This is a genomic window from Yinghuangia soli (assembly GCF_021502675.1).
Taxonomy (GTDB): Bacteria; Actinomycetota; Actinomycetes; order Streptomycetales; family Streptomycetaceae; genus Yinghuangia; species Yinghuangia soli.
Genome location: NZ_JAKFHA010000018.1, coordinates 112196 through 167584, shown reverse-complemented (window position 1 = coordinate 167584; position 55389 = coordinate 112196). Strand labels below are relative to the sequence as shown.

Here is a 55389-nt window from a genome sequence, read left to right as displayed (position 1 = left end):
AGGTGTACCTGATCGTGTACCTGCTGATGTTCGTCGCGGCCATGCGGCTCCGCCGCACCAAGCCCGACCACCCCCGCGGCTTCCGCGTCCCCGCGCTGAACGTGGTCTGCATCGTCGGCCTGCTGGCCTCCGCCGCCGCCCTGGTCATCGGCTTCGTGCCGCCGTCCCAGTTCGGCTCCGGCAGCCTCTGGTCGTACCTGGTCATCGTGGGCGGCGGCCTGTTCATCGTCGGCCTGCTGGTGCCCTACCTGTTCTACAAGTTCCGCAAGCCCCACTGGAAGCAGCCGGACACCGAATGGAAGGCCGGCGTGGGCACGTCGACCGAGGGCGAGGCCCAGGCATGAACACCAAAGCTCCGCACCCCAAGGCGCACCACGCGCAAGGCGAGGACATCGACCACGCCGAGCACGTCGACACCGGCATCATGAGCCGCCGGTGGATCTACATCGGCTCGGCCGTCCTGCTGGTCGCCATCCTGGTCACCGGCATCATCGCCTACAGCGGCGTGCACAAGACCAACGAGGCCAACAACAAGGCGAACGAGCTGCGTTCGGCCCTGGCCGCGGCCGGCCTGCCGCAGCCCGACAAGGACCTCATCGTCCGCACCCTGGGCACCGACGGCGGCGCGGTCTGCGAGGACCCCGGCCAGGCCCTGCGCAACGGCGCCGACCGGGTCGGACTCGCCAACGGCGCGGCCGGCCCCGGGCAGCGGCCCATCATCGGCTCCGCGCGCATCGTGGAGGCCGAGCGGATCGTGCTCCAGACGTACTGCCCGGACAAGGTCGACGACTTCGACGACGAGATCAGCGACCTCAAGTTCGACGACGTCGTGAAGCAGTGACCGCGGCCTGACCCGCCCCGGCGGCCGCACGAGAACCGGTACGGGCGCCTGCCCCCCCGCAGGCGCCCGTACCGCACCCTCCGCACCTCGGAAGGACCCAGGAATGACCACGCAGGCCCGCAAGCCGTCCCCGGCCGACCTGGCGAGCAAAGCCCCCAAGGGCGCCGCCCCGAGCACCGGCAAAGCCTCGCCCGCGTCGTCGTCGAACGGCGGCACGTCCAAGGGCGGCACGACGAAGGGCGCCACCGCGAAGGGCGGCTCGGACCAGGCCCTCGCCGGGCGCGTGGCCGCCGAGATGGCCCGGACCAAGAAGGACCTGGCCACCCTGGTCTCCTTCAAATCCGTGCACGACGCCCGCCAGTTCCCGCCCGAGGAATGCCGCAAGGCCGCCCAGTTCGTGGCCGACGCCTTCAAGGAACTCGGCTTCGCCGACGCCCGCCTGGAGGAGACCCCGGACGGCAGCAACGCCGTCGTCGGCCTCCGCCCCGGCCCGCCCGGCGCCCCCACCGTCCTGCTCTACTGCCACTACGACGTGCAGCCGCCGCTCGACGACGCCGCCTGGCAGACCCCGCCGTTCGAACTCACCGAGAAGGACGGCCGCTGGTACGGCCGCGGCGCGGCGGACTGCAAGGGCAACATCGCCATGCACCTCACCGCCCTGCGCGCCCTCGGCGACGACATCCCCGTCACGCTGCGGCTGGTCGCCGAAGGGTCCGAGGAGCAGGGCACCGGCGGCCTGGAGGAGTACGTCCCGCAGAACCCCGACGTGCTGCGCGCCGACGCCATCCTGGTCTGCGACACCGGCAACGCCGCCGTCGGCGTCCCCACCCTGACCACCACCCTGCGCGGCGTCGCCAACGTCGTCGTCGAGGTCCGGTCCCTCAAGGGCGAAGTGCACTCCGGCATGTTCGGCGGCCCCGCCCCCGACGCCCTGGGCGCCCTCATCGCGATGCTCGCCTCGCTCCGCGACGCGGACGGCGGCACCGCCGTCGACGGCCTCGCCCACGACCAGGTCTGGGACGGCGAGGCCTACGACGCCCGGCAGTTCCGCGAGGACGCCGGCGTCCTGGACGGCGTCGACCTGGTCGCCGGGGGAGAGGTCGCCGACCTGGTCTGGGCCCGCCCCGCGGTCACCGTGCTGGGCATCGACTGCCCGCCCGTCGTCGGCTCCACCGCCGCGGTCCCGGCCGTCGCCCGCGCCCGCGTGAGCCTGCGCGTGCCGCCCGGCATGGACGCCCCCGACGCCCTCGACAAACTCGTCGCGCACCTGAAGGCGCACGCCCCCTGGAACGTGCAACTCGCCTTCGAACCCGAGCAGTCCGGCAACCCGTTCAAGCCCGCCATGGGCGGACCCGCCTACGGCGCCCTGCGCGAAGCCCTCGAAGAGGCCTACGGCCGGCCCATGACGACCGTCGGCCAGGGCGGCTCCATCCCGCTCTGCACCATCTTCCAGCAGACCTTCCCGGACGCCGAGATCGCGCTCATGGGCGTCGAGGAGCCCAAGTGCCTCATCCACGCCCCCAACGAAAGCGTGGACCCGGGCGAAATCGAGCACATGGCGCTCGCCGAAGCCCTGTTCCTGCGGAAGTACGCGGCCGCCAAGAACGGATGACCAGAACCGCCGACGCGCAGGAGTGGCTGCCCCCGGCCCTCCTGCGCGCGGTCTGGGCCGACCCGGGGCACCTCCCCGAGGTCATGGCCCTGTTCGCGGTCCGGCACCTGGGCGAGGGGGCCGGCGAGTCCGTCCGCAACCTGCGCACGGAGCACCCCGACACGCCCCGCGCCGCCCTCGGCAGCGGCATCGTGACCCGCGGCACCCGCACCACCATCGCCGAAGGATCCTTCGTCGGCGGACCGTTCCTCGTCCTCATCCCGGTCGCCTTCTGCGCCGCGCTCCTCGCCCAGGCCCGCATGGTCCTGCAACTCGCCGCGCTGCACGGCCGCGACACCCGCGACGAGGCCCGCGCCGCCGACCTCCTGGTCCTGCAAGGCGCCTACCCGGCGCACGAGCAGGCCGCCGCCGCGGTCGCCGGGATCCGCACCAGCCTGCCGGCCGCCGGACGCCGCAAAATGCCCCGCGGCCAGCGCATCGCCACCCTGGTCCGGATGGCCGCGATCCTCGGCATCACCACCCCCGACCAGGGCCCCACGTCCAAGCTGCGCCGGGCACTCGTCTGGGCCGCGATCGTGCTCCTGGTCCTCGTCGGCATGGTGCTGCCGTTCGTGTGGATCCCCGTGATGGGCTGGTCCTACCGCAAAGCCACCCCGCGCCTCGGCCGCCGCGCGGTCCGCTACTACGCGGCCGCCCCCGACCCGGCGTCCACCGCCCCGCACGTCACGGTCGCCGGCGGCACCCACCGCGTGCACCGCGTCAAACACCGCGGCGCGGACCGCGGCAGCGAATCCGGGCACGTCGACCCGCTGGGCCTGGCCGCCGTGCTGCGCACCCTCGTCGCGGTCGTCCTGCCGCTCGCCGCGGTGCTGTTCGTGGTCGTCGCGGACTTCCGCATCGGCAACAGCAACCTGGCCGCCGCCGGCGTCACCCTGGTCGCCGCAGCCCAGGCAGGCGCCGCGTTCTGGTACATCCACTGGCACCGCAAACTGCACCGCAAGCCGCCCCGGGGCAAGCGCTGGCGTTGGCATCGGGGACAGGAACGCTGACTGCGCCGGCCGCAGCCCGCCGCGCCTTCGCGCCGTGCGCGAGCTTCGCTCGTTCGGTGTGTGCCACGGCGCGGCGTCCCGGAAATGCGCTTCTATATCGGTAGATATGGTGCAGATTGGTAACTTCGAGCCGAGTAATCGGAGTGTGCCCATGGTCGCGACAACACCCCCCAAGGCCGCGGGCCCCGCTCCGGAGGACAAAGCCAGTCTGCGCCGGGTGACTCTGATCGCCGGTGCCGCGGCGCTCGGCGGTTTCCTCTTCGGGTACGACAGCGCCGTCATCAACGGCGCGGTCACCGGCATCCAGGACCACTTCGACGTGGGCAGCGGCGAGACCGGCACGGTCGTCGCCGTCGCGCTCCTCGGCTCCGCGTTCGGCGCGGCGATCGCCGGCCGCCTCGCCGACCGCTTCGGACGCCTCCGCGTCATGCACCTCGCCGCCGTCCTCTTCGCGGTCAGCGCGACCGGCTCCGCCCTCCCGCCGGAGGTATGGGTCCTCGCCGCCTGGCGCGTCCTCGGCGGCATCGCCATCGGCCTCGCCTCGGTCATCGGCCCCACCTACATCGCCGAGATCGCCCCGCCCGCCCACCGCGGCCGCCTCGCGTCGTTCCAGCAGATGGCCATCGTGCTCGGCATCACCGCCTCGCAGCTCGTCAACTGGGGCATCGCGCAAGGCGCCGACGGCAAGAGCCAGAACCCGCTCGGACCGCTGGACGCCTGGCAGTGGATGCTCCTCGCCGCGGTGATCCCGGCCGTCATCTACTTCGTGCTGACCCTGACGATCCCCGAATCGCCGCGCCACCTCATCGCCACCGGACGCCTGGACGAAGCCGCCGCAGTGCTGCGCCGCGTCGAGGGCGTCGGCGTCGACCCGCCCAGCCGCATCGCGCAGATCCAGAAGGCCATCGCCGGGTTCCACAAGCCGCGCTTCGCCGACCTGCGCGGCCGCTTCGGACTGCTGCCGATCGTGTGGGCCGGCATCGGCCTCGCCGTCTTCCAGCAGCTGGTCGGCATCAACGTGATCTTCTACTACTCCTCGATCCTGTGGCAGTCGGTCGGCATCGACGAGTCGAACTCGCTTCTCATCAGCCTCTCCACGTCGATCGTCAACATCGTCGGCACCGTCGTCGCGATGTTCTTCATCGACAAGATCGGCCGCAAGCCGCTCGCCATGATCGGCTCGGCCGGCATGACCGTCTCGCTCGCGCTGGCCGCCTGGGCGTTCTCGTACAAGAGCGGGGGCGGCGACGACATCGTCATCCCCGACACCGAGGGCACCGTGGCCCTCATCGCCGCCCACACGTTCGTGTTCTTCTTCGCCGTCTCGTGGGGCGTGATCCTGTGGGTCATGGTCGGCGAGATGTTCCCGCTGAAAATCCGCGCCCTGGCCGTCTCGGTCGCGACGTCCTTCAACTGGATCGCCAACTGGGCGGTCACCGAGACGTTCCCGAACATGTCGGAGTGGAACCTCTCCGCCACCTACTGCATCTACGCGGGCTTCGCGATGCTCTCGTTCTTCTTCGTCCGGAAGTTCGTCACCGAGACCAAGGGGCGGACGCTGGAGAGCATGGGCTGACCCCGCGCCGCGGTGTTGTTGCCAAACCAGCAACAATGATTGTCATTATCGAATAGAGCTCGCAGAGTGGGCGGCGGAGGTGATCGCCATGAGCGATTCGACAAGCCCTGCACCGCGCGCCCTGCCGACCCCCGGCGCGCCATCGAAGGACACCGCGGACTCCCTGGACACCCCGTCCGCGGACATCCGGGACCGCCACGACGTCGTGGTCATCGGCGGGGGAGCCGCCGGACTCTCCGCAGCGCTGACCCTCGGCCGCGCCGGCCGCCGCGTCGCCGTCGTGGACGGCGGACAACCGCGCAACGCCCCCGCCGCGCACATGCACGGCTACCTGACCCGCGACGGGATGTCACCCGCCGACCTCGTCGCCGTCGGCCGGGCCGAGGCCGCCCGCTACGGCGCCGAATTCGTCACCGGCGACGTCGACCACGTCGCCCCCGCCCGCAACCCCGGCGACATCCCGCACTTCACCGTCCACCTGGCCGGCGGCGCCACCCTGCGCACCCGCCGCGTCATCGTCGCCACCGGCCTGCGCGACGAACTCCCCGACCTGCCCGGCCTCCGCGAACGCTGGGGCCAGGACGTCCTGCACTGCCCGTACTGCCACGGCTTCGAGGTCCGCGACCGGCCGCTCGGCGTGCTCGGCCTCGCCGCCGGAGCTGTGCACCACGCCCTGCTCATCCGGCAATGGTCCGACGACGTCGTCTACTTCGTGCACGACCAGGAACCCACCCCGGACGAACGCGAACGCCTCACCGCGCGCGGCATCCGCATCGTTCCGGGGCGTGTCAAGCGCCTCGCCGCCGACGGCGGCCGCCTGCACGCGGTCGAGATGGACGACGGGACCACCGTCGCCCGCGAAGCCGTCTTCGTGCAGTCCGACATGGTCGCGCGCGACGCGGTCCTCACCGGCCTGGGCTGCACCGTCGGCCCGGACGGCCTGACCGCCGTCGACCCCACCGGGCGGACCAGCGTCGACGGCGTCTGGGCGGCCGGCAACGTCGTCGACCGGCGCGCCCAGGTCATCACCGCGGCCGCGATGGGCGTGTCCGCGGCCGCCGCGGTCAACTTCGACCTGGTCGAGGAGGAAGTCGCAGCTGCCGTCTGCGCGATGCGCACCGCAGGACGGCCCGCACCGGCCGTACTGCCGCCCTTCGCGCCGCGTACGCCCGAACTTGTGCCGGACGTGGCGGGGTAGCCGAGGCTGCACCTTGGCCGCTCCGGCCGCTCTGGCCGCCCGGGCCGCCCGGGCGGTCTCGGCTACTGCGGCGGCCAAGGCAGCCGAGGTATCCCGCTGCCGCTCAGCGGATCGCCCCAGACGTCCAGCGGCACGTAGCCCCGGCTCCGGCCGTCCGGCGTCAGCAGCCGGCCGATCAACTTGGCGGCCTCCAGCATCACGGCCCGATCGTTCACCGCGACCCTCGGGAATCGCCGCAGCAACTCCGCCTCCCACGCCGGGACATCGGCGATCGACCGCAGCCACGACACCACGCACAGGTTCGCCGTCCCGGTCACCGCCGCGCACATCCGCACATCCGCGTGCGCGGCCAACGCCAGCGCGGTGTCGTCCAGTTCGGCCGGCGGCACACTCAGCCACATGGTCGTGCACACCGGCCGTCCGGACAGCGAATGCGCCACCTCGCAGCGGAACCGCGCATGCCCGGACGCCATCAGCCACGCCAGCCGCCGCGCCGCGGTCGCCGCACTGACCCCGAGCACCCGGGCCAGATCGGCGACCGGCAGCCGGGCGTCCGCACCCAGCGCCAGCATCAGCCGGCGCTCCAACTCGGTCACCGGCCGCGGACGCGGCAACTCGTCCGCGGCCGGGGCCAGACTGCGCCGCTGCCGGGCGTCCAGCGACCGCAGCCGCCACGCACTGCCCTCCTGGTAGAGCCGGGTGACCAGATGCGTGCGCGTCGCCGTGATGCCCGGCTCCGCGGCCAGCCTGCGCTGCACGTACCGGGTCAGCGACGCCGGATCCGGCGCCCCGACCGTGATCAGCAGATCCCGCGCCCCCGTGAGGTGCTCGATCGTGATCGCGTGCGCATCGGCCGACAACCGCTCGGCCACCTCGTACCGGCGGCCGTGCTCGATGTCGACCTCCACCAGCGCCAGCGCACCCGGATCGAACGAGCCCCGCCCCGGCCCCGGATAACACGTCATCCACGCACTCCCGGACGCCACCAGCCGCCGCCACCGCCGCGCCAGCGTCACCGGGTCCACTCCCAGCACCGGCCCGAGCTCGGCCCACGCCACCCTCGGCGCGACCTGCAGCGCATTGATCAGCGCGAGATCGAGCTCGTCCAGCACCTGCGGTACATCCGGCGGAACCGGATCATCCGGGCCGCCCGTACCGGCGGAATCCTGCGCCACGAGCACCTCCGCAGATGGGATCCGGCGTCTGACATGCCATCACATGCCTCGGGCGCGACGCTGACCGGGGTACCCGGGCGCCGGCCGGGGGGAGAACCACGAGAGGAGCCCTGCGATGACCGTCCTCGAGGACGCCCGCGCACTGCACGACGACTTGGTGCGCATGCGGCACGACCTGCACGCCCGCCCCGAGATCGGCCTCGACCTGCCCTTCACGCAGGACCGCGTCCTCGCCGAACTCGCCCCGCTGCCGCTGGAGATCACCACCGGCCGCGCGCTCAGCTCGGTCACCGCGGTGCTGCGCGGCGCCCGCCCCGGGCCCACGGTCCTGCTGCGCGGCGACATGGACGCCCTGCCGGTCACCGAACGCTCCGGCGTCCCCTACGCCAGCACCGAAGCGGGCCGCATGCACGCCTGCGGCCACGACATGCACACCACCATGCTCGCGGGCGCCGCCCACCTGCTCGCCGCCCGCCGCGACACCCTCGCGGGCAACGTCGTCTTCATGTTCCAGCCCGGCGAGGAAGGCCCCGGCGGCGCGGGCCTCATGATCGACGAAGGCGTCCTGGACGCGAGCGGCGAGCGCGCGGTCGCCGCGTACGCCCTGCACGTCGCCTCCGCGATGCTCCCGCAAGGCCTGTTCTCCGCGCGCGCCGGCACCGCGCTGGCCGCCGCCGACTCGGTCACCGTCACGGTCCGCGGCCAGGGCGGCCACGGCTCCATGCCGCACCTGGCCCGCGACCCGATCCCGGCGGCGTGCGAAATGGTCACCGCGCTCCAGGCGATGGTCACCCGCAAGTACGACATCTTCGACCCGGTCGTCGTCACCGTCGGCAGCTTCCACGCCGGTGCGGTCGACAACGTCATCCCCGGCGAAGCTGTCTTCAGCGCCACCCTGCGCAGCTTCTCGCGCGAGGCCCACGGCCGGATCAAGGACGACGTCGTCGCCATCGTGCGCGGCGTCGCCGGCGCGCACGGCCTCGAGGCGGACGTGGACTTTGGCCGCATGAGCTACCCGGTCACCGTCAACGACGAGGACGCGGTCGGCCACGTCGGCACCACGATCCGCGAAGTCCTCGGCGAGGAGCGCTTCCGGATCTCGCCCAAGCCGGGCGCGGGCGCCGAGGACTTCTCCCTGGTCCTGGACGACGTCCCCGGTGCACTCGTCATGCTCGGCGCCTGCCCCGCCGACCGCGAGCTCGCCAAGGCCCCGGCCAACCACGCCCCCGAGGCCGCGTTCGACGATGCCGTGCTCGCGGACGGGACGGCCATCTACGCCGAACTGGCGCTGCGGCGGCTCGCCTCGGCCGAGGAGGCCGCGGAGGTGGCTTCCGCGTAGGACGCAGCGGCGCGGCGGTGGTCTCCGGAGACCCCGGGGACCACCGCGGGCGGCATCAGCCGGACATCCCCAGGTCGACGAAGGTGCACCCGGTGCCGTGGGCGACGACCGAGCGGCCCTCCACGTTCGCGCAGTGCAGGCGGACGTGCTTGGCCGCGCCGAACCACTGGTTCGGCCTCGTCATGCTGCCGAGGGCGAACTCGACGTCCGTGTACGCAAAGGTGCCGGGGAACTCGACACGCCGCCCGTCGACCGTGCAGTTGTAGCCGCTCAATCGGCCGCCGGTCTCTTCATAGCCCCCGCTCGCGCAGTGGACGGCCGGGCCGGTGGCCACCGCGGTAGCGGGCATGGGCGCCGCGACAGCGATGACGCCGGCCGCGAAGGCCCACTTCGTGGACTTGCTGATCTTCATCGTCTTCATGGCCGGACAACGACCGACCGGACGGGTGGTTGTGGCTGCATGGTCGCGCGGCAGATGCAGACGCGCCACCTTGGTCGCGGCCGGCGCGGCCGCCGCGGTCACGCCGACTCGGGCTGCGGCTCCGACTCGGGCTGCGGCTCGTCGGGTTGCCGCCCGTCGCCCTCCGGTCCGCCCGTTCCCGGCCAGGTGTCGCGCAGCACCGCGATGACCGACACCGCGACCGCCACCGTGGGCACCGCCAGCAGCGCGCCGATGACTCCGGCGACCGCCCCGCCGCCGAACGCCGCGATCATCACGACCGCCGGGTGCAGGGCGACCGTGCGGCTCTGGATGCCCGGCTGCAGGAACGCGCCCTCGATCATCTGGACCGCGAGCACCACGCCCAGCGTCCACAGCGCGATGGCGAACCCGCGGTCCGCGAACGCCACCAGCACCGCGACCGTGCCGGACAGGAACGCACCCACGTAGGGGATGTACGCGCCGACGAACACCAGTGCGGCCAGGCCCGGAGCACCCGGTACGTCCAGGATCCAGAGCCCGATCGCGATGAACGTCGCATCGATCAGCGCGATGAACGTGGTCCCGCGCATGAAGCCGGCGACCGCCAGAAACGACCGCCGCACGATGCGCTCACCGAGGTCCGCATGCCGGGCGGGCGACAGCGCCTGGACGAAGCTCGGGATCCGGTGCCCGTCGCGCAGCAGGAAGAACGTCAGTGCGAGCACCAGTACCGCGCTGGTCAGCAGTTGGACGGCGATGCCGACGCCGCTCAGCACCCCGCCGGCCAGCGCGGCGGCGAGCTTGCCGCCCAACTCGTGCACCCCGTCGGCCGCCTGGGCCGCCGGGTCGCCGGCGCTGCCGAACTCGTCGCGGAGCTTGTGCGCGGCCATGGTCAGCGACGCACCGATTTTTGCGGCGTTGTCGGTGATCATCTTGACCAGCAGCCAGCCCGCGCCGAACACCAGCACGACGAGCGCAATGCACGTCGCCCCGGCCGACCACGCGCGCGATACGCCCTTGCGGACCAGGCGCTGGTAGAGCGGATACAGGAGCGAAGCACCCAGGATCGCGACGGCGAGCGGAGCGGTCACGGCCCGGAGGAACACCGCCAGTGCGACCAGGCCGACGGCGACGGCCGCCACCAGCAGGATCGTCCCGCTCCAAGCGGCGGCACTGCGGGCGCCGCGGGGGAGCAGGGCGGCGGCGGATATACCGGGGGCGGGAGAGTCCCCAGGGGCGGGCTGCCGTACGGCCGGGGCGGCGCCGGTGTCGCCGGTGTCGCCGGTGCCGCGGGTACTGCCGGTGCCGCCGTCGTCCGGCTCGGGAGTTCCGGGCGCCGCAGGGCCGTTCGGGTGAGTGGTCATCGCTGCGCCACCCCGGGGTCTTCCTCGCCGTCAGCGGGCGTCTCCGGGGCCTTTCCCGAGGCCTCGCCAGGGGCTTGGCCCGGGGTCCCGTCGCGGGCTTCGTCGGAGGTCTTGTCGGTGCCGTCCCCGTGCGCGTCCTCGGTCCACGCCGCGAACTTCCCGGACTTCGGCGTGCGCTGCCAGCCGTCGTGCTCGACCGCCCCTCGCGCCCATACCCCCAGCCGGCCCCTCGTGTCGACCAGCACCGCGCCCAGCACCGTCGCGGCCAGCACCACCGCGAACAGCACGACCAGCCACGACTCGATCGCGAACGCCACGCCGATGGTGCCGTACCGGCTCTCGTTGGTGGACAGCAGATGCGGCACGTACCTCGCGGACACCACGCCCAGCCCCATCGTCCCGAGCGCCGTGCACAGCGCGGTCGGCACCAGCGCCCTCCAGCGCACCCGCCCGGACAGCAGCACGAACGGCGTCCACCACCACAAGGCGATCGAGCCGCAGACCGCGATCCCCACGCGGATGACCGTCAGCGGGCCGCCGGAGTGCGTGATCTTGAACGTGAAGCCGAGCAGCACGAAGTACGCGATCATCCCCACGATCCAGGCCAGCGGCCGCCAGGCGCTGCGCAATCCGCCCGGAGCGACCCGCCAGGTCCGCTCGTACACCCGCTGCAGCGCCCGGCTGAAGCTGGTCGCGCTGAGCAGCACAAGGAGGCTGCCGAACGCGGTGACGCCGGCCTCGGCGGCCGACGAGGCGATGCTTTCGACGTTCTCGGTGGTATCGCTGTCGCCGAGCCCGGCACGGGTGCGCATGGCGTCGACCAGGCCGTCGCTGACCCCCTGCGGAGCCGCCGCGGCCAGCACGATGACGAGCGGCATCAGCGCCAGGAACGCCTGTGCGGCCAGCGCCATCATGCGGTCGGTGATCTGGATCTCCAGGGCCCGGGTCACGCACCGGCGCGGCACACTCTGCTCCCAGACGCCGCGCCAGCGCGCGAGGCGCTTGGCCCATGCCGAAGGGGCCTCGGCGTCTGCCGACTGCTTCGCCACCTGGTCCGCCACCTGTGTTGCACCATCCCTGGGCCGTCGGCGCGTTCACCCGCCTGGGCGAACGGTCGGGAAGACCGAAGCGGCTGCGGTGCGGGCGGTCCGCCCGCCGCACCGCAGCCGGAGTGACTGCTCGTTCCGCTCGTTCCGCACGTTCCGCGGGTGGTCGCACCCGGGGCCGTGCGGGTTCGCGTCAGTCCGCGAAGACCTCGCGCAGCTTCGCCTCTTCGTCCTTGGACAGGTTGGTGCGGATGAGCTGCGCATCGGTGGCGTCGAACGCGTCGTGCACCCGGTCGATCACCGCGTTGGTGCTCATCAGGAACAGCGCCGAGGTGCCCGGGGTGACCTCGCGGCGGACCTCGTCGATGAACTCGTCGTCGATGCCGACATCGCCGAGGCTGCCCGCGAGCGCGCCGGTCGCCGCACCGATCGCCGCGCCGATCAGCGGGATGAAGAAGATCAGGCCGAAGAGCATGCCCCAGAACGTGCCGCTCAGCGCACCCATGCCGGTGAGGTTGTTCAGCTCCTTGGTCTTGGGCTTCTTCTTGTCCGCGGGCCACGAGACCACGGCGGCGTCCACGACGGTGATCAGGTCCTGCTTCTGCAGGCTGAGCAGCTTCTCCTCGGCGAGTCCGGCGCCTTCGGGAGTGTTGAACTTCCACACGGTCAGCGTCGTCAAGGCAGATCCTTCCGATCGACGACAAATACAAGAAAAAGGGCATATCGCCATGCCGATCATGCCCGCGCCACCCGAAAGCCGCCATCCGAGGGGCTTCTTCGGTGTGTCGCGGGCGAACGCCGCCGCATGAGGCGAGCGGCGGACGCCGCGGTTGCGAGCACCATGAATCCGACATTTAGTGGCATTTACTGGCAGGAGTGACCCGAACTCGGAGGATGCCGTGGGCTGCGGCTGCATCTTGGCGCTGGTGGCGGCCGTCTCGCCGCGCCTCGCACTGTTCCTGGTCTGGATCTTCACCAACCTGGTCGACCGCGCGTTCGACACTTTCGTCGTCCCGCTGCTCGGTCTGATCGTCTTCCCGTTCACCACGCTGATGTACGTCCTCGCCTACCAGCCCGCATCCGGCGTCACGGGCATCGGATGGGTCGTCGTGGCGCTGGGCCTGGTCGTCGACCTCACCTCCACGGGCCTGTTCGCGCGCTCGCGCCGCCAGTGACCGGACGCCGCCGACACCGTCCCCGGCACGCCGGCCACCCTTCGGCAGGAAGGACCCCCGCATGACCGGCACGCAGCCGCTCGACCCGGCAATCGCGCGGGCCGTCGCCGCCGAGGCCTGGATCTGGGGCTACCCCCTCCTGGAGAACTACCGCACCCTCCGCGCCCAGGCCGTCGACGCAGACGACCCGCGCTACGTCGGCGGATTCGGCCGCTTCCGGCACCTTGCCGAACCGTCCACTCCGGCCAACACCGACGTCGCCGCACCGAACAACGACACCCGGTACTCGTGGGCCTGGCTCGACCTGCGCGCCGAACCCTGGGTCGTCGGCGTCCCCGCGACCGACCGCTACTACGTGCTGCCGCTCCACGAACTCGACACCGTGTATGCCGGATTCATCGGCAGCCGCACGACCGGCCAGGGCGCGGGCCACTACCTCGTCGCCGGACCGGGATGGCGCGGCACGCCCCCGCCCGGGATCACCGGCGTCATCCGGGCCGACACGTACCTGCTCGGCATCGTCGGCCGCACGTACCTCGCAGGCGAGGACGACGTCGACGCCCTGCGCGGGCTGCTGGCGCAGTACCGGCTGATGCCGCTGCACGCCTACACCGGGGAACCCGCCCCGCCGCCCGTCCCGACCCCGGTGTGGCCGGCCTGGCCGGCCTGGGACGAGGCCGCGGCGGGCGGCCTCGACTGCTTCACGGTGCTCGACCAACTCCTGGAGTTCTTCCCGGTGCTGCCCGAGGAAGCGCACCTGCGCGGCCGGCTCGCCTCGCTCGGCATCGACGGGGGAGGGCGCTTCGACCCGGCGGCGCTCACCGCCGCGACGCGCGAAGCCGTCGCGCAGGGCATCGCCGACGCCCGCACCCGGCTGGAGAACGCGGCCGCCGGGACGTTCCGCTCGGACAACCTGTTCGGCACACGCGCCGCGCTGGGCGACCGCTACCTCGACCGCGCGGTCGCCGCCTACAAGGGCCTGTACGGACTGCCGGACGAGGAGATGTGGATCGGCGGCTGGACGGCCGACGCGGACGGGCACCTCCTCGACGGGGAGACCACCCGCTACACCATCCGCTTTCCGGGAGGAGGCCTCCCGCCCGCGCGCTTCTTCTGGTCGGCCACCGCATACCGGCTGCCGGAACGCCTCCTGGTGGAGAACGCCTTCAACCGCTACGCGATCGGCGACCGCACGCCCGGAGTCCGGACCGCGGAGGACGGCTCGCTGACCGTCTACGTCCAGCACGAACGCCCCGAGGACGAAGTCGAACTCGCCAACTGGCTGCCCGCACCGCACAGCGCGTTCTCCATCGTGGTCCGCCTCTACGGACCGGACCCCGCAGTCCTGGACGGCTCGTGGACGCTGCCCGCGGTCACCCCGCGACCGGACGGCTGACCGCGACTCGGCCGACGAATGGCCGACCGCCGACTTAAGGCCGACGGGCGACCGACGGCGACTCGGCCGACGGGCGACCGACGAATGACCGGCGAGCTTCCGGTGAGTGGTCGATGTGGGGTCGACGACCGGAAGCGGAACCCCTGCACCGCCAACGAAAGGACCGGCACATGCCCGACCACGACGAGCCGACCGATCTCGCCGCGCTCACCGAACTGGCCGCCGAAGCCTACGTCTACGGGTACCCGCTGGTCTACGACAGCACGATGGCCGACCGCCTCGTCACCCGCGGGATCGCGTCCTTGCCCGCCACCGCGCCCAATACATTCGGGCACGGCACCAAACTGGCCGGCCCACAGGACGAATTCGTGTCGGTGAACAACGACACCATCTACTCGATCGCCCAGCTCGACCTGTCCGGCGGACCGCTGCTCCTGCACGTGCCGGACACCGAAGGCGCCTACTACGTCCTGCAGTTCATCGACCCCTGGACGAACAACTTCGCCTACGTCGGAAGCCGGGCCACGGGTACCTCCGAAGGCACGTTCCTGATCACTCCGCCCGGCTGGATCGGCAGCGTACCCGACGCCACACCCGTCATCGCCGCACCCGCCACCATGGCGACCATCACCGGACGCTTCGCCTGCGACGGCCCCGACGACCTGCCGCGCGTCGCCGACCTCCAGAAGCGGCTGACGCTCGAACCGTTCGCTGCCGCGACTGCCCCCGCGACTGGTCCCGCGGCCGCGGGGGCCGGCAGCGGTACGGCGGAGTCCGCGGCCGGGACTCTGGCCGGCCTGCCCGCACCCGACCTCGGCGTCGACGCCGACCAGCGCTTCTGGGAGCAACTCCGCGTCCTGCTGGCCGCCTTCCCGCCCTCCGACGCCGACCTCGACTACCAGCGCCGCTTCGCACCGCTCGGCCTCCTGCACGAAGGCGGCTCGCCGTACCGCGACACCCCGAAGCCCCTCGCCGCCGCGCTCCGCGCCGGCCTCGACGCCGGCAAGGCCCGCATCGAGGCGGCGAGCAAGGCGGGCTTCGGCGACCGGCACGGCTGCTGGCACATGTCCCTGCACGCCTTCGACTACAACATCGACCACCTCGGCCCCGGCACGATCGACGCCCCCGAATGGAAGGCCGCCGACCGCACCGCCTCCTACCTGCAGCGCGCGGTCGCCGCACGGGTCGGCCTGTGGGGCAACCACGCGTACGAAGCCGTCTACGCGACCACCTTCCAGGACGCCGACGGCGAACAGCTCAACGGCGCGCACACCTACACGCTCACCTTCACCACGCCGCCGCCCGCCGACGCGTTCTGGTCGCTGACCATGTACGACACGCCCGACTACTACCTGATCGACAACGCCATCAACCGCTACTCGATCGGCGACCGCACCGAAGGCCTCGTCCACGCCCCCGACGGCTCGCTCACCGTGCACATCCAGCACGCCAAGCCCGTCGAAGGCGAAGCCGCGAACTGGCTGCCCGCCCCCGCGGGGGACTTCCGCCCGATGCTGCGCATGTACCAGCCCGGCCCCGAGATCCTGTCCGGCAGTTACGTGCTCCCGGACATCGTGCGCGTCCGGCAATAGCCGTCGGGCGGCGGAGGCGGCGCCTGTTGACCTCAAGAGAGCTTGAGGCCGTACGGTCGTCTCCGCCGCCGGCCCGGCAACCAGCCTCCGGCGAAAGGCAGTCGGTGCACGCGGTCGGTGCACGGCCGCAACCCCCGCCGGAGAGGAAGCCGATCCGATGACGTACGTGATAGCTCTGCCCTGCGTGGACGTCACCGACAAGGCATGCCTGGAGGTATGCCCGGTCGAGTGCATCTACGAGGGCGAGCGCATGCTGTACATCCACCCCGACGAGTGCATCGACTGCGGGGCCTGCGAACCGGAATGCCCCGTCGAGGCCATCACCTTCGAGACCGACACCCCGGAGGAGTGGCAGCACTTCACCGCCGTCAACGCCGAGTTCTTCACCGGCCTTGACTCCCCGGGCAGCGGCGCGAAACGCGGCCGCACGGGCCGCGACCACCCGTTCGTCGCGGAACTGCCCCTGCAGCGCAAGGCCTGATCAGTCCGTCGCGGACGCGCGGACGAGGTGTCCTTCCAGAACCCGGGCCGCCTCGTCCGCGCCATCAGTGGTCACCACAAAGAGGCTGCCCGTCCGCAGACGTACCTCGAGGGCCTCGCCCGACCGCATCACCACACCGGAGGCGCCGGGTCGGATGCGGTAGCCCCACCCGCCGAACTCCCGGAACGCCCGCACCTCGCGCGTCCCGGCACCGGCGATGCGCGCGAGCGGGATACGCGTACGCGGACGGGGGAGCGGGCCGTACACGATCGTCACACCCTCCCCGTCCACGGTCACCCGGACCACGGCAAACGCCGCCAGCGCCGCAGCGGCGGCCGCAAACGCTGCGGCCGTCCACCACAGCGCGAACACACCTACGCCGCACGCCGCCACCGCGAACCCCGCGGCAAGCCACGCCATCAGCGGAGACGTGATGCGTCGCCTCCAGGACCGGGGCGCAGACTGCTGATCGGATCGCATCAGGCCAACCTACGCACCTACAGATAAGCGGCCCGTGCCAGAAGCCTCTCCAGCCACCCCAAAACCCGAAGACCGCCCCCAACCGCAAAGGGGGCGGTCTTCATCGTGACCATGCAACAGGCGGGGCGTCACGCGTCCTTGACGGCGGAGACCTCGATTTCCAAGGTGACCTTGTCGCTCACCAGGACGCCGCCGGTCTCCAGGGTGGCGTTCCAGGTCATGCCGTACTCCTTGCGGCTGATGACGACGGAGCCCTCGAAGCCCACGCGCACGTTGCCGTAGGGGTCGCGGGCCGCGCCCTCGAACTCGAAGTCCACGCTGATGGGCCGCGGTACGCCCTTGATGGTCAGGTCGCCGATGAGCCGGTAGGTGGTGTCGCCGAGGCGCTCGACGCCCGTCGAGGAGAAGGTGATCTCGGGGAAGTTCGGCGCGTCCAGGAAGTCGTTGGTCCGCAGGTGGCCGTCGCGTTGCTCATTGCGCGTGTCGATGCTCACGGCCTGGATGGTCACGGACGCGGACGACTTGGTGGGGTCGTCGCCGTCGAGATACGCCGTTCCGGTGAAGTCGTTGAAAGCCCCGCGCACCTTGGTGATCATCGCGTGCCGGGCCGAGAAGCCGATCCGGGTATGTGCGGGGTCGATCGTGTACGAGCCGGTCAGCTCGGACAGCGGAATGGCGGTGTCGCTCATGTACATGCTCCCTGGTCGCACCCCGAGACAGCGGCGGCCGCCGGCGAACCACGACCGGACAAGCCTCGGTTCCGAGCCTGCGACCGCGACGGCCGCACGGCAACCGGAGACCCTCCACCGGGGGAGCGCAGCCGGCCCGACGCCCTGCCCGGGTCCCCGTGCGGGGGCACAGAGACCCGAGCGCGGCGGGCGGCGCTGGGTGACTCGTGTGCAGCATGACTGTTTGGTCGGTGCCGCGTATTGGAGGAATCCGACATCCGCCGGGGAATTCGCCTGGGAAGACCGGCGCTGCGGTCAAGGCCGCCCGGACCTCGGACATTCCACAGGTGCCGCCGGTGCCGTCACCGCGGCCCGTCTTCGACGAGGCGTCCGTCCTCCATACGGAGAACGCGTGGCTTCATTCCGGTGACGAGCGCCTTGAGCATCGCCTCCCGCTGCTCCGGCGTAGGCCCGTCGGGATCGACCAGCCGGAACCGGTGCACCGGGATGTCCGCGGCATCGACGTCGCCGGCCTTCTGGCGCCCCTCGACGGTGAAGCCGAAGAGCGCGCGCAGCGCTTCTCCGCCGAGTTGGAGCGGGTGGAACGGCAGCGGGTAGGGGCGCTGGTCCGGCCACCCGGGCAGCGGTTCGACAGGATGCCGGCCCGCCCAGAACGGGTCCTCGAAGGGGAGCCGCTCGCCGACGTCCTCCACGACGCCGTCGTTCGGCGACAGGCTGAGGGAGCGGACCAGGACGCCGTCGCGCCACAATGCGAACGTCAGCGCGTCGACCACGCTGTGCATGGCGTGGAGCACGACAGTGCGTCCTTCGGCGGCGTCCAGATAGCGGTGTGGCAGCCGCGAGGGGAGGCCCACCATGGTGCCCGAGCACACGATGTCGACGCCGGGGAAGCACGCCGCGTAGGCGAGGTCCTGCGGCGGAGACGTCGACTCGACGAGGGTGGCATGCTCCTCGGGATCGGCGTCGATCCGCCAGCCAGGGTGCAACTGCTGCAGCAGCGCCTCTGCCCGGTCGCTGCTGCCCGGGCCGGGAGGCCGGTTCCGCAAGGCGTCGGCCACGCTTCTTGTTGCGTACGCAAGCAGTGCGGTCTGTGCTCCCATGGCGCACTCTCCGCGTCTCGACGATCAAGGCGCAGGCAGAGGCTACTTTTGCCTGCCCAAGGCAGCCCCTGCTTCTGTCTTCCAGTTCTCAATAACCGGCCCTAGCCAAAAACACTTCTCAAAGCACACAAACAAAGCATCAGGGCGGAAGGGAGTCGTCCGGGGTTCGGCAGAACCGTTGTGGGGTGCGGACCGTCCCCTTCCGGGGGAGAACGGGATGCCCCCTTCCTGCTGGCCATAAGGGGGCCGCTCGGTGTCCAAGGTGATGACGTTCCTGGCGTTCGTGGTGGCTGTGGTGGGCACCATCCTGTACTTCACGACGGATCTGTCGTTGGCGCAGTTGCTGGCCTTCGGGGCCGGGGCGTTGTTCTTGCTGTGGCAGGTCGTGCTGCTGACGGTGCCGTGGAGCCTGTACTACCAGGCGCGTGCGGTGATCCACGAGATCCATCTGGCTCGTGAGCAGGGCGTGGAGGTGCCGGAGAAGCGCGAGGCGGAGGCGGCTGCGCTGGCGCGGCGGCTGAAGTGGGCGGCGATCGCGGCGCACGTGGTGTCGGCCGGGGTGGTCGCGGTGATCACGCTGGTGTCGGGGGAAGAGATCGGTTACTACTTCTCCGGCTTCTACCTGCTGAGCACGGCGTTCCGGCCGGCGCAGGCGTACTTCGCGTATCTGCGGCGGCACTTGCTGGGGATGCTCAACGATGTGAAGTACCCGCACGAGAACATCGCGGAGGTCCGGGGCCGGCTCGATGCGGCGGAGGCCGAGATCGCGGCGTTGCGGCTGCAGCAGGAGGAGCAGCGTGAGGCGGATGCGGAGCTGCGGCGTTTGATCGAGGCGGTCGAGGTGTCGACGACTGCGCGGGACAACCGCCTGGACTCTCAACTGGACGCGATGGGCCGGAAGTTCGAGGACACGGTGAATCGGTTGACGGACAACCAGGAGGTCATCGCGGGGATCAAGGCGTTCCTGCGGTTGATCCGTACCGATCAGGTGTGAGCGGGTGTTCCGTCCCGGGGCTGCGGCTTCGGGACGGAACCGGTCGGCCGGGAGCTCAGGGGCCTCAGCGGTCTCAGGGGCCGGGCCAGGGTTCGGCGGTGGGGCGCTTGGGGGCGCGGTTGTCGCCGGAGGAGCGTCCGCGGACCCGTCGGACGAGCCAGGGGCCGAGGTGGATGCGGGCCCAGTGCGCGTCGGATTTGCGGCGGTCGAGCCAGGGGGCCGGGGGTGCGGGCGGCAGCGGGGTGCGCCAGTCGGGGTCGTACGGGAGGCCGAGGGCTTCGCAGACGGCGTCGGTGACGCGGCGGTGGCCTTCGGGTGAGAGGTGCAGGCGGTCGGCGTCCCAGAGGCGGGGGTCGTCGAAGGCGCGTGCAGTGTAGAGGTCGACGACGGTGGCGTTGTGGCGGGTGCCGAGGTCGTCGACGAAGGTGACGAGCTGCTCGATGCGCGGCATCAGGCGGGCGCTGGATTTGAGGCGCCGGGTGGGGTCGGTGCTGCGGAAGAGCACGAGGTGGCCGCCGCCTGCGGCGAGTTTGGCGGCGGATTCCTCGAGGACCGCGCAGACCGCGGGGACGTCGCAGCGGGGGCGGAGGACGTCGTTGAGGCCGCCGGCGAGGGTGGTGAGGTCGGCGCCGAGGGCTGCGGCGGCGGGGACCTGGTCCTCGGCGATCTGCCGGATGAGCTTGCCGCGGACCGCGAGGTTGGCGTAGCGCAGGTCCGGATTGGCGGTGGCGAGCCGGTCGGCGAGGCGGTCTGCCCAGCCGCGGTATTGGCCGTGGGTGCTGCCGGGCGGGTGGGTGGTGTCGGACATGCCTTCGGTGAAGGAGTCGCCGACGGCCACGAAGGTGCGGATGGGGCCGAGGGGCGCGGGGGTGGGGCGCGGGTGGGGCGTGTGCCGGGCAGCGGTGTTCATGGCGGGTCCGATCCTATGCCGGGGTCCGGGGCTCGGCCGGGGTGGGTCTGCGGTGGACCGGCACTGGATCGCCATTGGATCGGCATTGGATCGGCATGACATCGGCATTGGGGCGGCGGCGGGGTGATGTCGTGGCTGGGGCAGGTGCGAGTGGTGAGGCGGGGTCGGGTACGGGTCAGAGGCGGAGCTTGAAGCCGTCGTGGCTGCGGGTGAAGCCGAGGTTCTCGTAGAAGCGGTGGGCGTCGCCGCGGTTCTTGTTGCTGGTCAGTTGGACGAGGGTGCATCCGCGGGTGCGCGCTCGGTCGATGGCGTGCCGGACGAGGTGGCCGCCGAGGCCGTCGCCGCGGTGGTGGGGGTGGATGCGTACGGCTTCGAGGAGGGCTCGGTCGCGGGCGGCGTTGCCGAGGCCGGGGATGTAGGTGGCCTGGAGGAAGCCGAGGACGGTGCCGTCGCCGCGGTCGAGCACGAGGAGTTCGTTGCGGGGGTCGGCGTCGATGGCGTCGAAGGCGGCGCGGTGGGTGGCGGTGACGCTGACGTCGGCGGGTGCCGGCGGGTGGTCGTCGTCGGCGAGGAGGGCGAGGAGTTGGGGGAGGTCCTCGGGGGTGGCGGTGCGGATTGCGGGGGCGGCGGAGGGGTGGGGCATGGGGTCAGTGTGCCGTTGGGCGGGGTGGTGCTGTGCCCAGGCCTGCCGGTCGCCGGATGCCTGTCGCCCAGCCGAATCAGCGCCTTGCCGGCCGCCCGCCTGGCCGTCGGCCTGGCCGTCCGCCCGCCCGCTCTCCGGGTCCGGACCTGCCGCCTCCTACGGGGTCGCTCCCCGGGCCGGGTGGGCCGGACGGGGAGCGACGGGGTGCAACGGGGTGTGGAGGGGTGTGGCTGGTGCGTTCAGGCGGGGCTTGGGGCGTGTGAGGCGAGCCAGGCGCCCTCGTCTTCGAGGTCGCCGGCGATCCAGGCGCGGACTTCGTCCGTTTCGGGTTCGCTGTGCACGCGGGCGGCGTGGTCCATGGCGGCACGCAGGACTTCGTCTTCCTCGCCGATGATGACGAGGGAGCAGCCGACGTCGTTGGGCATCTTGGTGCAGTCGGCGACCTTGCGGGACATGGTGGGCTCCCTTCCCGGCGTGGCCGCCGGGCCCGGCGGCCCTTGTCTTCCACTGTCGCACCATGCGGGGTGGCGGCGCGCGGTGAGGCGGTGCGGGCTGTGGATTCGTCCGGGGTGTGAGGGGCGGCGTGGGGTGTGGGTGGTGCGGCGTCGTGCGGGGTGCCGGGTGGTTGGGGGTGATCACTAGGGTTGCGGTCCGTTGTCGGACTGTGGGGTGAGGAGTCGGTTATGGGTGGATTTGCGGTGGCCAAGGTTGCGGGTGTGGCGGCGCCGGAGGGGTTTGCGGGTGAGGCGGCGTTGGCGCTGTGCGCGGAGTACACGGATGCGGCGCTGATGAACCACTCGGTGCGGTCGTACTTCTTCGGTGCGGCGTATGCGGATGCGCGGGGTCTGGTGTTCGACCGGGAGCTGCTGTTCGTGTCGGCGCTGCTGCACGATTTCGGGCTGGTTGCGGCGTTCGACAGTCACCGGTTGCCGTTCGAGGAGGCTGGTGGGCATGTGGCGCGGGTGTTCGGGGCGGGCCTGGGGTGGCCGGTGGGTCGGCGGGACCGTGCGTGCGAGGTGATCGTGCGGCATATGCGGGAGGACGTGGCTGCGGAGGTGGATGTGGAGAGCCATCTGCTGCAGGTGGGGACGAGTGCGGATGTGTCGGGGCTGGGGTTGTCGGGGTTCGGCGGGGAGTTCACGGCGGAGTTGATGGCGCGGTATCCGCGGGAGGGCTTCGGGGCGGTGTTCCTGGAGTTGGTGCGGGACCAGGGTGCGCGGAAGCCGGAGTGCTCGGCGGCGGCGTGGGTGGCCGGGGGTGCGGCGGAGCGGATTGCGGCGAATCCGCTGGAGCAGGTGTAGGAGGCGTAGCGGAGCTGGGGCCGGGGGGCCGTCGGGTCCAGAGGGCTGCGCGGGCGCGGAAAAGGCGCGGAAAACGTACGGAAAAAGGTGCGGGGTCAGGTGTCGTCGGCCGGGAGGCGGGTGACGAGGGCGGTCATTGCGGCGACGGCTTCGGCGTCGGTGAGGCCTTGGTGTTCGCAGAGGGACTGCCAGGTGGGGAATGCGGTGGCGTGGGCGGTGAGGGCGCGGCGGAGGCGGCGTTCGGGTTCGCCGGGGTCGGCGAAGGGGGCGGTGAGGATGTCGGTCTGGTGCTGGGCTTCGGCGTAGCGGGCGCTGCGGATAGGTTCGGGGACGGCGTGGATGTCGCGGTGGATGAGGGCGAGCATCTGCGGGTCGGTGCGGTAGTAGCGGTAGAGGTCGGCGAGGCCGGTGCGGAGGCGTTCGACGGGGTCGTCTATCCGGGCCCATTGGTCGGGTCGGGGGAGGGTGCGGCGGGAGAGCCAGTCTTGTGAGCAGGCGGTGAACAGGGCGGTGGCGTCGGGGAAGTGGCGGTAGACGGTGAGGCGGGTGACGCCGGCGTGTTGGGCGATGGCGGCGATGGTGGTGGCGGCGGGGCCGAGGGTGCCGTGGAGGTGGACGGCGGCGTCGACGATCTGCTGGCGGGTCTCGTCGACTTGTTCGGCGCGGCGGGTCATGGCGTAGGGGCGCGGGTTCCCGGTTTTGGGTGAACGCGGGTGTTCAGTCAAGTGTTGACACCTTCTTGCCGGGGGGCGCAGACTCGAATTTGAGAGAACACTAGTGTATCGGCAATTTTCCGATCTCCGAGGGAGGCCGCACCATGAGCGGCATCGACCAGGAACCCCGGCCCGCCGACCTGCCTGCCCCGCCCGACCTGACGGTCGTCCAGCCGGGTGCGGGCGCAGTGGCCGATCTGGGCAGCATCGGGGTGGCGTTCAAACTGTGGGGCCGGGACACCGGCGGGAGCGTGTCGATCGTGGAGCACCCGTTCCCGGTGGGCGCGCTGGTGCCGCCGCATCTGCACACGCGCGAGGACGAGTATTCGATCGTGACCGAGGGCGAGATCGGGTTCCGGTCCGGGGACCGGGAGGTCGTCCTGGGGGCGGGCGGGTACATCACGAAGCCGCGCGGCGAACTGCACACGATGTGGAACGCGGGTCAGGTGCCGGCCCGGATGATCGAGGTGATCAGCCCGGCGGGGTTCGAGCACTTCTTCCGGGAGCTGGCGGAGATGGTCGGCGACGGTCCGCCCGCGCCGGATGCGGTGTTCGCGCTGGGTGCCGCGTACGGGCTGCAGTTCGGGCGCCCGGACTGGCTGCCTGATGTGATCGCACGGTACGGGCTGACGCCGCCTCCGGGGGCGTGAGTGCCCTGCTGAGTCCCTTGTGCGGCCTGGCTGTTCGGGTGTTGCGGGCGTGGCATCCGGCGGCCATGGGGTACGACCTGCACATCACGCGGCGCGCGAACTGGTGGGACGAGGGCGGACCGGTGATCACCGCGGCCGAGTGGCTGGCGGTGATCGCCGCCGACCCGGGTCTGGTGGCGTTGCCCGACCCGCCGGGTGCGCCGGGACCGGTCCGCCCGGCTGCAGAGTTGGCCGAGCCGCCGTCGGGGCGCGGCAGTCCGGAGCTGTGCCTGCGCAACGGCGAGGTCATGGCGAAGAGTCCGTCGGATGCGCTGCTGGTGAAGATGTGCGAGATCGCCGCGGTTCTGGGGGCGCGGGTCCAGGGTGACGACGGGGAGTACTTCGTCGGAGGAGTGGCGCTCTGACGCAGCTGCGGGGCGACCCGGGCGGGAAGCGTCAGCGGGTGGCGGTGAGGCGGGCGTACACGACGATGTTGCCCGAGTAGCCGGAGCCGGGGTCGAACCGGCCGCCGCAGGTGATGACGCGGAGTTCGGGCTGGTCGCTGTTGCCGTAGACGCGGGTCGCGGGGAAGTCGTCGCGGTCGTAGGTGCGTACGGCGTAGGTGGTGAAGACGGCGGTGCGGCCGTCGCGGCGGGCGATCTCGATCTTGGCGCCTTTGCCGAGTCTGCCGAGTTCGTAGAAGACGGCGGGGCCGTCCTTGCTGTCGACGTGGCCGACGACGACGGCGGTGCCGGTCTGGCCGGGGGTGACGGCTTCGGTGTTCCAGCCGGCGGTGTTGCGTTCGGCCGGGGGGACGTCGAGTTCGCCCTGCGGGGAGACGCCGACACCGACGATGCGCGCGTTGACGGCGATGGCCGGGATGCGGATGACGGTGGGGACGGCGCGGTTCAGCGGGCTGCCGCCTCCGCCCGGTCCGGGGGCGGCGACCGCGGAGGCGTCGTCGGGGCTCGGCGGGCCGCTGGTGCCGATGGCGCCGTTGCCGATGAGGAGTCCGCCGGCGAGGAGCGCGCCCAGGACGAGGCCGAGGTGGGAGCGCTTGGCGCCGGGTGTGCCGGGTTCTGCGGCGGGGGACTTCATCGGGGTCCTCCTGGGCGCGTCCGCCGCCGTCCCGGGCTCGCGCGGGGTGGCGGCGCGAATGGCTCGGGACGACGGCGGACGTGTGCGACGTGTGTGACGTCTGTACGGACGGGCGTGTTCGGGCGCGTCGTGTACGGGTCAGGCGCGGGTGTCGGTGTTCTCGCGTCGACGCACGAGGACGATGCCGGTGCCCAGCGCGGCGGCGGCGATGAGCCCGCCGACGACGATCTGCGTGGTGTCGGGGCCGCCCGCGGCGCCGCCCAGGCCGGTGCGGACGCTGCTGGTGACGGCGCGTCCGGCGACGACGACGGTCGTGGTGGTGGTCATCGGCTTGCCGGCGGGCGGGCCGGAGGAGCAGCTGGCGGTGACCGTGTACTGGCCGGCGGGGGTGGTGCCGTGGACGACGAGCGTTCCGGTGAAGACGCCGCTGGCGGCGGCGCCGAACAGGACGGTGCCGGCTTGGGAGGTGCCGTCGGCGACGACGGCGGCCTCGCTCGGGCAGGACAGGACGAGTTGGACGGTCTGGCCCGGTTGGACATTGGCGGGCGTCGCGTGGATCTTGGGGCCGCGGTCGCCGTTGGCGTGGGCGGCGGGTGCGGTGGCGACGGCGGCCAGCAGCGTTGCGGCCACGGCGGTGCCGGCGGCGAGTCGGGCTGCGCGGGCTGCGGACACGGGGGACCTCCAGGGGCGTGTGCCTGGGTGCGGGCGGTCCCGTGGGACGCGGGCGCGCCGCACTCCGATTCGTTGAGCCCAGGAGACCGCGCGGCGCGCGGCGGCGCAGCGCGCCGGGTTGACCGGTACGGCGTAGCGCGGGGTGCGGGCGGTGCGGGATCGGTGCAGGTGGGGGTGCGTGTCGCGGGGATGTGGCGGGGGTGCGGGTCGGGTGGCGGCGGTTAGGACGAACGAGGGAACGGGGCAACGGGGCAAGGGGGAGCCGCGGGCACAGGAGAGGCGGCGGGGAACGGAGTGGTGCGGGCGGGTGGTTGCGGTTCCGGTCGCCTGCGGGTCGTCCCGGGCCGGTCCGTGGTCCCGGCCTGCCGGTGTTGTCTGTTCCCGGGTCCGTTCCCCTGTGCTGCGTCTGCGTGTTCCTGGCCCTGGTGTTGGTTCCCGGTGCCGCTTGTCGGCAGTAGGCAGTGGGCGGCGGGTCAGGCGAGGCGGAGGGCAAGGGTGACGAAGGGGATGGTGTCGCCGGGGAGGAGGTCGCGTTCGGTTTCGGTGAAGCCGTGGTGTTCGGCGAAGCGGAGCCCGTCGGTGTTGCTGGCGAGGATGATCGTTTCGACGGTGTCGACGCCGAGGGTGCGGGCGTGGGCGAGGCCGTGGTTGTAGAGGGCGGTGCCGTGGCCCTGGCGCCGGTGCGCGGGGAGGATGCGGGCGATGACGGTGGCGGCCGGGGTGTCCTCGTCGGGCGGGCGTACGGTGGCGCAGCCGATGGGGGTGTCGCCGAGGTAGGCGGTGTCGAGGCGGTAGAGGCCGGCGTTGGTGCGGATGGCGTCGAGGCCGAGCGGTGCGGTGGGGATGATCGTGTTGTGGATGTGCTGCCAGTCGAGGAGTTCGGTTTCGGCGGCGGGGTGGGTGTGGGCGATGCGGAGGGTCGTGGTCATCGCAGCAGGTAAGTGGTGGCGGGGGTGGTCCGTCAACGGGTTTGTGCCGGGCGCTGTTCGGGCCGCTGCGGGCCGCTGCGGGGCGCGTCGTGCAAGGCGCGGGGCGCGAGGCTGGGCGCGGGGTGGGGCGCGGGGCAAGGCAGCGCGGTCCGGGGGTTGTGTGTGAGGGTCTGCGGGTGCAGGTCTGCGCGGGGTGGATGTCGCGGTGTGCGGACGCTGCCCGATGATGATCTTGGTGTGGCTTCGGGACGACGAGGGGATGTGGCCGGCCGGTGAGTGCGGACGCGGATGCGCAGGAGTTGCTGGCGGTGCGGTTCGAGGAGCACCGTTCGCATCTGCGGGCGGTGGGCTACCGGATGCTGGGTTCGGTCGCGGAGGCCGAGGACGCGGTGCAGGAGACGTGGATCCGGCTGAGCCGCAGTGACGTGTCCGGGGTGGAGAACCTGGGCGGGTGGCTGACGACGGTCGCGGGCCGGGTGTGCCTGGACATGCTGCGGTCGCGGTCGTCGCGGCGCGAGGACGCGATGGAGACGTACGTCCCGGATCCGCTGGTGTCGGTGGACGATGCGGCGCATCCGGAGTACGAGGCCGAGTTGGCGGATTCGGTGGGGTTGGCGCTGCTGGTGGTGCTGGAGACGCTGCCGCCCGCGGAGCGCCTGGCGTTCGTGCTGCACGATATGTTCGCGGTGCCGTTCGAGGACATTGCGCCGATCGTGGACCGTTCCCCGGCGACGGCGCGGCAGTTGGCGAGCCGGGGCCGGCGGAAGGTGCAGGGCCGGACGCTGGAGCACGAGACGGACCGGTCGCGGCAGCGCGAGGTGGTCGGGGCGTTCCTGGCGGCGGCGCGCGGCGGGGATTTCGAGGCGCTGCTGACGGTCCTGGACCCGGACGTGGTGATGCGGGCGGACACCGGCGGTGTGGGCGGTGCGTCGCGGCTGGTGCTGGGGGCGCGTGCGGTGGCGCAGCAGGCGGAGGCGTTCCGTTCGATGGCTCCGTTCGCGCGGATGGCGCTGGTGAACGGGATGCCGGGGGTGGTGACGGCGCCGGACGGCAAGGCGTTCTCGGTGATGGCGTTCACGGTGGTCGACGGCCTGATCGTGGAGATCAACCTGCTGGCGGACCCGGCGCGGCTGGGGGCGCTGGACATTCCGGTGGTGTCGGACTGAGTACGGCGGTCCCCGCCCGGCGCCGCAAGAGCGCTGGGCGGGGACCGCCGCGGTCGCGGGTCTGCCGGGTTCCGCGCGGGTGCCGTGCCAAGCCCTCGCACCCGGTCCGGTACGTGCGGCGGTTCGGGTGCGAGGGCTCGGGGCTCGGGGGTGCGGAGGCTCAGGCTGGTGGTCGTGCGCAGACGACCCGCCAGCGGGTGAATCCGTTCGCGCGGCGGGCGGCCTCGCGTGGAGACTCGGCCATATGGATCTTCCCGGTGTCGACCGTCTGGTCCGCGCTCTCGACGGCGACGCGGACACGTCTGCGGAGGCCCGCGGGACCTTGGTGCGCTTGGGGCGGCTGGGGCGGGATGTCGTCCCCGCGGTGGTGCGGGGGTTGCCGTCGCTGGAGTCCTTCGGGCAGTTGGCCGCGATCGAGGTGTTCCAGGACTTGGGTGATCCGCGGTGCTGTCCGGCGCTGATCGGCTTGCTGGCGGGCGCGGATGCGACGGTGCGGGAGTGGTCGGCGTATGCGCTCGCGGAGTTCGCGCGCCCGGACCCTGCGGATCCGCTGGACCCTGCGGATCCGCTGGACCCTGCGGATCCCGGGGGTGCCACGGGTGCGGATGCGGTGCGGCAGTTGCGCGGTGCGTTTGGCGCGTGCCGCGAACGGGGCACGCCTGCCGACGAGTTGGAGCCGAACGCCCTGCGGTGGGCGCTGACGAGGTTCGGCGCCCGGGTGCCGGTGATGCCGCCGCTGACGGCGTCGCTGCGCTGCGCGCCGGGTCCGGAGGGCCTGTCGGAGGTGTGGCCGGCGGTGCGGGTCCGTGAGGTGGTCGCGGAGTTGGCGGACCATGCGCAGGTGGTGCTCGGCGTCGGGTTCTGGGAGGTCAAGGACGAGGGGGCGTACCGGGTCGGGTCGGCGGGGCTTGCCGGGAATCTGGAGTGGGGTCCGGCGTGGACGGCCCCGTGGGAGCCCCTGGTTGCCCGGTCCCGCGCCGAGGTCGAGGCGGCGCTCGCCCGGGTCGGTATTCCGGCGGAGGGCGATGTGGTGGCGACGATCTCGTGGATGGACCGGGCGGATCTCGCGTGGTGAAGCGCTTCCTGACGTGTTGCCTTGATGTGTGTCGGCCCCCGGCCCGTCGGTAGGCAGGGTTCCGCGGGTGTGCGGGTCCGCGGTGGTCGGGCGGGTGGTGGCCGGTGCGGGCGTCCACCGTTCGGCGCTCCACCGCAGGCGGTGCGCGGGCAGGCGTGGTCACGTTTTCGGCGGCGGCCCGGTTCGCGGCCGCGCAGTCCCTGCCGCCGGCCTTGGGCACTGCGAGGACGTCGAGTTCACCGCCCAGGCCCTGGGCAGGTCACGAGGGTGGCGCTGCGGCGGCCCTTGCGGTGGCGAGGAGTTCGGTCAGGGGGCCGGTGAAGTCGTGGACGAGGTGGGCGGCGACCGTCCACGCGTCCGCGGTGTCCAGGCAGTCGCGGACGAGGCGGATCAGGCGCCGGGTGTGCGGGTCGCGGAGCATCGCCGGGCCGCGGGCGGCGGCTTCCTCGGTGGCCAGGCGCAGCGCGAGGGACGCGTCGGGGCAGGTGGCGGCGACGTCCCCCAGGGTGAGGGCGCCGGTGTCGAGGGCGTGGACGAGCCAGGCGGCGGGGTGGCCGTCGGGGTCGGCGGCGGCCTTGGTGCGGAGCGCGCGGCGGGCGAACGTGCCGGGCCGGTCGCGGTGTTCGGCGAGCGCGGTGAGGGCGCGGACGGGCAGGGGGCCGATCGCGGGGTCGGCGGGGTCCAGGTCGTCCCACGGCAGGGTGTGCCATCCGTCGAGGACGTCCGCGGGGAAGTCGGCGCGGGACAGGGCGGAGGCGAGGCGTGCGGGGTGGCGGGCGTAGCCGTCGATGGTGCGGAGGTGGTCCAGGCCGGCGGCGTCCGCTGCGTGTGCCGTGTCCGCCGCGGCGTCGGCGTCGGGGCCGATGCCGGTCTCGGCGGCAGCGGTCCCGGCGGCACTGCCCTCGGGAATGGGAGGGGCGTCGGTGGAGGGGGCCTCGGCGGTTTCGGTGAGTCCGGTGAGGTGGAGGGCGTGGCGGGCGGTGTGGCGGGCCGCCGGGGACAGCAGGCGGGAGGCTGCGGCGGCAGCGGGTACGGGGTGGCGTGTGGACGCGGCGGCGTGTTCGTCGAGTTCGTCCAGGTGGTCGAGGAGTTCTCGGACGTCGCGGCTGCCGTGCGCGCCGCCGTTCTCCCACAGGCGGATGAGGGCGTGGAGCCGGGCGTGTTCGGTGTGCAGGTCGGCGCGGCGCAGGACGATGCGGAGTACATCGGGGTGTCCGGCGTCCAGGCATGCGGCCAGGTGCGGGTACGCGGCGGGGCTGCCGGGTGAGCTGCCGCTGCGGGTGAGGCTGTCGAGGAGGCCGGGCGCGAGCGGGACGGTGCGCGGGTGTCCGCTGCGGTCGGTGCCGGAGAGGATGCGTACGCGCTGGGGGTGGGTGAGGTGGTCGGCGCATGCGTACAGGTGGGCGTTGACGTGCGGGTCGTCGAGGTCGAGCAGGCGTGCGATGTCGGGCGCGGGCAGGTTGCGGACGGTGGCCAGGGCGAGGTCGGCGGTACGGCCGTGGACGCTGAGGATCCGGGCGCGCAGTGCGGTGTCGGCACCGAGGAGGGCGACCTGAGCGGCGCGCGGGTCCAGGGCCGGGACGAGGGCGAGGCGTACCTCGGGGGACGCGGCTTCGTACAAGGTGTGGAACGGGAGTTCGGAGAAGTCGGGGCCGGACGCGGGTTCGCGGATCGGGCGCGGTGCGGTGTCGGCGGGGCCGCGTTCGCTGCTCGTGTGGGCGTGCGCGTGGGCGAGGGCGCTGTCGACCATGGCAGCTCCGGTGCCGGAGTAGTCGGCGGAGCCGTGCAGGAGCCCGGTCCATGCGGCGGGGTCGTCGCCGAGGCGGGCAGCGAGGCACGCAAGGGCGTCGTGCAAGGCGGGGGCGGCGGTGCGGGGGTCGGGGAGGAGCATGAACAGCAGGTAGGCGGGCCGGAGTTCGCGCAGGACGCGGGTGGCGTCGAGGGTGCCCGCGGCGAGACCGCCGGTGAGGGCGGTGAGGGCGTCGCCGCCGGCCTGTTCGAGGTCGCTGCCGAAGACGTCCAGGGGCAAGTCGGGGACGAGGGCGTACATCCGGGGCGGGGCGTCGGCGAGGACGGCTTCGCGGAGGTCCGGTGGGCAGGCGGGGTGCGCGGCGAGTGCGGCCAGGCCGGTTCCGGTGAGGGGCTTGTGGGCGTGTTCGGCGCGGACGAGGTCCCAGTCGATGTCGGTGTCGGTATGGATGTCGATGCCGGCGTGCTGTGCGGCGAGCGCGTCGACGCAGGTGCGGGCGTAGTCGCCGTCGCCCTGCCCGTCGGTGTGCCGCAGGCCGAGGAGGAGCAGCGCGGTGGAGGGGTACGGCGCCGGCACGAGCGGCATGACCGGCACGGGTGATGCGGGCAGTGCGACCGGCGCGGGCGGTACGGGTGACGCGGGCGGCAGGTCGGGGGCCAGGATGCGCAGTGCGTAGGCGGCGGCGTCCGGGAACGGGCCGTGCAGGGCGGGTACGAGGTGGTCCGCGTCCGTGCGGGCGAGCAGCCAGGGGACGAGTGCGTCCGGGCCCGTGTGCCAGCGCGGGTCGGCGGGGTCGGCGGCGGCCAGGACCGCGGCGCGGATCCGCTGGTGGTCGGCGTGCGGGGCGGGTGCGGTGAACAGGGGGACGGCCAATGCGGGGATGCCGCGTCGGGCCAGTGCGGTAAGGGTGCCGGTGGAGTTGTGGGGGTTGGCGGCGAGCGCGAGCATCGCCTCGAGTCCGCCGGAGCCGCGTACCTCCGTTTCCGGGCCGCCGATGCCTATCTCGGGTCCGCTTCCGCCGCCGGCGACGACCACGTCGACAACCGCGTCCGGCAGGGTGCGGGCGTTGGCCAGCGCGGTGAGGGCTCCCGGGCGCAGGCGCTGCAGGAGTTCGGGCAGCAGGGCGGGGTCGGCGAGCCGGAACGCGGCGAGGGCGGTGGCCGCGTCGGTGATCTGCCGGATCGTGAGCACGCGCGCTTCCCCCAGTGGTTCTGCGTGGCGAACGGACGGACGACGGACGGACGGCGAACGGGTGATGGAGGACGCCGACGCCGCGACACAGACGCTGCGATGTCGTGCCGAGGCCCCGCCGATTATCTGCGGCGAGCGGCCGAAGCGGAGCCCGCAGGGTGTACTCGGCTGCGTCGTCCAGGAGTTCGACCGCCATGGCCGGGCCGGGCGAGGCGGGTTGTGTGCCGCAGTGCAGTGCCGGACTTCGGCCTCGGCGCGGAGCCCTCGGCTCCGGGCGAGCGGGGTGTCGAGGAGTGCGGCGTGGGGCGCCGGTGGTTCAGGCGTCCGTGCGACGGCGGTTCAGTCGGTCGGGTGGAGGTGGGTGCGGTGCCCGTCGTGGTCGAAGATCCCGATGATCTCGGCCGGGCCGCCGTGGGCGCCGAAGGCGTGCGGGATCATGGTGGAGAATTCCGCGGCCTGGCCGGCCTCGACGAGGATGCGGCGGTCGCCGAGGAGCAGGACGAGGGTGCCGGACAGCACGGTGAGCCAGTCCCAGCCGGGGTGGGCCTTCAGGTCGGCGGGCTTGGCGGGGGCGGGCCGGGTGATGCGCATCTTGGCGACGGTCTTGCCGGGTTCGCTGCTGAGCGTCCACATGGTGACGCCGCGGGCGTCGTCGTGCCGGGGCCGGATGACGACGTCGTCGTGGGTCGGCGTCTCGACGAGCTGGTCGAGGGTGGTGCCGAGGGCGCGGGCGATCGCGGTCAGCTGGTCGAGGCTGATGCGGCGGTGGCCGGTCTCGATGCGGCTGAGGGTGGACGGGCTGAGGTAGCAGCGGGCGGCGAGCTCGTCGAGGGACCAGCCCATGGCGGCGCGCAGGCCTTTGATGCGTTTGCGTACGAGGGCGTCGACCTCACCGTCTTCTTGCGTCATACGCAAGATGGTATGCGATTGGGGCAATGCACTCGTACGCTCGAACGCATGCAGCACGAACCGCACCCCCAGAACCCCGCCCCCGCCTCCGCGCCCGCCGACCAGCACAACCACGCGTCGCCCACCCCCGCGCCCGGTCACACGCACGGACCCACGCCCGGCCACGGACAGCACCAGCACGCGCACGGCCACGCCCATGCGCACGGGCACACGCACGGCCAGGGCCTCGACCACGACATCGCCGGCGCGTTCGACGCCGAGCTCGCGGTCATGCTCGACCTCGACGCCGAAGTCCTGCACGACCACCTCGCCGACGTCACCCGCTGGGTGGCCGCGCACACCGGCGACGCCCTGCCGGTGCGCCGCATCGCCGACGTGGGCTGCGGCACCGGCACGGGCACCTTCGCGCTGCTGCCGCTCTTCCCGAAGGCCGACGCGGTCGCCGTCGACAAATCCGCGCAGCTCCTCGAGCACCTCGCCGGGAAGGCCCGTACGCTCGGCGTCGCCGACCGCGTCACCCCCCTCGAAGCCGACCTCGACGCGGACGCCTGGCCCGCGCTCGGCCCGGTCGAACTCGTGTGGGCGTCCGCGTCCCTGCACCACATGGCCGACCCCGACCGGGCGCTGCGCGAGATGTTCGCGGCGCTGCGCCCCGGCGGGCTGCTCGCGCTGGCCGAACTCGACGGGTTCCCGCTGTTCCTCCCCGACGGCGTCGGCGCGGGACTGGACGGGTCCGGCATCGAGGCCCGCTCCCGCGCGGCGCTGCAGAGCCGCTACGCGGACCACGTCCCGCACCTGGGCGCGGACTGGGCACCCCATCTGGAGCGTGCCGGGTTCGCCATCGAGGCGGAACGCGTGTTCGCCGTCGACCTGCACGCCCCGCTGCCGCCGGCCGCGGGCCGCTACGCGCAGGCGATGCTGCGCCGCATGCGCACCGCACTCGCCGACCCGGCCCACGGCAACGCAGCCGACGGCGCGGCGGGCGACGGGACCGGTGACGGAACCGGCGAAGCGGCCGGTACCAGCTTGAGCGCAGACGACCTCGCGCTGTTGGACCGCCTCGTCGCCGACGACGGCCCCGAGAGCGTCCTGCACCGCGGTGACCTGAACGTCCGCACCGAGCGCATCGTCTGGCTGGCGCGTCGCCCCGCGGCCTGACGAGGACGTGGTCCGCGCCAGGCCCGGCTCCGGCCGGCGTCGGGCCGGTCTCAGGCAGGGCGGGGGCAGCACGCCCCGGGCCGCTGCGTCAGGACAGGACGCGCGCGACCACCGCGTCCGCGAACCGTCCGGCGGCGCCGTCGGCGAGTTCGAGGAAGAGGTGGGGCTCGACGAGTTCGAGCTCCATCAGGACCGGGGACCCGTCGTCGGCGAGCGCCACGTCGACGCGGGCGTAGAGCAGGTCGCCGGCCGGCGGGTCGGTGATGGCGGCGGCTGCGGCGAGTGCCGCGGCCGCCACCGCCAGTTCCGCATCCGACGGTTCGTGGGGCACCAGGTCCGGGTGCGGGACGCGGGCGTTGTCGACGACGGCGATGTCGGTCAGGACCGGGCCCTTGCGCAGCGCGTGGCTGAAGGTGCCGCCGATGAAGGCCAGCGCCCGTTCGCCCTCGTCGATCCGCGACAGGTACGGCTGCACCATCGCGGTCGCGCCCGCGGCGTGCAGCGCGGCGATGTGCCGTACGGCGGCGTCGCGGTGGTCCTGCCCGTACCGGGCGCTGTCGCGGGCCGCGACGGACACGGTCGGCTTGACCACGAACTCGCCGCGCTCGGGGAGCACCGGGTCCTCGCCCGGGGCGACGAACCGGGTCGGGACGACGGGGACGCCCCGGGCGCCGAGTTCCGCCAGGTACCGCTTGTCGGTGTTCCAGCGCACCAGCGGCGCCGGGTTGTCGAGCCGGGTCGCCGCGGCGACGTCGTCCGCCCACTTCAGGAACTCGGGCAACCGTTCCGTGTAGTCCCAGGTGGACCGGACGACCACGGCCGCGGACTGCGCCCAGTCGGTCCCGCCGTCGTCCCAGCGCGCCGCCACCGCGTCCACGCCGCGCTCGCGCAGCGCGGCGATGAGCAGCGGCATATCCGTGTCCCTTTCCAACCCCAGCGCGGACGTGGCCACCACCACGCGCGGACCACCGGACATGCGCCCTCCCCAAGTTGCCGGAATTCGGTACTTCCGCCCCACAGTGAACCGGACGCCGGTACCTCGGCGCGCACGCAGGGCCCCGCACTGTCCGCTGAGCGAACCGGCACCTGCGCCGAGCGTCCTCCCCGCGGCACCCGGCCGCCCGCGTGTCTGCCTGCGTTCGTCTGTGCCCTGTCGTCGTCGCCTGCACGTCCCGTACGAGCCGGCCGACGGCCAGGCCCACCCGGGCAACGTGGTCAGCCGCTGGCGCGCGGGACTTCCGCCGTGGTCCGACCCGCCGCCGACGGGACCGGGTCGTCTCCGCTCCAGGCGAGGGTACGTAGCCGCTCGGCAAGCCGGAGTGAGGTTGGACGTCAAGCCGAGTACCTGTTCCTGATCCCCGTATCTGTTGGTCAGGGGCTGACGCCGTGATTCGGGCAAACCGGAAGCGTTCGCGGAACGGTCACGGTGACCGTTCCGCGAACGGAAGCGCCGGAACACCACCCGGGAGACTTTGCGCAGCGTCGCGCCGGTCCAGTCCTGCTGGGCTGCCAACCGCCCCGGCTCGGCCGGGGGAGTGGATTGCCGGGTGAGTGCGTGTGGTCCTTCCCGAACCCGGGCAACTCGACAGTTGCCGTCCGGGTTCGGGAAGGACCAACAATGAAACGCACCGCCAATGCCGCCTTCGCGGCGGGCCTGATCCTCTGTGCCGCGGTTCCCGCCGCGGGAGCGGAGCCCGGCGCACCGTCCGCCGCCCCGACTCCGCGCGGCGTCGTGACGGGCTCCGCCGTGACACTGGGCCCCAACCAGGTGCTCGACCTGCCGAGGCTCAACTGCCCCTCGGGGCAGACCTCCACCGGCGGCGGACTGACCCTCAGCCCCGACAACGGGGTCTTCATGCGCTCCTCGAACCCCGCGGGTGTGGGCTGGGAGCTCTCGGTCCACAACCTCAGCGACGGGCCACGGACCGTGACGCCCCTGGTGATCTGCACGTCGGACCCGTCCATCACCCACGTCGCCGGGCCCGTCGTCAGCGGCGACACCGTGTTCAGCGGCGCGCAGTGCCCGGCGGGCCAGGTAGTGGCGGGCGGCGGTGCCGCCGCGGCCCACCGGAACTTCCTCAGCTATTCGAGCGACTACAACGAGGGCTGGCACGCGCGGGCCAGGAACCTGGGCAGCGGCCCGTCCGCGGTGGCTGCGTTCGTCCGGTGCTCGAACCGGCCCCACAGCGACGCGGGCACCACCACCGGCGTGCCGGTGCCACCCGGACAGACCAGGTCGGCCCACGTCGAATGCCCCGCCAACCAGGTGCCGACCGCCGGCGGCGGATATGGCGACCCCAAGCTGCTCCACAACGCCTCCGGCCCGACCGCGACCGGGTGGACGATCCGGGCCACCAACACCGAAAGCACCGATCGCTCCCTGTACGCGACTGTCGTCTGCACCACTCCCTGATCCGGGGCGCCGGTCGCCGGACCGGGCGCACGGGAGGCGGGCCGGGGCAGTGCTCCATCGCCCGCACGTTGTGACGCTTCGCCCCTCACCACCGGCTTAGGCCGGGGAAGATGGAGCGATGGACTCCCCGGACTTCCCGGCGGCGGGCTTTTTTCGGATGGGATGTCGCCTCGATGGCAGCGCACACCGAGGTGGCGTGCGCGGTCTTCGAGTTCGTCAGTACCTGCTCCTCTCCGCGCGCCGGCAGCCTCGGTAGCTTGGCAGGAGCCGGAAGACGGCCTATCCCGATGCGCTCCGACGGTCTGAGCCACAGCCACCACGGCAACCCATGCGTTCTCCCGCACCGGCCCGCGGCCCCACCCCGTCCGGTCCGCCTACCGCCCCCCGTTCCCGTCCCGCCAACGCTTCAGGTCAAACGCCAAGCTCAGACGCAACACCGGCACGCACACGCGCGCCACAGCACTATGCAGCCGTTCAGCGTCCGTCGGCGTCGGTGCGCGGCCTGTGGTCGGTGCCGGCGCCGGCCGTAGTGGCAGCGAAGGCCGCTCCGCAGAGCGGCCTTCAGGATGTGTCGCGGCTGTCGGAAGGTGGCCGGGATGGCAGTGTCGTCAGTGGCCTGCGGTTGTCGGCGGGCGGCATACCCCGTGCGTTCGGGACGTGACGTTCGTGCCGCTGTCGGCGGAGGCGTTCGTCGCCGTGGTGGCGGTGTTGCGGAAGGAGCAGTCCACGACCTCCTGTTCGGACAGGTCGTAGTGCTGCTGGTAGGTGGTCGAGGCGGCGGCCGGTACGGCGGTGGCCCCGCCGTGCAAGGCCAGCAGGACGCCCGCGGCGGCAGTGACGAGACGGCGTACGGTGGTTGCGGTCGGCATGCCTGCTCCAACGAGTCGTCGGTCTGTCCGGTAACGCCGGTGCTTGTACCGATATGGGGAGTGGTGCAGGCAGTGGTGGACCGGTCGACCCCGGCGTGCAGCGTGGGCCGGGTGCCGCTGCAGAAGAGGCCGGCGACCGAGGCGTCCCCGTCCGGCATCCCCGTCGCTGCCGCCGGAGCCGAAGAAGGGCGGCCACAAGCTGCCGGAGACCGGTTCGCGCATCGTTCCGTACGCGGGGGCCGCCGCCCGGGGATGCTGCCGGCCGTCGAGCCCGGCCATTTCTGCCGAGTCGACGGCCGCAGCCGTACCGGATGCCGTCGGTCAGCGTCCGTCGGCGTCCGGGGCGCGGTCGGCGTCGGTGCGCGGCCGGTGGTCGGTGCCGGCGCCGGCCGTGATGGCGAGGATGGACGACGGGCCGGTCATGTCGACGGTGTGCCACACCCCGGCAGGATTGACGGTGGCCTCGCCCGGGCCGAGCAGGATGCGTTCGGGCACCCCGTCCGCGTCGCGGGTGACCGTCACCGAGCCCGTGAGGCAGACGACCAGTTCGTCTCCCGCCGGGTGGCTCTCCCAGTGGTCGCCGTCGCCGTCCCCATCGAAGATCATCACCATGCGGCCTTCGGCGCCGTCCGACGCGGTCGCGGCACCGTAGGCCTGGAGGACTTCCGGGTCCCAGGCGAAACCCTCGACAGGGCGTGCGGTCGACCCCAGTCCCAGGTGCACGGGGGTGGTGCGCAGGTCGACGGACTTGAATGCGTTGCTGACGATTCTCATGCCGACGATCGTCCGCCGACAGCACTCGAGCGGTCTTGAACGAATGGGAACGGAATCCGGCCGCGGCGATCCGCGCACCGAGAACAGCGCGACGACGGACGAACCGACTGGGCTTGCCGTTTGACCTCCGAGGTCGGTGCCGCCGTCATCAGCGGTCACGCCTCCCGGGGATGTCGGTGCAGATGGATGCCTACGCGCAGGGAAGGTCCCATCCAGCCCCTCCCTGCCGTTCACTTGCTCCAGGGGTAGACGGGCGGCCATGGGTAGCCCAGTTGCTCGGCATGATGCGAGCCTCCCCAAACCTCGGCGGTAGCACGGGGATCGCCTGAGGTCAGGCGTGCTTCAAGACGCTCGGCCTGGTCCGATGGGGCGTCCGTGGTGATCGGGAGGTTCATCCCGAACTGGAGCCAGGGCAGTTCGGTGTCGGCCCGGCCGGCGGGATGCCTCAGGAGGACCTGGATTCGATCGGGCTCCTGGCGAGAGGCCCAGACGGCTTCCAACTCGCACTCCCAGCGCACGAGCCAGTCTTCGCGTCTCCTCAGGCCCGCTTCCAGCAGCCGTGCGACCGTTCCCGACGGCCACTCCCAACTGCGGTCCTGCTCAGCCCGCCGGACCTCGGTCTCGTACTGGCCTACGGCGAACCGCAACTCCGGCAGGTCGACGTTCGGATTCTCCAGGTCGCGCCACTGCGCCCAGACCACCTGATCCCCGTCACGACTGACCGTCATGTACAGAGCGCCGCAGCACTCCTCCACACCGCAGCCGGACCAGCCGATACGAACCTCGTGGGGTGTCACCGCGGCGCGCAACGGGCCGTCGTGGTCCAGCAGATACCGGGGACCCACTCCCAGGTACCAGGGGTCGCGACGGGGAGGGACCGCCTCGGCCAGGAGATCCCGGCCATTGACGATCGGGCGGACCTCTATGCCGCCCTCGCCAGGCGGTGGGCACACGATGTTCAGGCTGAGGAGGTCCGGGCCTGTGGTCATCGGCCAATGATTGCGGAGCCGGCTCGCATGTGTCGCCCGGCCGCAGCCACGGGCTGACGTCGACCGCGAGTACGAGCCGCCCGTCGGCGGCGCGAGGCAACCGCAGTCGCGCCGGCGCATCACGCAGACGGCCGACAGCCCGGTGTCGGGCGGACCATCCGGATCCGGCAGGAGCCGTGCGTGATCCTGCTGTCCGGGCGAAGGGCGCTCACCCGAAGCCTTACCTTGACGGCCGGTACCCGGCGGCGGGCCGGCCGGATCTCCGGGCGACGCAGCGCCCGCTGTGCAGGCCCTGCAACCCGACTGGGCCTTGCGGCCGGGGCCGCCGACCCGAGAGGAACGGGAAAACACCGTGCTCATGAAAGATGCCCGGGACGCGTTATGCGAGTACGGGCGCCGGACGGTCGAACAAGGCTATGTCGTAGGCAGTTCCGGCAACCTCAGCATCCGGGACGGCGATGTGGTGGCCGTGACGCCGAGCGGCGTCCAGCTCGACCGGCTCCGCCCGGAGGAATGCCCCGTGGTCGACCTGGAAGGCCGGGTCGTGGACGGATGCCTCGTCCCATCTTCCGAGACCCCGATGCACCTCGCGCTTTACGACACAGCCCCGGACGCGACCGCGATCGTCCACACCCACTCGGTGTTCGGCGCGGTCGTCGCGACCACACACGACGCGCTCCCGGCGATCCACTACAACGTGCTGGCATTCGGGGGCCGCGACGTGCGCGTGGCGGACTACGCGACGTACGGCACCCCCGAACTCGCCCTCAACGTCCGCACCGCGCTGGCCGGCGGCCGCACAGCGGCTCTGATCGCCAACCACGGCGGCGTCACACTCGGAACCGACATCGACCAGGTGTTCGAGCGCACCAGCGTCCTCGAATGGCTGTGCGAGGTCTACGTACGCGCATGCGGCATCGGCGGACCGCGCATCCTCGGCGACGCCGAACTCGAAGACGTCGAACGCCGCCTGAAGACCTACACCGTCGGCGGACGCCAGACCGCCTAGAACCATCCTCGGCGAGACGGACGCCGACGGCGGACCACCCCTGATCGCGGCCGCGTGACTCTGCGCATGAGAACCAGGAACGCCTCGACAGGGGGCTCGAGCTCTGTCGGACGCACGAACGGACGCAACGCCGGCACCCCTCCTCGGCGGCTACCCGTCCCCGAGGAGGACTTCGCTGCGCCGCCAGGCCGTCGGCGAGAGGCCGGTGAACTCGCGCCAATCCCGGACGAGATGGGCCTGGTCGGCGTACCCCGACGCGGTCGCGAGGTCGGCCCACGGGAGCGGGCTGCGCGCGGTCGCCAGCGAGTGCGCGTGCGCGAAGCGCAGGACCCGCGCGAAGGTCTTCGGGGACAGCCCCAGTTCGCCGCGGAACCGGTCGGCGAGGTACCGGCGGCTCCAGCCGAGTTCCGCGGCGACCTCGCCCACCTGGACGCGTCCCCGCGCGGCGACGAGGCGGCGCCACGTCTCGGCCACCTCCGGACGCATCCGGTTCACGGGGTCGCCGCCGGTGCCCCGCTCGACGGCCCGGAGCAGCAGCGCGTCCAAGGTGCCGAACCGCGCCGGCCAGGTCGTCGCGGCCCGGAGCCGGTCGACGAGTTCGGTGCCCAGCGCGCCGAGGACGTCCTCGAGCGGGACGAGCCGTTCGGCGAGCTCACCCGCCGGCATCCCGTAGATCGCCCGCGCCCCGAGCGGGGTGAGCGCGATCTGCACGCCGTGCTGGCGTCCGTCGTGGTGCACCGCGACCGAGCGCCGCATCAGCCCGCCGGCCACACCGCCGAAGCGGGCAGCCGGCGACCCGTCGCCGAGGCCCGCCCCCATCTGCATCGTGTCCGAGAGGCTGATGACCGCGGTGAGCATGCCGCTGGGCGGACCGCAGTGCACGCCCGCGGGGAATCCGCGGAGGTCGAACCCGACGTACCCGTCGACGTACCGCCGCAGTGCGGGCGCCGGACGCGCACCGATCCCGACGGGCTTGCGGGCCCCGGCAGCGGTGGGATCGTCCATGCGTACGAGTGTACGAGCCGGTGAATCGGCGGGAGCGTCGCTGCGCATGGCCTCCGGGCCGCTCGCAGCGCCTCCGTCCGCTCCCGGAAGTCCGGTACGGCACAACCGCGGCCACCGTCGCACGGCCGATACGTCGACAGTCGGCGCGCGCCGGGAACCTTGCGGAACCCTGCGGCCGCATCGGTGCGCAGACGCCGCCGGGACATGCGCACATTCCTGTCCTTCCATCCCTTCCACGAGTCGCACGAGTGCCGCGCGTTCCGCTGCAAGCGACGCTGAGCAGCCTCCCCAGCCACCGGACCGACTCGAAGCGGCACCGCTGCGCCCTTCCGATGCCCTTGCTGCACCTGCTTGTTCGGATTTTCGGGCCGCGTCGGGAATGCCGCCGAAACTCCCTGCCGAGGCGTGCAACGCAAACGTGCCGGTTGTGGGTTTGGGCGGGTAGGGAGGTGCGGGTTGAGACCTGATGACGCAGCCGCGTTCCACGAGTTCGTGCAGGCGCAGTGGCCCCGTCTGGTGCGGACGGCGTACCTGATGACCGGGGACCATGCCGAGGCGGAGGACGTGGCGCAGACCGCTCTGGCGAAGGCCGGGGCGTCGTGGCGCCGGATCCAGGCCACGGAGCGGCCGGACGCGTACGTGCGGCGGATCCTGGTGAACTGCAACAACAACCGGTTCCGGCGCAAACGGCCGTCGCTGCTCTTCGGGGACAAGACGCCTGACGTCGCCGTGCCGGATCCGACCGTGCGGATCGACCAGCGCGACGCGCTGCGCAAAGCCCTGCTGAACCTCCCGCCGCGGCAGCGGGCGGCCGTCGTGCTGCGGTACTGGGAAGACCTCCCCGAAGCGGAGGTCGCACTCGCCATGGGCTGCTCGGTGGGAACCGTCAAAAGCCAGGCCGCGCGCGGGCTGGAGAAGCTACGAGCCGACCCAGCGCTCGCCGATGCCGCGCCCAGATACCAGGACGGCAACCCTGCGGCACACACAACCACGACCGCAACCGGAGCCGTGGCAGGGGCAGAGGCAGGGGCAGGGGCCGAGACCGGAACGGCGTACCTGCCGGACTGGGACGCCCCGCAGAACCTGCAGCTCCCGCACGACCGGCAGAGCCGCGAAGCACACCGCCAAGCCAGGAAGGAAAGGAAGGAACCGCAGTATGGACGCGCCTGATCCGCATACGCACGGCACCGACGGCACGCCGGGGGAGGACTGGCTGCGTACGCAACTGAGCATGCACGCCGGTGACGTCCTCGTCCGGCCGCCGGACCTCGCGTCCATCGATTCCCGCCGCCGCGGCATCCGGCGCCGCCGGGCGAGCATGGCCGTGTGCGCGGTGTCGGCGGTGACCGCCGGCGCGGTGGTGGCCGCGGTCGCCCTCATGGGCAGCGGCGGCGACGAGGCGCACCTGGCGAACCCGCCCGCGACCATCGCAACTTCGCCGCCCGCCGAGACCGGCCCCGCCCAGCCGCCGACCACGGGCCCTGCTGCGACAACCGCCCCCGGAAACCCGTCCCCGAGCGGTACGCACCAGGGCGGGACGGCGACCCTGCCCGCGCTGCCGCCCGCGACCCCCGGGCCGGGTACCGGCACCGGGACGGCGACGCGGCCGGCCACCGGAGCTCCGAACACCGGCGCCCCGAACAATTCGGGCGGCGGCACCGGCGGGACGAACGGCACCAGGTCCTGCGCCAGTTCAGACGTGTCGGTCGTGCTGAGCGGTGACGCGCAGCGGTCCGTCCGGCACCTGCTCATGACCGCGACCAACACCAGCGCATCGGCCTGCACCCTGCACTTCTACCCGGACGTCGTCTTCCACGGCGTCGTCCACGACTCCATCGGCCCCATGGAGTCGCCCGCCGCGGCGATCGCCACCCTCGCCCCCGGCCAGAAGGCCTACTCCGGGATCTTCCTGTACCGGGCGAACGAGTCGCTGGAGGCGTCGCGGTCGATGGCGGTCAACCTGCGCGACGCCGTGAACGACGGCTACACCGGCAACCCGATCGACCTGTCGCTGCCGGAAGGCTGGCAGGCGGTGAAGTTCGGCCCCAGCGCGACGTCCACGTTCTGGAACACCGACCTCGCGGCGGTCAACCGCTACCTGTACGCACGCTGACCCGCCGGGAGGAACGGCCAAGGAGGGCCGGGCATGTGAAGCGCGGTCACGTGAGGGGCGGCAATGCGCTCGGCGACCGCCGAACGGTGTCGCGCCGCCCCTTCTCAGCTTGCTGTTCGACCTGTCAGCCTCGGTTTCATCCCGATGTTGTGGCGGCCGGGGCCGACAGCCTTCGCAGCTGCTTCCACCCCACCGGCGAGGACATGGCCGTACTCACCGCGCACCTGGCCTTCGCGTGACGACCTTCATCCCGGCCAGCTCCTGGATGAGCCCGCGCCCGTCGCCGAGGGCGTCGTCCCCGCCCTCCATGTCGAGGCGGTGGATCGTCGGGTCGTCCGTGCACTGCTCGTCCAGGTCGGCGATGTACCAGTGGTAGTCGCCCTTCTGGCCGATGCCGTACCAGGCGCGCTGCTCGCGGAAGTACCCGTTCTCGATCTCTGTGCCGTAGAAGCTGACGACGGCATCGGAGTAGTCGTCGACGCGGACGTCGCCGGTCGTGAAGGCGACGGCGAAGAGCCGCTGCGCCCACTCGGGCACCTGTCTCTTGCCGGCCGGTGTGGCGACAACCCAGTCGATCGGCGCGAACTGGTCGGGCACCTGCCCGCCGAGTCGTCCGAGCTGTTCGATGACGCGCTCGCCAGGGCCGCCGGCCGGCGGTGGCGGCACCGCGCCGGCGTCCCACAGCAGTTCGCGCAGCACCCGCGTGCGCTCGGAGTCCCCCTCGACGAGGGCCAGCGGCGTCTGCGTGGGCGACAGGGCGATGTTCGGATTTGCGCCGGCCGCCAGCAGCAGCCGGATGCACTCGGTCTGCGCCAGCGTCAGGGCTTCGTCGAAGGTCAGGCACTGGAAGCAGACCCCGAGCGGGGTGTCGTCGTCGGAGTCCACAGCGCCGAGGTCGGCACCCGCGTCGATGAGGAGCCGTACGACGGCAGGGTCCGGGATGCTGCCCATCGTGAGGCTGTCCACGGCGACGTGCAGCGGCGTGGAGCCGGCGAGGAACACGGCCTCGCCCCCGTCGGCGAACCAGCGTTCGGTGACGGCTTCCTGGGTCGTCGCCGCACTCGGGTCCGCGCCCGCTCCCAGCAGGGCCGCAACGACCTCGGCGGACCTGGCCGCCGCCGCCAGATGCAGCGGCGTGACCCCGGAACCGTCGAGCGGCCCGAGTATCGCTCCGTCCTGCAGCGCCTGGTTCACCGCCGCCGAGTCGCCGGTCGCACAGGCCTCGGCAAAACTGCCCGTGGACATCCGACTCCCCCTTCGTCGCCGGGTTCTGGTCATCCGCCAGGACCCGGCGGCACGATACCGCCTCGGCGCAAGCGCCTGGATGGGGCGCCCCGCCCGTGGGAAGCGGTCTGCCCCTGGCGAGTATCGGACCGGAAAGCGGTACACCGAGGCCGCGCCGCGGTGTCCGGCTCGGGGAGCGTCGGTGCGCGCACTCCGGGTGCGGATTTCCGTGTTCGGGTCGTCAGGGCTCCTCCGGGTCGTGGACGGCCATCCGGGCCCGGTCGGCGACGCGACGGCCGAGAATGTGAAGTGCCGACGCGGCTTCTCAAGGACGCGGGGTCTCGGGTTCTCAGGTGAAGCGGCGTTCCAGGCGGATGGTGACGGTGTCTCCCGGTTCCTTGCCGAGGGTCTTTCGCAGGGCGGCCTTCAGCGGGAGCATGTGCGTTCCGCCGCCGACCGGGAGCATCGTCGCCTGGAACGGGTGTCCGTCGACGGTGCCGGCGATCTTGACGGCCTTGCCGGTGCCGAAGAAGTCGCGGGAGCCGGGCATCACCACGCACGCCCAGCCGCTGGTGCCGTCCTTGGTGATCGCGCCGGTGAACGTCGTGTCGATCGGCTGCCCCGGTGCGGGCGCAGAAACGGAAGCCGAAGCGGCTGCGGATGCGGTGTTGTGGGGCATGGGGATCGGTCCTCCTGGGTGATGTGCCGGACGGGACGAACGGGTGCGGCGTACCGCGGGGGGCGCGGTACGTCCGGCGCGATACGTCCGGCGCCGGTTCGGTGTCCGTGCGATGTCGGGGCACAGTGGTGTCGGGGCGGTGTCGGGGCGGTGTCGGGGCGGTGTCGGGGCCTGCGGTGGTGCGGATGGGCCGTCAGTGCAGGGCGTCGAGGCGGCGGCGCAGGTAGGCCCGTTCGGGTTCCGTGCCGGCCAGGGCGAGGGCCTCGCGGTATGCGGCTGCGGCGTCGTCGCGGCGGCCGAGGCGGCTGAGCAGGTCGGCGCGGGCCGCCTGGTACGGGTGGTAGGCGCGCAACTGCGGTTCCCCGGCGAGTTCGTCGAGGAGTGCGAGGCCGGCGCCGGGTCCGTCGCGCATGGCCACGGCCGCGGCGCGGTTGAGGGCGACGACCGGGGACGGGGTCAGGGCGGTGAGCACGTCGTAGAGGGCGACGATCTGCGGCCAGTCGGTCGAGGCGACGCCGTCCGCCTCGTCGTGCAGCGCGGCGATCGCGGCCTGCACGCCGTACGGGCCGGGCGGGCCGCCGGTGAGCGCGGCGACGGTCAGCTGCTGCCCCTCGGTGATCATCGTGCGGTCCCAGCGGGTGCGGTCCTGCTCGTCGAGCATGGCCAGGGCGCCGTCCTCGGTGGTGCGGGCGTCGCGCCGGGCGTGGGTGAGGAGCATGAGCGCGAGGAGCCCGGAGACTTCGCGTTCGGCGGGCAGCAGCCGGTGCAGGATGCGCGCCAGGCGCAGGGCTTCCTCGGCCAGGTCGAGGCGCTGCAGTTCGGGGCCCGAACTGGCGGCGTACCCCTCGGTGAAGACCGCGTAGACGACCTGGAGGACGCCGGGGAGCCGGTCGGGGAGTTCGTCCGCGCCGGGGACGCGGAACGGGATGCGGGCCTCGCGGATCTTCTTCTTCGCGCGCACGATCCGCTGGGCCATCGTGGCAGTCGGCACGAGGAACGCCCGGGCCACCTCCGGCGTGGTCAAGCCGGCCAGGCAGCGCAGCGTCAGCGCGATGCGGTCCTCCTCCGCGAGCGCCGGGTGCGCGCACGTGAAGAACAGCTGCAGGCGGTCGTCCGGGAGGCCGCCGTCGGTACCGGCGGGCGGCGCCGGGTCGGCGCGGTCCGCCTCGACCTGCAGGACGGCCAGCCGTGCGGCGTACGCCTGGTCGCGGCGCAGCCGGTCGACCGCCTTGCGGCGGGCGGTGGTGAGCAGCCAGGCGCCGGGGCGCGACGGGACTCCGTCGGCGGGCCAGGTCCGCAGCGCGGCCTCGACGGCCTCGGACGCGGCTTCCTCGGCCAGGTCCAAATCTCCGAAGCGGCGAACGAGGGAGGCGAGGAGCCGGCCGCGTTCCTCACGGAACACCGACTCGACGGCCTGCCGGGTCGGGCTGGGCTCGGCGGGTGCTCCAGACCCTGCTGACTCCCCGGGCTCTCGTGACTCCGCGCGCTCTCCGGGCTGTTCGGGCTCTCCGGATTGGCCGTAGTGGCCGGGGCGACCGGGCTTGCCGGTCGGACGAGCCTCGAGCTCGTCGTCCGCCGGTTCGCGACCGTCCTCGCACCCCTCCCCAAGCCCGTCCTGATCGGCGTCAGGCCTGTCCACGGGATCGTGCGCGTGGACGTCGTCGTGGTCGTACGGGTGGTCGCCGGTGTCATGGGGCGTGTCCGGTCCCGAGGAAGCTGCGTCCCCGGTGCCCGGGGGCGGCGAGGGGCGGCCGGGCGGCCTGCCAGGTGACCCGCCAGGCCCCGGGCCGGCAGATCGGTCGGCCGCCCGGCCCCGCCGAGGGTCCGGGGCACCCCCGGCCCCTGCTCCCGACCCGGCGCGCCCGGCCGGATCCCGCCCGTCCGGGCCGTCGAGGCTGCCGGTACGGGCGGGACGAGCAGACCGGTCCGGTCCGCCCGGGCGGTCGTCGCGGCCCCGATCGGGATCGTGACGGGTTGAGTACGCGGGACGGCCCGTCGCGCCGGCTCCTGCGGTCGTGCCGTCCGACATGTCAGTCCCCGAAGTCGGCGATCGGGCGGACCACGATGTTGCCGGTGCCCAGGGCGCCGGGGCAGCGGGCGGCCCAGTCCAGAGCGACATCCAGGTCGGGCACGTCGATGACGTAGAACCCGCCCAGGACCTCGCGCGTCTCGGCGAACGGGCCGTCGGTCACGGACCGCTTGCCGTCCGCGGCGACGCGCACGGTCGTGGCGGTGACCAGGTCGGCGAGCGACTCGCCGGACACGAAGATGCCCGCGTCCTTGACCTCCTTGTCGTACGCCATCCAGTCCTCGACGGTGCATTCGGCGGCGCCGCCGTCGGCGTCCGCCGATCCGGCGTTGATCAGCAGCATGTACTTCACGGTCCTGCTCCTGTCGGTTCCGCGGATCTGCCGACCCGCGGGCCGGCGCGTCTCAGGCGATCAGTGATCAGTGATCGATCGTGGTTCTCGACCGGGCGGTCGAGAACCGGGTGAGATGCCCCGGCCGTGCTGTCCTGTTCCTCGTGCGGCGGGTGCCGCACACCATGACGACGAACGGGACCCGGCCGGATCGACACCCCGGGGCGATCTTTTCCCGATTTCTTTTTTCTCCCGCACCGACAGGCCGCCGACACCCGGCCCTGCCCGGCGTCGGCCAGACCGATCCGCGCCTGTGTTTGCCTCGATTCCCGGCCACGAAGCCACGAGGGGGCTCGGGCATGGGCAACGGGCGCAGCACAACCGGACGCCGAAAAGCGCAGGCCACCGGGCCCGGCCCGCAGGCAGGATGTCGTCCTGTGGATGCAGACGGCGCAGACGGCAACGGGCGCAGCGACCGCACCAGGACTGACGTCCTGCACGGCCTGGCCGCCAACGAGGCGCTGCCGCCCCGGCTGCTCCTGGCTCTGATCGCGGTCGCGGACGCCGATACAGCGCTGACGCTCGCCGCCCGTGCGGACCTCGACCGCGAACAGGTCCTGGCGCTGCTGGCACGCGCCGCAGCGATCGGCGCCGCCGATCCCGAAGCACCGGGTCGTGCCGACGCACTCGTCGGCCCGACCACCGGCCCGACCACCGACGAGACCACCGACAAGACCACCGACAAGACCACCGACAAGACCACCGACAAGACCACCGACAAGACCGCAGACCCCACTGCAGACCCGACCGCAGACTCGATCGCAACCCGGATCGCCGACCAGATCGGTGCGCAGCTCGCGCGCTCCCGACACCTGTCCGTCGCCGACGTGGATCCTTGTACGCGGCCGGACACGGCACTCGCGATGCTGGACGAGGGCTGCGGCGCCCCGGACTGGGCAAGGTGGTTCGCCCGGCACCCGGACCCGGCGCGCCGGGAGACATTGGCCGCCTGCCCGGGGCTTCCCGGCGATGTGCAGGACGTGCTCGCCGCCGACCCGGTGGTCGCGGTCGTCGCCGAACTGGCCCTGTGGGCGGACGCGGACCTGGCGGTGCGCCTGGCGCAGCACCTGCATGCCGAGGTCCGCTCCGCGCTGGCGTGCAACCCGGCGACGCCGCCGCAGGTGCTGGCCGTGCTGGTCACCGGCGAAGGGCTGCCGCCTGCGGAGGCGTGCCTGGTGTGCGACGTTGAGGACACGCCGCTCGTGCACGATCCGTACTGCCCGCGGCCCGACTGCACGCTGCCGCCGGGAGCGGCGTGCGACGGATCGCACGAGTCCACCGTCCGCGTCACCGTGTCGCGGGCGATGGAGAATCCCGCGACGCCGACCGACGTACTGCTCGGGTACGCGGACCACCCGTCGGCGTGGCTGCGGCAGGCGCTGGCGGAACGCCCCGACCTGCCGCAGGAGGCCGCGGTCCGGCTGGCCGAGGACCCGGTTCCGGGCGTACGCGGCGCTCTTGCTCAGAATCCGGGGATCGACGCTGCCGTGATGCGGATGCTGGCCGCCGACCGGGGACACGATGTGCAGCGCCGGTTGGCGCACAATCCGCGGGTGCCGCTCGACGTGCTCGCGGAGTTGGCCGTGTGCTGCCGGATCGGGCCTACGCTGCTGCCGCGGATTGCCGCCGCCGCGCCGGACGAGATCGCCGAGCTGGCCGGGTCGCCGGTCCCGGAGGTCCGCATGCTCCTGGCCGAACGCCGGGACCTCCCGGACGTGATCCGCGATGCGCTCGCGGAGGACCGGGACGCGAAAGTCCTCAAGTCGATCGCCGGGCACCCCGGCCTGGCGCCGTCCCGGCTGCGGAGCATGGTCGAACGCTACGGCCCGCAGGTCGCCGCCATGGTCGCCGCGAACCGGGAGACCCCGTCCGGTCTTCTGGAGACCTTGGCCCTGCAGAATCCGCCGTCCCGCAAGGCACTCAAGGCGATCGCCTGCCACCCGCAGGCGACCGGCACGGCACTGCTCGTATACCTCGGGGACGCAAAAGCCCGGCGCCACGCCGCCGGCCATCCGGCCCTGCCGCCGGACACCATCGTCGTACTCCTCGCCGACCCCGACCGGGAGGCAGCGGAATCCGCAGCCGCGAACCCGTCACTGCCACCCGACGTGATGGCAGCACTCATCCCCCCGGCCCCCGGCCCTGCGGCGCAGTAACGCAAAGCCCGACCCCTCACCCGCCCCCGGCCTCGGCGCGCCGCCCCTACATGTTGGTGGAGTCGAAGTAGACGACACCACGCGCCTTGTCGAGCAGCAGCGACCACGACGAATCCGCATCGACCTGCCGCACAAGCGCCTCGTCCTCGCACCACGTGCTGCTCTTGCCCACGGCTGCGACCAGCGGCTTGGGAACGTTGCCGGGGGTGACGCCGCACGTGGCCCAGGCATACCGGCCGGCGAGCCTGTCCAGGTCGCCTGGAGACAGCGTTGCCACACCGACGACCCTGACGTCCGTCGGCCCGGGGACGTCGACGCGCCCTGGGACGGAGCCCCATGCCGAGCCGATCCAGGTCACCTCGGCAAGCGTGCCCAGCTCGGGGAAGCGCGTCTCGACAGGGCCGCGGTCGGTCCGGACGTCGGCGACGTCGTAGGCGTGGACCGGCTTGGACTTCTCGGCCCCGCAGGAGGCAAGAACCGCAACCACGGCGGCAACCACCGCCACGTTCCTCGGAATCGGCGTGCGCCTCATTCGCTCCCCAGTGCAGACGCCCGGAACCCGGAACAACGCGACCGTCACGATCCGGCGTTCCCGGCGCCGCCCTCCCGAGCGGCGCCGGCACACACTACTCGGCCAGTCCGGCGTACCGCCTGCATGCCGCTCGATCAGCGGGGAGGTTGTACGGGCTGAGCATCATGCTGAGGTTGCCCCATCGCCAGGTGGCTGCAGCTAGATCAGCCAAGCCGTGCACGACCTTGCAGGTCGCCTCGTCGAGTTCGTCGGACGAGGGCAGCGGTCGCGGCGTGACCCCGCCGGAGGCGACGTGGAGCACCGCCGAGGACGCCGCGAACGCCGACGGCGGCCCCGGCGCACGTACGACGTCCAGGCTGATTCGGGCTTCCCATGGCTGCGTCGGACGTCGGCGGTACGGTCTCGTGCCAGCCGAGTGATCTTGAAGGGAACAGCCGTGGGTTCATGGGGGACGGGCCCGTTCGACAGCGACAGCGCCGCGGACTTGGTCGATGTGGTGGGTGCGGCAGATTCGGACGGCGCGGTGGCCTTGGTGCGTGAGGCATTGGACCGCGTCGCGGGCGGGCGCGGGCGGCACTACGGCGGCGAGGCGGTGGCTGCTGCGGCGCTGGTGGCGGCGACGTGCCTTGGCTGAGGCAGTCCCGTCGTTGGCTCCCCATGAGTTGCTGGAACCTGTTCGAGGTACCCCGTAGCATCGTGACGCGGTCACCCGCGTCCAGGAAAACGCCAGGGAGACGCGGGTCATGAAGGTGTTGTGTGTCGGTACGACGGGCGCTGACGCCCCCGCCGAATTCCTGCGGCTCTCGGGGAACCGCCCAGAAGCCAGGTTCAACATCACATTGGGCCGCGAGTACTACGTACACGCCATGGCCCTGTGGGCATCCGGGTTGGGTGTCCTGGTGATCGACGACACCGGCAAACCCAATTGGAAACCGCTGGGAATCTTCGAGGTGGTGGATCCTCGGCTTCCGGCCAACTGGGGTTTCGCGGAGCTCGACCCGACGGCGTACGTCCGCGCTTTGTGGGGCTATCCGACGCTCGTGCGCGATATCGGACACCACGACCAGCTGATCAACCGCAGCAGGTCGGCCTTCGCGGTGATGAAGCAGGAGTCCGAAGGTTTTCAGCTCGACTCCCCGCCCGCGCGATGACGCGAGGCCCGAAGGGCATGACCGCCGAGGTCTTGGCTGCGGCGAAGAAGCGGGGCCCGGGGCAGATCGAACTGGCTGTGCTGTGGATCAACATCGAGGCGGGGCGCCAGCCGGACCGGTTCGGTGGTGCGAGGCCCGACGGCGGAGGCTGATCACGCGGCCTCGCGCTGAAGGACGGCCTCCGAGCCGGCGGTGCGGGTCTTGCGCCGTCGGGTCAGGCGCCGGGTCATCAGCGTGATTGCCGCGAGCGTCAGCAGCGACTCGGCGTGTTGGACGAGGCGTTCGTAGCCCCGGGCGTGGCGGCGGGCATGCATGATCCAGGCCAGGGACCTCTCGACCACCCAACGCGGCAGGACGACGAACCCGACCTGTTCTTTGGGCCGGTTGACGGCCTTCAGCGTCAGCCCGAGCCACTTCCTGGACCAGTGGACCAGTAGGCGGAGTCGGCCCAGCAGATCGAGATCTCGGGGTGCATCAGTGTCTGTGTCTGAACCCCGCCGTGGAGCGCAGCCGAGCTGCAGCCCTCACGAGCCCTTCGAATTCCCCGTTTCGCGACGAGGGCAGCCCTCATTGGGGCCGACCTGGACGGCTTCGTCGATCAATGAGGGTGGTACGCCGAAAGGGTTTGTCATGGGATCGGGATACCGACGATGATCACCTCATGACAACCAGAAAGGGCCGTGCCCTCTAGGTGCCCCGTTCCGCTCTCCACCGCTCGCGCGCCGCCGATCGCCGCTTACCGCAGCGACCGACCGATGCCGTGACCGCCTAGCCAGGAGAGCCCACTCGTGCAGAAGACTGCCCTCATGCCCTATGCCCGCCTTCCCCGGGCGCACCACGACCACCACGTCCTGACCAGTACCGTCGACGTCTTCGGCGCCGCGCACTGGCTGCTTGCCGAACACGCTCCCCAGCCTGGTGGCGACGTCCTGCCGTTCGACGCGCTGGTTGTCTCCGTCGATCCGGGCGGCAGCGTCGAACTCACCGAGCTGAGTGCCGTGCGGGCCCGCTGGCCGCAGCTGGACCGCCTGCCCGACGGCGGGTTCGTCGTCGCCGCGCCGCGGGCCCGGCGGTTCGAGGACGGGGACCAGGTCCAGGTCTTCGACGCGCTCGGTCGGGAGACCGCGTCGTTCTCCGTCGGGGACGCCATCGAGCACCTGCTCGTCGACGAGACCGGCCGTATCTGGGTCGGGCACTTCGACGAGAACCCCATCGGGATCCGCCGCTGGAGCGCCACGGGCCGACTCGCCTGGACCTCCGACGGCGCCGGCATCCCCGGACTCTTCGACTGCTACGCCCTGAACGTGTCGGGCACCGCCGCCTGGGCGTGCCCCTACACGGACTTCCCGCTGGTCGAGATACGCCCCGACCGCGCCGACCAGCCCGTCAAGATATGGGCGAACCGCATCGGCGGTGCCCACGCGGTGGCCGTCCACGGCGAGCGCGTCGCCTTCTACGGCGGCTACGGCGGGAACCGAAACCGGCTCGCCTACGCGGAGATCACCGGAACGTCCGTCGAGCCTACGGACGTCGCCCTGCTCACCCTGCCCGACGGCTCTGCACCCGGCCCCCGGCGGATCGTCGCCCGGGGAAGCAGGATCTACGTCCAGGCCGATCCGTTCATCGAGTGGAGCGTGTTCGACCTCAGCCGCTGACACCCGGCACGGGAAGGACCAGTTCGCCTAGTCGCCGAGGATCCGGCGCCACTCCTGAGGCCCGACGGTGACGGGTGATCAGGCGGCCTTGGGCTGGAGCAGGGACGCCGGGCTGGCGGTGCGGGTCTTGCGCCGCCGGGTCAGGCACCTGGTCATCAGCGTGATCGCCGCGAGCGTCAGCAGGCTCTCGGCGTGTTGGACGAGGCGTTCGTAGTCCCGCGCGTGGGGGCGAGCGTGCATGATCCAGGCCAGGCTTCTCCCTACGACCCAGCGGCGGGGCAGGGCCACGAACCCGACCTGTTCTTTGGGCCGGTTGACGGTCTTCAGGGTCAGCCCGAGCCACTTCCTGGACCAGTGGACCAGATGTCCGCCGTAGGCGGAGTCGGCCCAGCAGATCGAGATCTCGGGGTGCATCAGCCGGAGCCGGAAGAGGACTTCCTTGGCCGCGACGCGGTCGGGGGTGTCGGCGGGGTGACCACGACGAATAGCAGCAGGCCGTGGGTGTCGACGATCAGGTGCCGCTTGCGTCCGTTGATCTTCTTCGCCGCGTCGTAGCCGCGCGAGGCCCGGCTGACGGCCGCGGCGGCGGGAAGTCCCTGGGCAGCGCCCGCCATTTGCAGCCGGTGTCGACGACGTAGTGGATCGCGGCGACGACTTCGCGGCGCGGGTGCTTCTCCGGCCGGTCCCGGCCTGCGTCTCGCAGGCCGGGACCGGTAGCAGCGGTTCGAGCAGCGCCCACTCGGCGTCCGTCATGTCTGGGGGGCGGCCGATGGTGCGGGGTGGCGATGCGGCCGGTGTTTTCAGTCGTCCGCCGGGTGAGGGCGCTGCGGCCTGTCGTCTTGTTCGGGGGTCGGTTCGGGGGCGCCTTCGCGCAGGGTGGGGGTGGTTCGGGCGGTGTGGGCGTGCCAGGTGCTGTAGCGGGTGGCGAGGGGGATGGCGGTGAGTCCGTGCAGGAGGACGCTCAGCCCGACGGTGACGGCGACCACCTGGCCGAGGAGTTCCACGCCGGGGACGCCTTCCTCGACGACGAGCAGCGCGAAGACGATCGAGGCCAGGCCGCGCGGCCCGAACCAGCCCGCGTACAGGACGGTGGGCAGGCGCAGCCCTGTGCCCAGGAGGGACAGGGCGACCGGGATGATGCGGACGACGGTGAGGCTGAGCAGGGCGTACAGCACGATGCGCCAGGTCAGGTCCTGCAGGGCCGGGCCGAGCAGGACGGCGCCGAAGACCAGGAAGCTCACCGCGGTGAGGAGTTCGCCGAGTCGTTCCGCGAACTCGGCGGTCGCCGTCGGATCGGGGCGGGGCTCGCGGTCGCGCGGGGTGGTGCGGCGCATGGCTGCGGCGAACGCGAAGCCGCCGACCCATGCGGCGATGAAGCCGCTGCCGTCGACCGCGACAGCCGGGAAGTACGCGGCGGCCGCGACCGCGAGGATGAACACCTGCGCCCATCCGGTGGTTGCCCACCGCGCGGCTTGTGCGCGCGGCAGCAGTGTCCCGCCGACCAGGCCGACCGCCGCGCCGATGGCGGTGCTGAGGACGAGTGCGCGCCAGAAGGTCCCGGCGGCGCCTTCCTCGGCAGCTGCGGTGCCGGGTACGCCGGCGAGGAAGAGGACGAAGAACGGCAGGACCATGCCGTCGTTCAGGCCGCTTTCGACTTTCAGGCCGTGGCGTACCAGCCGGGGGACCCGCGGGTCGGCGATCGAGGTCTTGCCCAGTGCGGCATCGGTCGGGGCCAGGATCACGCCGACCAGGGCCAGTTCCCACACGGTCAGGCCGGGCAGCAGCGGCCAGGCCAGCAGCCAGCCTGCGCCGATGGTGAGCAGCAGCCCGATCGTCAGCAGCCGCAGGGGGACGAACCCTTCGGTACGCAGGTCGCTGCGACGCACGGTCATCGCGTCGGTGAACAGCACGACGGTCAAGGTGGCTTCGACCAAGGCCAGGACGGGTCCTGCGTCGTGGGCGAGGTCGATGAGGCCGAGAGCGAGGGGGCCGATCAGCAGGCCGATGCCGGTGAAAAGCATGGCCGACGTGATCGGGGTGGTCGTCAACCGGCGCGAGCACAGCGCGTATCCGGCCGTCGCGACGGCTGCTGCGGCGCCTGCCCAGGCGCTGCCGCCGCTCACCGTCCGTCCTCGGCAGGTGACTTGGTGGGTGAATTGGCGGGTGGCTGGACGGTGCGGGGGAGGGTCGGTGGCGGCGATGCGGGCGGCGCCGGTTCTGCGTGGTGCGGGGAAGCGTGGACTCGATTCGGCATCGAACCAACCTTGTCTGGCACACCGTGCGGGCCTGACCGCCGCGGGCCAGTGAGCCTACGTGCTTGCTGCCGGACGGGCGGGGAGCCACGCCGAAGCGGTTGATTACATCATATATACGGGCGAAACGTCGGTCCGAACGTCGGCCAAGCGTGCGGGTCCGCGTGGGTGCGGAGGGCGTCCGCTCGGCGCTCGGCGTTCAGGTCGAACACGCGCGCTCGGGGTCCCGTACCGGCGCGACGGGCGCGGTGGTGTCGGCCGGGCTCGGTTGGAAGCGTCTGCAACCGGCCCGGCCCGGCTCAGCCCGGCTGCGCCCGGCCGCCCTCGGTCCGGGTTTGGCCCGGCAGTACTGAGCGTCAGCCCGCTGCAGGAGCGAGGCCGAGTTGTTCGAGGAAGGCCAGCTGGTCGAAGTAGAGCCGGTAGTCGACGATCCGGCCGTCCTCGGCGGTGGCGATGTCGCAGCCGTGGATGCGGAT

At 72.3% G+C, this 55389-nt stretch carries 58 protein-coding genes and 1 pseudogene (2 of these 59 only partly in view); 27 read left to right on the top strand and 32 right to left on the bottom strand.

All coding sequences use genetic code 11. The features are described from left to right. The 6 genes from gadC to LZ495_RS27010 all read left to right on the top strand — a co-directional run. On the top strand, positions 1 to 344 hold the end of the coding sequence (gene gadC, locus LZ495_RS27035; RefSeq protein WP_235055500.1) for a glutamate/gamma-aminobutyrate antiporter GadC. The gene continues 1153 nt to the left of window position 1, outside the view; the window shows 344 of its 1497 coding nt (coding positions 1154–1497); its start codon lies beyond the left edge, outside the window; it ends in the stop codon at positions 342 to 344. Further along, positions 341 to 841, top strand: coding sequence for a hypothetical protein (locus tag LZ495_RS27030; protein WP_235055499.1), 501 nt, complete (start codon positions 341 to 343; stop codon positions 839 to 841). The genes gadC and LZ495_RS27030 overlap by 4 nt, the downstream gene beginning before the upstream one ends. A gap of 103 nt (positions 842 to 944) precedes the next feature. Further along, positions 945 to 2453 carry a dipeptidase gene (locus LZ495_RS27025; protein WP_268823388.1) on the top strand — a complete coding sequence of 503 codons (1509 nt, stop codon included), beginning with the start codon at positions 945 to 947 and terminating at the stop codon, positions 2451 to 2453. Further along, positions 2450 to 3502 (top strand): hypothetical protein, encoded by a 1053-nt coding sequence (locus LZ495_RS27020; RefSeq protein WP_235055498.1) that lies wholly within the window; start codon positions 2450 to 2452, stop codon positions 3500 to 3502. The genes LZ495_RS27025 and LZ495_RS27020 overlap by 4 nt, the downstream gene beginning before the upstream one ends. A gap of 151 nt (positions 3503 to 3653) precedes the next feature. Continuing rightward, entirely contained in the window at positions 3654 to 5078 is a 1425-nt protein-coding gene (locus LZ495_RS27015; protein ID WP_268823405.1) for a sugar porter family MFS transporter, read from the top strand. Positions 5079 to 5166: 88 nt separating this feature from the next. Continuing rightward, entirely contained in the window at positions 5167 to 6276 is a 1110-nt protein-coding gene (locus LZ495_RS27010; protein ID WP_235055496.1) for an NAD(P)/FAD-dependent oxidoreductase, read from the top strand. Positions 6277 to 6338: 62 nt separating this feature from the next. On the opposite strand, the gene LZ495_RS27005 is transcribed toward LZ495_RS27010, so the two are convergent. Beyond that, complete coding sequence (locus LZ495_RS27005) at positions 6339 to 7451, bottom strand: Lrp/AsnC family transcriptional regulator (RefSeq protein WP_235055495.1); 1113 nt, start codon at positions 7449 to 7451, stop codon at positions 6339 to 6341. 115 nt (positions 7452 to 7566) lie between these two features. Between LZ495_RS27005 and LZ495_RS27000 the strand changes: the two genes are divergently transcribed. Then, positions 7567 to 8790 carry a M20 metallopeptidase family protein gene (locus LZ495_RS27000; protein WP_235055494.1) on the top strand — a complete coding sequence of 408 codons (1224 nt, stop codon included), beginning with the start codon at positions 7567 to 7569 and terminating at the stop codon, positions 8788 to 8790. 55 nt (positions 8791 to 8845) lie between these two features. Here the strand turns inward: LZ495_RS27000 and LZ495_RS26995 are convergent, their stop codons facing one another. The 4 genes from LZ495_RS26995 to LZ495_RS26980 form a co-directional block, all read right to left on the bottom strand. Continuing rightward, the gene (locus LZ495_RS26995) at positions 8846 to 9211 is read right to left on the bottom strand and encodes a hypothetical protein (protein WP_235055493.1); all 366 of its coding nucleotides are present in this window, start codon (positions 9209 to 9211) and stop codon (positions 8846 to 8848) included. A gap of 98 nt (positions 9212 to 9309) precedes the next feature. After that, complete coding sequence (locus LZ495_RS26990) at positions 9310 to 10575, bottom strand: AI-2E family transporter (protein WP_235055492.1); 1266 nt, start codon at positions 10573 to 10575, stop codon at positions 9310 to 9312. Beyond that, entirely contained in the window at positions 10572 to 11636 is a 1065-nt protein-coding gene (locus LZ495_RS26985) for a YhjD/YihY/BrkB family envelope integrity protein (RefSeq protein ID WP_235055491.1), read from the bottom strand. The genes LZ495_RS26990 and LZ495_RS26985 overlap by 4 nt, the downstream gene beginning before the upstream one ends. A gap of 178 nt (positions 11637 to 11814) precedes the next feature. Next, on the bottom strand, positions 11815 to 12300 hold the full coding sequence (locus LZ495_RS26980) for a DUF1269 domain-containing protein (protein ID WP_235055490.1): 486 nt from the start codon (positions 12298 to 12300) through the stop codon (positions 11815 to 11817). 247 nt (positions 12301 to 12547) lie between these two features. Here LZ495_RS26980 and LZ495_RS26975 point away from each other — a divergent pair, with 247 nt between their 5' ends. From LZ495_RS26975 to fdxA, 4 genes are all read left to right on the top strand, one after another. Further along, positions 12548 to 12796, top strand: coding sequence for a hypothetical protein (locus LZ495_RS26975; RefSeq protein WP_235055489.1), 249 nt, complete (start codon positions 12548 to 12550; stop codon positions 12794 to 12796). Positions 12797 to 12857: 61 nt separating this feature from the next. Then, a complete protein-coding gene (locus LZ495_RS26970) occupies positions 12858 to 14192 on the top strand; it encodes a DUF1254 domain-containing protein (RefSeq protein WP_235055488.1) in 1335 nt (444 codons plus the stop codon). Between the two features lie 170 nt (positions 14193 to 14362). Beyond that, positions 14363 to 15784 (top strand): DUF1254 domain-containing protein, encoded by a 1422-nt coding sequence (locus LZ495_RS26965; RefSeq protein ID WP_235055487.1) that lies wholly within the window; start codon positions 14363 to 14365, stop codon positions 15782 to 15784. Between the two features lie 157 nt (positions 15785 to 15941). Further along, positions 15942 to 16265: a ferredoxin gene (fdxA, locus tag LZ495_RS26960; protein WP_235055486.1), complete on the top strand. Its 324-nt coding sequence runs from the start codon at positions 15942 to 15944 to the stop codon at positions 16263 to 16265. Here fdxA and LZ495_RS26955 read toward each other — a convergent pair whose 3' ends face one another. The 3 genes from LZ495_RS26955 to LZ495_RS26945 form a co-directional block, all read right to left on the bottom strand. After that, on the bottom strand, positions 16266 to 16685 hold the full coding sequence (locus LZ495_RS26955; RefSeq protein ID WP_235055485.1) for a hypothetical protein: 420 nt from the start codon (positions 16683 to 16685) through the stop codon (positions 16266 to 16268). A 188-nt stretch (positions 16686 to 16873) separates the two neighbouring features. Continuing rightward, the gene (locus tag LZ495_RS26950; RefSeq protein WP_235055484.1) at positions 16874 to 17434 is read right to left on the bottom strand and encodes a YceI family protein; all 561 of its coding nucleotides are present in this window, start codon (positions 17432 to 17434) and stop codon (positions 16874 to 16876) included. Positions 17435 to 17775: 341 nt separating this feature from the next. Next, positions 17776 to 18534 carry a DUF6928 family protein gene (locus LZ495_RS26945; RefSeq protein ID WP_235055483.1) on the bottom strand — a complete coding sequence of 253 codons (759 nt, stop codon included), beginning with the start codon at positions 18532 to 18534 and terminating at the stop codon, positions 17776 to 17778. A 253-nt stretch (positions 18535 to 18787) separates the two neighbouring features. On the opposite strand from LZ495_RS26945, the gene LZ495_RS26940 reads away from it, so the two are divergent. Continuing rightward, positions 18788 to 19528, top strand: coding sequence for a hypothetical protein (locus tag LZ495_RS26940; protein ID WP_235055482.1), 741 nt, complete (start codon positions 18788 to 18790; stop codon positions 19526 to 19528). A 73-nt stretch (positions 19529 to 19601) separates the two neighbouring features. Here LZ495_RS26940 and LZ495_RS26935 read toward each other — a convergent pair whose 3' ends face one another. From LZ495_RS26935 to LZ495_RS26925, 3 genes are all read right to left on the bottom strand, one after another. Beyond that, complete coding sequence (locus tag LZ495_RS26935) at positions 19602 to 20438, bottom strand: SGNH/GDSL hydrolase family protein (RefSeq protein WP_268823387.1); 837 nt, start codon at positions 20436 to 20438, stop codon at positions 19602 to 19604. Between the two features lie 175 nt (positions 20439 to 20613). After that, on the bottom strand, positions 20614 to 21081 hold the full coding sequence (locus LZ495_RS26930; RefSeq protein WP_235055481.1) for a GNAT family N-acetyltransferase: 468 nt from the start codon (positions 21079 to 21081) through the stop codon (positions 20614 to 20616). 239 nt (positions 21082 to 21320) lie between these two features. After that, entirely contained in the window at positions 21321 to 21536 is a 216-nt protein-coding gene (locus tag LZ495_RS26925) for a DUF1059 domain-containing protein (protein ID WP_235055480.1), read from the bottom strand. Between the two features lie 228 nt (positions 21537 to 21764). Here LZ495_RS26925 and LZ495_RS26920 point away from each other — a divergent pair, with 228 nt between their 5' ends. Further along, positions 21765 to 22382 (top strand): HD domain-containing protein, encoded by a 618-nt coding sequence (locus LZ495_RS26920; protein WP_235055479.1) that lies wholly within the window; start codon positions 21765 to 21767, stop codon positions 22380 to 22382. A gap of 95 nt (positions 22383 to 22477) precedes the next feature. Here the strand turns inward: LZ495_RS26920 and LZ495_RS26915 are convergent, their stop codons facing one another. Next, on the bottom strand, positions 22478 to 23107 hold the full coding sequence (locus LZ495_RS26915; protein WP_235055478.1) for a TetR/AcrR family transcriptional regulator: 630 nt from the start codon (positions 23105 to 23107) through the stop codon (positions 22478 to 22480). Between the two features lie 92 nt (positions 23108 to 23199). Here LZ495_RS26915 and LZ495_RS26910 point away from each other — a divergent pair, with 92 nt between their 5' ends. Together LZ495_RS26910 and LZ495_RS26905 are read left to right on the top strand one after the other, a co-directional pair. Continuing rightward, positions 23200 to 23745: a cupin domain-containing protein gene (locus LZ495_RS26910; protein ID WP_235055477.1), complete on the top strand. Its 546-nt coding sequence runs from the start codon at positions 23200 to 23202 to the stop codon at positions 23743 to 23745. A 65-nt stretch (positions 23746 to 23810) separates the two neighbouring features. Continuing rightward, a complete protein-coding gene (locus tag LZ495_RS26905; RefSeq protein WP_235055476.1) occupies positions 23811 to 24149 on the top strand; it encodes a hypothetical protein in 339 nt (112 codons plus the stop codon). 31 nt (positions 24150 to 24180) lie between these two features. On the opposite strand, the gene LZ495_RS26900 is transcribed toward LZ495_RS26905, so the two are convergent. From LZ495_RS26900 to LZ495_RS26890, 3 genes are all read right to left on the bottom strand, one after another. Continuing rightward, positions 24181 to 24822 carry a class F sortase gene (locus tag LZ495_RS26900; RefSeq protein WP_235055475.1) on the bottom strand — a complete coding sequence of 214 codons (642 nt, stop codon included), beginning with the start codon at positions 24820 to 24822 and terminating at the stop codon, positions 24181 to 24183. Positions 24823 to 24960: 138 nt separating this feature from the next. Then, entirely contained in the window at positions 24961 to 25494 is a 534-nt protein-coding gene (locus tag LZ495_RS26895; RefSeq protein WP_235055474.1) for a hypothetical protein, read from the bottom strand. Between the two features lie 473 nt (positions 25495 to 25967). Further along, on the bottom strand, positions 25968 to 26423 hold the full coding sequence (locus LZ495_RS26890; RefSeq protein WP_235055473.1) for a GNAT family N-acetyltransferase: 456 nt from the start codon (positions 26421 to 26423) through the stop codon (positions 25968 to 25970). Between the two features lie 272 nt (positions 26424 to 26695). Here LZ495_RS26890 and sigJ point away from each other — a divergent pair, with 272 nt between their 5' ends. Next, positions 26696 to 27589: an RNA polymerase sigma factor SigJ gene (gene sigJ / locus LZ495_RS26885; RefSeq protein ID WP_235055472.1), complete on the top strand. Its 894-nt coding sequence runs from the start codon at positions 26696 to 26698 to the stop codon at positions 27587 to 27589. A gap of 244 nt (positions 27590 to 27833) precedes the next feature. Beyond that, entirely contained in the window at positions 27834 to 28664 is an 831-nt protein-coding gene (locus tag LZ495_RS26880; RefSeq protein WP_235055471.1) for a HEAT repeat domain-containing protein, read from the top strand. Between the two features lie 259 nt (positions 28665 to 28923). Here the strand turns inward: LZ495_RS26880 and LZ495_RS26875 are convergent, their stop codons facing one another. Beyond that, positions 28924 to 31605, bottom strand: coding sequence for a hypothetical protein (locus tag LZ495_RS26875; RefSeq protein WP_235055470.1), 2682 nt, complete (start codon positions 31603 to 31605; stop codon positions 28924 to 28926). Between the two features lie 339 nt (positions 31606 to 31944). Beyond that, positions 31945 to 32514 (bottom strand): helix-turn-helix domain-containing protein, encoded by a 570-nt coding sequence (locus LZ495_RS26870; protein WP_235055469.1) that lies wholly within the window; start codon positions 32512 to 32514, stop codon positions 31945 to 31947. A 48-nt stretch (positions 32515 to 32562) separates the two neighbouring features. On the opposite strand from LZ495_RS26870, the gene LZ495_RS26865 reads away from it, so the two are divergent. After that, the gene (locus LZ495_RS26865) at positions 32563 to 33672 is read left to right on the top strand and encodes a methyltransferase (RefSeq protein ID WP_235055468.1); all 1110 of its coding nucleotides are present in this window, start codon (positions 32563 to 32565) and stop codon (positions 33670 to 33672) included. A gap of 88 nt (positions 33673 to 33760) precedes the next feature. Here the strand turns inward: LZ495_RS26865 and LZ495_RS26860 are convergent, their stop codons facing one another. Next, the gene (locus LZ495_RS26860; RefSeq protein WP_235055467.1) at positions 33761 to 34648 is read right to left on the bottom strand and encodes an ATP-grasp domain-containing protein; all 888 of its coding nucleotides are present in this window, start codon (positions 34646 to 34648) and stop codon (positions 33761 to 33763) included. Between the two features lie 642 nt (positions 34649 to 35290). Here LZ495_RS26860 and LZ495_RS26855 point away from each other — a divergent pair. Next, positions 35291 to 36085, top strand: a complete 795-nt coding sequence (locus LZ495_RS26855; RefSeq protein WP_235055466.1) for a hypothetical protein — start codon at positions 35291 to 35293, stop codon at positions 36083 to 36085. A 608-nt stretch (positions 36086 to 36693) separates the two neighbouring features. Here the strand turns inward: LZ495_RS26855 and LZ495_RS26850 are convergent. The 3 genes from LZ495_RS26850 to LZ495_RS26840 form a co-directional block, all read right to left on the bottom strand. After that, positions 36694 to 36954: a hypothetical protein gene (locus tag LZ495_RS26850; protein WP_235055465.1), complete on the bottom strand. Its 261-nt coding sequence runs from the start codon at positions 36952 to 36954 to the stop codon at positions 36694 to 36696. A gap of 321 nt (positions 36955 to 37275) precedes the next feature. Beyond that, positions 37276 to 37728 carry a cupin domain-containing protein gene (locus LZ495_RS26845; RefSeq protein WP_235055464.1) on the bottom strand — a complete coding sequence of 151 codons (453 nt, stop codon included), beginning with the start codon at positions 37726 to 37728 and terminating at the stop codon, positions 37276 to 37278. Between the two features lie 230 nt (positions 37729 to 37958). Next, positions 37959 to 38717: a hypothetical protein gene (locus LZ495_RS26840; RefSeq protein ID WP_235055463.1), complete on the bottom strand. Its 759-nt coding sequence runs from the start codon at positions 38715 to 38717 to the stop codon at positions 37959 to 37961. A 358-nt stretch (positions 38718 to 39075) separates the two neighbouring features. Between LZ495_RS26840 and LZ495_RS26835 the strand changes: the two genes are divergently transcribed. Further along, the gene (locus LZ495_RS26835) at positions 39076 to 39726 is read left to right on the top strand and encodes a class II aldolase/adducin family protein (protein WP_235055517.1); all 651 of its coding nucleotides are present in this window, start codon (positions 39076 to 39078) and stop codon (positions 39724 to 39726) included. A gap of 150 nt (positions 39727 to 39876) precedes the next feature. On the opposite strand, the gene LZ495_RS26830 is transcribed toward LZ495_RS26835, so the two are convergent. Further along, on the bottom strand, positions 39877 to 40731 hold the full coding sequence (locus tag LZ495_RS26830) for an AraC family transcriptional regulator (RefSeq protein ID WP_235055462.1): 855 nt from the start codon (positions 40729 to 40731) through the stop codon (positions 39877 to 39879). 456 nt (positions 40732 to 41187) lie between these two features. Between LZ495_RS26830 and LZ495_RS26825 the strand changes: the two genes are divergently transcribed. After that, positions 41188 to 41901, top strand: coding sequence for a SigE family RNA polymerase sigma factor (locus tag LZ495_RS26825; protein ID WP_308268649.1), 714 nt, complete (start codon positions 41188 to 41190; stop codon positions 41899 to 41901). Beyond that, a complete protein-coding gene (locus LZ495_RS26820; RefSeq protein ID WP_235055461.1) occupies positions 41888 to 42844 on the top strand; it encodes a DUF4232 domain-containing protein in 957 nt (318 codons plus the stop codon). Before LZ495_RS26825 ends, LZ495_RS26820 begins: the two co-directional genes overlap by 14 nt. Positions 42845 to 43057: 213 nt before the next feature. On the opposite strand, the gene LZ495_RS26815 is transcribed toward LZ495_RS26820, so the two are convergent. The 4 genes from LZ495_RS26815 to LZ495_RS26800 form a co-directional block, all read right to left on the bottom strand. After that, positions 43058 to 44089, bottom strand: coding sequence for an ankyrin repeat domain-containing protein (locus LZ495_RS26815; protein ID WP_235055460.1), 1032 nt, complete (start codon positions 44087 to 44089; stop codon positions 43058 to 43060). Between the two features lie 328 nt (positions 44090 to 44417). Then, positions 44418 to 44747, bottom strand: coding sequence for a DUF1905 domain-containing protein (locus LZ495_RS26810; RefSeq protein ID WP_235055459.1), 330 nt, complete (start codon positions 44745 to 44747; stop codon positions 44418 to 44420). Between the two features lie 193 nt (positions 44748 to 44940). Further along, a complete protein-coding gene (locus LZ495_RS26805) occupies positions 44941 to 46149 on the bottom strand; it encodes an RNA polymerase sigma factor (protein WP_235055458.1) in 1209 nt (402 codons plus the stop codon). Positions 46150 to 46777: 628 nt separating this feature from the next. Beyond that, a complete protein-coding gene (locus LZ495_RS26800; protein WP_308268648.1) occupies positions 46778 to 47128 on the bottom strand; it encodes a YciI family protein in 351 nt (116 codons plus the stop codon). Positions 47129 to 47544: 416 nt separating this feature from the next. On the opposite strand from LZ495_RS26800, the gene LZ495_RS26795 reads away from it, so the two are divergent. Then, positions 47545 to 49323 carry a hypothetical protein gene (locus tag LZ495_RS26795; RefSeq protein WP_235055457.1) on the top strand — a complete coding sequence of 593 codons (1779 nt, stop codon included), beginning with the start codon at positions 47545 to 47547 and terminating at the stop codon, positions 49321 to 49323. Positions 49324 to 49369: 46 nt separating this feature from the next. Here the strand turns inward: LZ495_RS26795 and LZ495_RS26790 are convergent, their stop codons facing one another. Together LZ495_RS26790 and LZ495_RS26785 are read right to left on the bottom strand one after the other, a co-directional pair. Then, positions 49370 to 49822 (bottom strand): hypothetical protein, encoded by a 453-nt coding sequence (locus tag LZ495_RS26790; RefSeq protein WP_235055456.1) that lies wholly within the window; start codon positions 49820 to 49822, stop codon positions 49370 to 49372. 127 nt (positions 49823 to 49949) lie between these two features. Beyond that, positions 49950 to 50156, bottom strand: coding sequence for a hypothetical protein (locus LZ495_RS26785; RefSeq protein WP_235055455.1), 207 nt, complete (start codon positions 50154 to 50156; stop codon positions 49950 to 49952). A gap of 135 nt (positions 50157 to 50291) precedes the next feature. Here LZ495_RS26785 and LZ495_RS26780 point away from each other — a divergent pair, with 135 nt between their 5' ends. The 3 genes from LZ495_RS26780 to LZ495_RS44200 all read left to right on the top strand — a co-directional run bounded on the left by LZ495_RS26780 (position 50292) and on the right by LZ495_RS44200 (position 51158). Further along, entirely contained in the window at positions 50292 to 50489 is a 198-nt protein-coding gene (locus LZ495_RS26780) for a DUF4259 domain-containing protein (protein ID WP_235055454.1), read from the top strand. A 109-nt stretch (positions 50490 to 50598) separates the two neighbouring features. Then, entirely contained in the window at positions 50599 to 51006 is a 408-nt protein-coding gene (locus LZ495_RS26775; RefSeq protein WP_235055453.1) for a hypothetical protein, read from the top strand. Between the two features lie 17 nt (positions 51007 to 51023). Continuing rightward, complete coding sequence (locus LZ495_RS44200) at positions 51024 to 51158, top strand: hypothetical protein (RefSeq protein WP_268823384.1); 135 nt, start codon at positions 51024 to 51026, stop codon at positions 51156 to 51158. Here LZ495_RS44200 and LZ495_RS45370 read toward each other — a convergent pair whose 3' ends face one another. Continuing rightward, positions 51159 to 51347, bottom strand: coding sequence for a hypothetical protein (locus LZ495_RS45370; RefSeq protein WP_372498653.1), 189 nt, complete (start codon positions 51345 to 51347; stop codon positions 51159 to 51161). Positions 51348 to 51794: 447 nt separating this feature from the next. Here LZ495_RS45370 and LZ495_RS26765 point away from each other — a divergent pair, with 447 nt between their 5' ends. Continuing rightward, positions 51795 to 52661: a hypothetical protein gene (locus LZ495_RS26765; protein WP_235055452.1), complete on the top strand. Its 867-nt coding sequence runs from the start codon at positions 51795 to 51797 to the stop codon at positions 52659 to 52661. A gap of 123 nt (positions 52662 to 52784) precedes the next feature. Here LZ495_RS26765 and LZ495_RS26760 read toward each other — a convergent pair. The 3 genes and pseudogenes from LZ495_RS26760 to LZ495_RS26750 all read right to left on the bottom strand — a co-directional run. Beyond that, a pseudogene (locus LZ495_RS26760) lies at positions 52785 to 53414 on the bottom strand (transposase); the annotation flags it as partial. 47 nt (positions 53415 to 53461) lie between these two features. Further along, positions 53462 to 54784 (bottom strand): cation:proton antiporter, encoded by a 1323-nt coding sequence (locus LZ495_RS26755; protein ID WP_235055451.1) that lies wholly within the window; start codon positions 54782 to 54784, stop codon positions 53462 to 53464. Positions 54785 to 55269: 485 nt separating this feature from the next. Beyond that, positions 55270 to 55389, bottom strand: partial view of an ester cyclase gene (locus LZ495_RS26750; RefSeq protein ID WP_235055450.1) — the 3' end only. It continues 309 nt past the right edge of the window; only the last 120 of its 429 coding nucleotides appear in the window; its start codon lies beyond the right edge, outside the window — the gene reads right to left on this strand; the stop codon is at positions 55270 to 55272.

Excerpts from the sequence above, each read along its gene's own strand:
- LZ495_RS27030 (WP_235055499.1), top strand. The coding sequence starts at position 341 with ATGAACACCAAAGCTCCGCACCCCAAGGCGCACCACGCGCAAGGCGAG.
- LZ495_RS27025 (WP_268823388.1), top strand. The coding sequence starts at position 945 with ATGACCACGCAGGCCCGCAAGCCGTCCCCGGCCGACCTGGCGAGCAAA.
- LZ495_RS27020 (WP_235055498.1), top strand. The coding sequence starts at position 2,450 with ATGACCAGAACCGCCGACGCGCAGGAGTGGCTGCCCCCGGCCCTCCTG.
- LZ495_RS27015 (WP_268823405.1), top strand. The coding sequence starts at position 3,654 with ATGGTCGCGACAACACCCCCCAAGGCCGCGGGCCCCGCTCCGGAGGAC.
- LZ495_RS27010 (WP_235055496.1), top strand. The coding sequence starts at position 5,167 with ATGAGCGATTCGACAAGCCCTGCACCGCGCGCCCTGCCGACCCCCGGC.
- LZ495_RS27000 (WP_235055494.1), top strand. The coding sequence starts at position 7,567 with ATGACCGTCCTCGAGGACGCCCGCGCACTGCACGACGACTTGGTGCGC.
- LZ495_RS26995 (WP_235055493.1), bottom strand. The coding sequence starts at position 9,211 with ATGAAGACGATGAAGATCAGCAAGTCCACGAAGTGGGCCTTCGCGGCC.
- LZ495_RS26990 (WP_235055492.1), bottom strand. The coding sequence starts at position 10,575 with ATGACCACTCACCCGAACGGCCCTGCGGCGCCCGGAACTCCCGAGCCG.
- LZ495_RS26970 (WP_235055488.1), top strand. The coding sequence starts at position 12,858 with ATGACCGGCACGCAGCCGCTCGACCCGGCAATCGCGCGGGCCGTCGCC.
- LZ495_RS26965 (WP_235055487.1), top strand. The coding sequence starts at position 14,363 with ATGCCCGACCACGACGAGCCGACCGATCTCGCCGCGCTCACCGAACTG.
- fdxA (WP_235055486.1), top strand. The coding sequence starts at position 15,942 with ATGACGTACGTGATAGCTCTGCCCTGCGTGGACGTCACCGACAAGGCA.
- LZ495_RS26955 (WP_235055485.1), bottom strand. The coding sequence starts at position 16,685 with ATGGCGTGGCTTGCCGCGGGGTTCGCGGTGGCGGCGTGCGGCGTAGGT.
- LZ495_RS26950 (WP_235055484.1), bottom strand. The coding sequence starts at position 17,434 with ATGAGCGACACCGCCATTCCGCTGTCCGAGCTGACCGGCTCGTACACG.
- LZ495_RS26945 (WP_235055483.1), bottom strand. The coding sequence starts at position 18,534 with ATGGGAGCACAGACCGCACTGCTTGCGTACGCAACAAGAAGCGTGGCC.
- LZ495_RS26935 (WP_268823387.1), bottom strand. The coding sequence starts at position 20,438 with ATGAACACCGCTGCCCGGCACACGCCCCACCCGCGCCCCACCCCCGCG.
- LZ495_RS26930 (WP_235055481.1), bottom strand. The coding sequence starts at position 21,081 with ATGCCCCACCCCTCCGCCGCCCCCGCAATCCGCACCGCCACCCCCGAG.
- LZ495_RS26925 (WP_235055480.1), bottom strand. The coding sequence starts at position 21,536 with ATGTCCCGCAAGGTCGCCGACTGCACCAAGATGCCCAACGACGTCGGC.
- LZ495_RS26920 (WP_235055479.1), top strand. The coding sequence starts at position 21,765 with ATGGGTGGATTTGCGGTGGCCAAGGTTGCGGGTGTGGCGGCGCCGGAG.
- LZ495_RS26910 (WP_235055477.1), top strand. The coding sequence starts at position 23,200 with ATGAGCGGCATCGACCAGGAACCCCGGCCCGCCGACCTGCCTGCCCCG.
- LZ495_RS26905 (WP_235055476.1), top strand. The coding sequence starts at position 23,811 with ATGGGGTACGACCTGCACATCACGCGGCGCGCGAACTGGTGGGACGAG.
- LZ495_RS26900 (WP_235055475.1), bottom strand. The coding sequence starts at position 24,822 with ATGAAGTCCCCCGCCGCAGAACCCGGCACACCCGGCGCCAAGCGCTCC.
- LZ495_RS26890 (WP_235055473.1), bottom strand. The coding sequence starts at position 26,423 with ATGACCACGACCCTCCGCATCGCCCACACCCACCCCGCCGCCGAAACC.
- LZ495_RS26880 (WP_235055471.1), top strand. The coding sequence starts at position 27,834 with ATGGATCTTCCCGGTGTCGACCGTCTGGTCCGCGCTCTCGACGGCGAC.
- LZ495_RS26870 (WP_235055469.1), bottom strand. The coding sequence starts at position 32,514 with ATGACGCAAGAAGACGGTGAGGTCGACGCCCTCGTACGCAAACGCATC.
- LZ495_RS26865 (WP_235055468.1), top strand. The coding sequence starts at position 32,563 with ATGCAGCACGAACCGCACCCCCAGAACCCCGCCCCCGCCTCCGCGCCC.
- LZ495_RS26860 (WP_235055467.1), bottom strand. The coding sequence starts at position 34,648 with ATGTCCGGTGGTCCGCGCGTGGTGGTGGCCACGTCCGCGCTGGGGTTG.
- LZ495_RS26855 (WP_235055466.1), top strand. The coding sequence starts at position 35,291 with ATGAAACGCACCGCCAATGCCGCCTTCGCGGCGGGCCTGATCCTCTGT.
- LZ495_RS26850 (WP_235055465.1), bottom strand. The coding sequence starts at position 36,954 with ATGCCGACCGCAACCACCGTACGCCGTCTCGTCACTGCCGCCGCGGGC.
- LZ495_RS26845 (WP_235055464.1), bottom strand. The coding sequence starts at position 37,728 with ATGAGAATCGTCAGCAACGCATTCAAGTCCGTCGACCTGCGCACCACC.
- LZ495_RS26840 (WP_235055463.1), bottom strand. The coding sequence starts at position 38,717 with ATGACCACAGGCCCGGACCTCCTCAGCCTGAACATCGTGTGCCCACCG.
- LZ495_RS26835 (WP_235055517.1), top strand. The coding sequence starts at position 39,076 with ATGAAAGATGCCCGGGACGCGTTATGCGAGTACGGGCGCCGGACGGTC.
- LZ495_RS26830 (WP_235055462.1), bottom strand. The coding sequence starts at position 40,731 with ATGGACGATCCCACCGCTGCCGGGGCCCGCAAGCCCGTCGGGATCGGT.
- LZ495_RS26820 (WP_235055461.1), top strand. The coding sequence starts at position 41,888 with ATGGACGCGCCTGATCCGCATACGCACGGCACCGACGGCACGCCGGGG.
- LZ495_RS26815 (WP_235055460.1), bottom strand. The coding sequence starts at position 44,089 with ATGTCCACGGGCAGTTTTGCCGAGGCCTGTGCGACCGGCGACTCGGCG.
- LZ495_RS26810 (WP_235055459.1), bottom strand. The coding sequence starts at position 44,747 with ATGCCCCACAACACCGCATCCGCAGCCGCTTCGGCTTCCGTTTCTGCG.
- LZ495_RS26775 (WP_235055453.1), top strand. The coding sequence starts at position 50,599 with ATGAAGGTGTTGTGTGTCGGTACGACGGGCGCTGACGCCCCCGCCGAA.
- LZ495_RS44200 (WP_268823384.1), top strand. The coding sequence starts at position 51,024 with ATGACCGCCGAGGTCTTGGCTGCGGCGAAGAAGCGGGGCCCGGGGCAG.